Consider the following 56,580-nt stretch of genomic DNA (forward strand, 5'->3'; position numbering starts at 1 on the left):
AGCCTTCTCACCAACTCGTCTGCAATGACCGCGCTGCAGACCCTCCGCAACGTCAGCTCGCAGCTCGCGACCACGCAGAACCGGATCTCGACCGGCCAGCGTGTTTCGACTGCCGCGGACAACTCGGCCTATTGGTCGATCGCGACCTCGATGCGCTCCGACAACGCCGCGCTCTCCGCGGTCTCCGACTCGCTCGGTCTGTCGGCCGCGATGGTGGACACCGAATACACCGCTCTGAACACGGTCATCGGCGACAAGGAATCCGGCCTGACCAAGCTCCAGGCGCTGCTGGTCGAGGCCAAGACCGCGGGTATCGATCGCACCAAGATCCAGTCGGAAGTCACCCAGATCCAGCAGGATATGAAGCTCAAGGCCAATTCGGCCACGATCAACGGCATCAACTGGCTGAGCATCGACACCTCGACCGGAACCACGGCGACGCCGACGAGCTTCAACCTCGTGTCGTCGTACTCGCGTGTCGGCGGTACGCCCACCATCGGCTCCATCACGGTGACGACGGCCACCTTCGCGCTCTACACCGTCAACGGCGCAACCAAGACCGGCATCCTGGATACGGTGACCGGCAACAGCACGACCGGCTTCGCGTCGGTCGACACGATCGCCATCGGCTCGCTGACCGACGCGGCGACTGACCAGGCCAAGCTCGACGGCTACATCAACCAGGTCACCGCGGCGATCAACACGGTTGCCTCGGCTGCCGCCAATCTCGGTGCCGTCAAGAACCGCATCGCGACCAACACGGAATTCGTCAAGAACCTGATGGACTCCGTGGATCGCGGCATCGGCCAGCTCGTCGACGCCGACATGAACGCGGAATCGACGCGCCTGCAGGCGCTTCAGACCCAGCAGCAGCTCGGCGTTCAGGCGCTCTCGATCGCCAACCAGAACAGCCAGAGCATCCTGTCGCTGTTCAAGTAGGCCTCGGCTTTGCAAACGACCGTGCTCCCAAGGGAGCACGGTCTCCGCCATGAACGGCGGATGTGACGGCGCATGACGTGCCGGCAATCGACCTCCCGACGCCAGACTTGAAGCAGTACGCCGCAGCCGAGCACGCCCCGATACAACCGGCTGTGCGCCTGCTGCCGATACGCGTGGCTGCGTGGCCGAATTCTTGTAAATTTACCACGCCTCTCCCGCGAACCGACACATTCGTGGCCTCGCGCAACCTTCAGACAAGGTTGGCAGCGGAGTGTCTTCCATGTTCGCATTGGTACGAGGTCATATGCTGTTCAGTCGTGCGCAGATACAGCAACTGCTCAACAATCTGCTGGAGCTTGGGCCACGACGGCTGATGGCCTTGGGGGTGATCGGCTTTGCCGTTCTCGTCACCGTCGTCGGCGGCGCCTACTATCTGAGCCGCCCTGAATTCGAGACGCTCTATACCGGCCTCACCCGCGAAGACGTGACGCGCATGGGCGCAGCGCTGCGCGAGCAGAACATCGCCTTCGACGTCAATACCGCCGGTGACGCCGTCTCGGTGCGTCCGAGCCAGACCATGCAGGCGCGCATGCTCCTTGCCGAAAAGGGCCTGCCGACCAGCGCCAATTCCGGTTACGAGCTGTTCGACAAGATCGGCTCGCTCGGCCTGACCTCGTTCATGCAGGAAGTGACGAAGCTGCGCGCACTCGAGGGCGAGATCGCGCGCACCGTCCAGTTGATGAAGGGCGTGAAGGCGGCGCGGGTGCATATCGTGCTGCCGGTGCGCGGATCCTTCCGCGCGACACAACAGCCGCCTTCGGCGTCCGTGGTGCTGCGCACCGACGGCGCGATCGAGGCGCGCACCGCCCAGTCGATCCGTCATCTCGTCGCGGCCGCGATCCCCGGCATGAGCCGCGACAAGGTGACGGTGCTGGACGCCGACGGTTCTATGCTGCTCGCCGAGGAGGACGAGGCGAGCGCCGCGCCCACCAAGATGGCGAGCCTGCAGAAGACGGTCGGCGGGATGGTGCAGGAGAACATCCGCAAGGCGCTGACGCCGTATCTGGGCCTCGACAATTTCGAGGTCAGCGTCGCCCCGCAGCTCTCCACCGACAAGCGGCAGATCAACGAGACCGTCTATGATCCGGAGAGCCGGGCCGAACGCTCGGTGCGCAACGTCCGCGAGAAGGAATCCTCGCAGAATGCCGACCGTTCGCAGCCGACCACGGTGCAGCAGAACCTCCCCGATCAGCAGGTGAACTCCGGCGGTGGCAAGAACTCCAGCGAAGACAAGACCCGCCGCGAGGACGTCACCAATTTCGAGGTCTCGTCCAAGACCACTACGACGGTGAGCGACGGCTATCTGGTCAAGAAGCTCTTCATCGCCGTGCTGGTCAACCGCGCGCGTCTGGTCGCCGATCTCGGCGACAAGAGTAACCAGGCCATCATCGACAGCAAGCTCGCCGAGATCAGCCAGCTCGCGGCGACGGCCGGCGGGCTGGACAAGGCTCGCGGCGACCAGATCCAGGTCACGGCCGTCGACTTCATCGAGGGCTCGCGCGAGCTGGCACCGGTGCCGCCGATCAGCTTCGTCGAGATGATCAACAAGCAGCTCGGCAGCGTCATCAACGCGGTGACGATCCTGGCGGTCGCTTCCATGTTGGTCTGGTTCGGGCTTCGGCCGGCGGTCAACGGCATTCTGACCCATCGTGCGGCGCAGGAGCAGACCGAGGCAGCCGAGGCTGCCGAGCTCGAAGCCGCCGCGGCCCTTGCATTAACCGAGAGCCAGGATCCCGAGCTCAACCTCGTCGAGGATCTCGAAGGCAAGATGCAGCGAACGCCGCAGAAGCGCCTCGAGCAGATCGTCCGGCTCGATCAGGGCCAAGCGGCAGCGATCCTTAAAGACTGGATGCGACGCGAGGAGGCGGCATGAACGCGGCAATCGGAAAACTCCTGACGCAGTTCGACGCGAATGGCCGGGTCAAGTCGCCGCCGCCTCCGCCGCCAAAGATCCAGGACGTGCTGACGCGGCCGAAGGAGGCCCGGCGCGAGCCGCAACCGCCGGCCCAGCCGCAGCGTCAGCCTCAATCGCAGCCGCAGGTTCAATCGCCTCCGGCGCCCGAGGCGGAAGCTCCGCCGGTCAATCTTCTCGATGACGCCTATCGTCGCGGCCATGCCGCCGGCATTGCCGAAGGCGACGCCAGGGTCGCCGAGGAGCGCGTCCGCAGCGCGATCCGGCTCGGCGAGGAGCGGGCCAAGTGGTCCGACCAGCAGGCGGCCGCCATCGTCGGCGGCTTCGAGGCGGCCTGCCGCGAGATCGAAACCAACATCGCGAGCTCCGTCGCGCGCATCCTGCTGCCTTTCCTCGCCGATGCCGTCCGCGACAAGGCGGTTGGATCGCTGGTCGAGCAGATCGCGGCCCTGACCGGCAATTCGCCGGTGCCGGTGTTCAAGGTCACCGGCCCGAGCGAGCTGCTCGACCTCGTGAGGACCCAGCTCGAGGCCAGCAGGCGCACGGGAGTCGAGTATGAGGTCGCTGACACTACCGAGGTCCGCGTCGTCGCCGACCAGACCGTGATCGAGACGCAGATCACGGCCTGGGGCGAACGCCTGAAGGAAGCGCGCCGGTAGTAGCCATGGTGGAAGAGGTCAAGCAAGAGCTCGTGATCGTCCGCCGCCGCAGCGCCTTCGCCGAGGAGGCGCATCACGGCGGGGTATGGAAGATTGCCTATGCGGATTTCATGACCGCGATGATGGCGTTCTTCCTGGTGATGTGGCTGCTCAACGCGCTCAACCAGGACCAGAAGCAGGTGGTCGCGAGCTACTTCAACCCGATCAAGCTCGCCGAGAATGCGCCGGCGCCGAAAGGTCTGAAGGATCTCACCAAGAAGGAGCCGACCACGTTCGACGGTCAGGAGGGTCGGCGTCAGCCGGGCGGGCCGAGCGAGGAGCGTCGCGGTGACTCGCCGACGGCCGAGAAGCCGCCGTTCTACGAGGAGAAGGTCCTGTTCCGCGATCCCTACGCGACGCTTGCCGAGATCGCCAACAATGCGAACGAGGCCTCGGGCCAGCGCCGCGCCGGCTCGCTGACGTCCGCGGAAGAGGATGGCCTCAAGGGCGGCGATGCCTATCGAGATCCCTTCGACCCCGGCTATTGGAAGCTGACGCCGCAGGCGTCGAAGGATGCGGATCGCATCATCGAGAGCGAGCCGAAGCCGAACCCACCCGCCCGCGACACCGCCTCCGGTCAGGGCGGGCCGCAGGCGCGCCGCGCCAGGACGGACGATGCCGGCGGAAGCATCGCTCCGAACGCGGATGCGCCGTCCGCGAGCCTGTCGCCCCTGTTGCCTCCGGGGCCTGCGCCGTCGCAGTCGTCGCGCGACGGCAGCGTCCAGGCGAACGCGCAGCCCGGCACGCAGGCGCGTCCCAACGACGCGAAGAAGGATTCCGAAGCGCGCGAGGCCGCGCAAACCCAGCAGCCGACCGTCAAGCAGCTGCAGTCCGCGATTGCGGATGCGCTGTCGGACATCAAGGCCGGCGCCGGGCCGGTGGCCGAGGTGCGCCAGGTCGAGGAAGGCCTGCTGGTCAGCCTGACCGACGATGCGAGCTTCGGCATGTTCGCGGTTGGTTCGGCCGAGCCGCGGCCTGAACTGATCCGGGTGATCGACAAGATCGGGCCGCTGGTGGCGAAACGGCAGGGCGTGATCATCGTCCGCGGCCACACCGACAATCGGCCGTACAAGTCGGAGAACTACGACAATTGGCGGCTGTCGACCGCCCGCGCGCAGATGGCTTATTACATGCTGGTCCGTTCCGGTGTCGATGCGCAGCGGATCGAGCACGTCGAAGGCTATGCCGACCGGCGGCCGAAACTTCCCAGCGATCCGGCGGCCGCGCAGAATCGCCGGATCGAGATCCTGATCCGGGAGAAGCGCACGTGATCAGGCCGCTTCTCTGCGCTGCCCTGTTGATGGTGTTGCCGCCGACGGCGGCGCCCGCGTTTGCCGAGCCGGCAGCGGCTCCGGCCTCGACGTCGAGTGAACCGTATGAGCTCGTGCGTGCCTTGCAGGCGGTGCAGGATGGCATCGCCAATGGGGACACCGCGGCGCATGGCAGTCACATCGCGCTGATCCGGCAGGTCGGCGAGAAGTTTCTCGCCGCCGATGCGAACGTGTGGAGCAATCCGCAGAACGGCCAGGCCGTCGTCATCTACCTGCTCAGCGGCGGCGCCCCGCAGCTGGTCCGCAAGCTGCCGCGAGAGAAGATGAACGTCGACGGACGGCTGTTCGACGGCGCGCTCGCCTATGTCGAGGGCCGCCAGGACGAAGCGCGCGAGCTGCTCAAGGACATCAAGCCGCGGACACTTCCGTCGGGCCTGGGCGGACAGGTCGCGCTGGTGCAGGGCGCGCTGTTCGCGCGCACCGAGGCATCGCTCGCGATCGAGCGTCTGGACGATGCGCGTCTGCTCCTGCCCGGTACACTGGTGGAAGAGGCGGCGCTGCGGCGCGAGATCCTGCTGGTCGGGCAGGCCGAGGATTTCGACAAGTTCGAGTTCCTGACGCTGGCCTATATCCGCCACTACCGCAACTCGGTCTATGCCGGCGATTTCTGGCAGCGCTTCTCCATGGGCCTGACGCAGTCGAGCCTGGCTCTCGACGAGCGCCGCTTCGCGCGGATCGCCGCGCTGCTCGAGCAGATCGAACGCGCGAGCCGTCTCAAGCTTCACCTCATGATCGCGCGCAACGCGATGCTGCGCGGACTGATGCAAGTGACCCGGCTCTCGGCCGAGCGTGCGCTGACGCTCAGCGCCGACGCCTCCGCGGAGCGCGAGCGTGCGCATTTCTTCCGCGGCGCCTCGCGCGCGCTCACCGACGAATATGACGGCGGACTTGCCGAGCTGAAGGCGCTCGACCGGTCGAAGCTGCCCGAGCGCGATGTCGCGCTGCTGAACGCAACGTTGCAGCTCGCGCTCGACGTGCGCAAGCCTTTTGCAGGCGGCCCCGCCGCCGCCGCCGACAAGCCCCCGGCTACGCCGGCGCGCCTCGATCTCGCCGCATCGAACGCGACGCTCGCGCGCGCGCAGAAGCAGCTCGGCGAACTCGAACTCCTCGCCAAGGATCGCCGCCCATGACCAAACTCAGCGGAACCTCCGGACAGCTCTTCTCGGGCCTCGCCGAGAGCCTCAATATGCGCGGCGCGTCGCGTTCGGCGAAAGCGACGGGGACGAAATCGCAGGCGGATTCGTTCAACGATCTGCTTCACACCGTTTCGAATCTGGCGAAGCGGGCACTCAACGACGAAGGCAGCGACACGAGTGTTAAAACTGGAACGCTCCGCGCGCGCCTCGCGCATCGGGCCGGGAAGGACGAAACGGGACAGGAACGCACCGAGGTCAGCGACGAGGCCGGCCCCAGTCACAAGTCCGGCCAGAAGACCGATCACGCCTCGGAGACGCAAGGTCCGGTCGACGATGCTGCGAAGGCGGACGCCTCGAGCGGGTCGAGCATGCCCACGATCGTCGGACAGGAACTCGCCGCCGTGCCGGCCGTGAAGTCACAAGTGCAATCGCAGGCGGATGGCGGGAGGGATGCATCCGCGCGCGACGAGCGCTCCTCGACGTCGAAGCGCGAGGTTCAGGCTGCGGGCATGGCGAAGATCGCAACCGCTGATTCCGCCCCCACCCCTGCCGCTCCGATCGGCGCGCGTTCGCCGGAAGCAGCAGCCGCGCAGCAGGACAACGAGGATGCGTCAAAGGCGTTGCCCGCAACGTCGGGCTTCGAGGCCGTCACGGCCAATGTCGAACGCGCTGTCAAGGCCAGCGCCCGGGATGCATTGCCCGAGGCCATCAAGGTCACCGTGGTCCAGCAGGAGACCCATCTGCCTCCCGCTCAGTTCAACGCTCCACAACAGGTCGCCAATGCGGTGGTCGCGGAACTGAAGGAATCCACGGCGCCGTCGGCGTCGTCCGCAGCCCCTGATCTCGCCGGGTCCCAGACCAATGCGCCGGATCAGCCGCTCAAGATCCTGACCGTCAATCTGGAGCCGCCGGCGCTCGGCAATGTCACGGTGCGCCTCCGCCTGGTCGGCTCCGAGGTCTCGATCCACCTTGCGGCCGAGCGCAAGGACACCAGCCAGATGCTGGACCAGCAGCGCGACTCGATCCGCGATCTGATGCAGTCCGCCGGTTACGTCGCCGACGTCGCGCCCGTCCAGCACGGCTCGCTCGACGGATTCCAGGGCGGCTCCGGCCAGTCGCAGTCCCAGCCACAGCCGCAGGTCTCCGGCCAGCAACAATCATCCTCACAGTCGCAAGGCACGTTCGACGGCGCCGGCACGTCGTCGGGACAATCTGACGGCGGCGCGAGACAGACCCGGCAGGAGCGCCAGTCCAACCAGGAGACGCGTCATGACCAGGACGTGGCGCCGCAGATTCGTCGCGGCCCTGTTTATCTGTAACGCCGGCGCTGCCCAGGCAGCCGCCGACAGCGCGCGCCCCTGCGAGCGCGAGATGGCGCGCGCGGCCCAGCAGCACGGCATTCCGCTCGGCATTCTCTATGCCGTCGGCCTCACCGAGACCGGACGGCGCGGCGCGCTCTATCCCTATGCGCTCGGCGCCGACGGCCAGACGGTGTTCGCCAAGGACATGAACGATGCGATCGCGAATTTCGAGGCGATGCGAGCCAAGGGCATCAAGCTGATCGACCTCGGCTGCATGCAGATCAACCACTATTATCACGGTGACAAGTTTGCCTCCGTGCAGGCGATGTTCGATCCCGCCCGGAACGTCGACTACGCCGCGCGCTTCCTGAAAGAGCTGAAGCAGCGCGAAGGCAGCTGGACCATGGCGGTCGCGCGCTACAATGCGGGCCCCAACAACCAGCCGGCGCAGAAGCGCTATGTCTGTCACATCGTCGCTCATCTCGTCTCGAGCGGCTTCGGTGCGTGGACCGACAAGGCGCGCTCGTTCTGCCAGCCGAAAACGACCTGACAACATGAAGTTGTGCACGGTTCCCGACCATCAGCCCCGCGCAAGCAAGAACCCTCATTGTAGCTGCAACCTACCAAAGGAGCCCATTTCATGAGCCTGTATGGTGTTATGCGCACCGGCGTTTCCGGCATGTCTGCGCAATCCAACAAGCTGTCGACGGTCTCGGACAACATCGCGAACGTCAACACGACCGGCTACAAGCGGGCTTCGACCGAATTCTCATCGCTGATCCTGAAGAGCGGTTCGGGCAATTACGATTCCGGCGCCGTCGAAACGACGGTCCGCTACGCCATCAGCGACGCAGGACATACGCAGTTCACCACGTCGACCACGGACCTCGCCGTCCAGGGCAACGGATTCTTCGTGGTGTCGAACGCCAACAACACGCAGCAATATCTGACGCGCGCCGGCTCGTTCGTGCCGGACGCCCAGGGCAATCTGGTCAACGCGGCCGGCTACTACCTCCTGGGCCAGCCCGGTAACGTGAGCAATTTCTCGCAGAACAGCCTGTCCGGCATGCAGATCGTCAACATCGCCCAGGTATCGCAGGTGCCCGTGCCGTCGACGGCGGGCACGCTCACGACCGGCAATCTGGATCCGAAGGCGGCCGTGATCGCCGGTCCGCCCGGCCCGGCGTCGTATTCATCGAAGAGCTCGATCGTGGCCTACAACAATATCGGCCAGGCTGTTACGATCGACGTCTACATGTCCCACACGGCGACGGCTGCGGGCTTGGACACCTGGCAGGTTCAGGCTTACAACTCCGCGACAGGTACGGCGCTCGCGGCCCCCACGACCTTCACTTTCGATACGACCGCAACCGGCAAGGGCACGCTGGCCGCGGCGAGCCCGACCGGTATGACCTTTACCGTTCCCGGCGGTGCGGCGATGACCCTGAACATGTCGAACCTGACGCAGGTCGGAACCGACTTCAGCTTCAAGGCCACCGTCAACGGCAGCGTTCCCTCTCCCATCGACAAGGTCGACGTCGACACCGCCGGCCACGTGACGGCCGTCCTCAAGAATGGGCAGCAGCTGACGCTCTACACCATCATGCTCGCCAACGTCGCGAGCCCGGACAACCTGACGCCGGAGCCGGGCAACGTCTACTCGACCAACATGAACTCCGGCAACGCGCAGGCCGGGAATGCCGGCACCGGCGGCCTCGGCACGGTTCAGTCCGGCGCCCTGGAAGACTCCAACGTCGACCTCGCGGACGAGCTCACCGGCATGATCGAGGCTCAGCGCGGCTTCACCGCCAACTCGAAATCGTTCCAGACCGGCTCCGACCTGCTCGACGTCGTCGTCAACCTGAAGCGCTGAATTCTTCAGCATCCGTTCCGGGCAGGAGCAAATCATGTCGCTTACCGCCGCTCTCGACTCCGCCCGCGCTTCGCTTATGGCGTCGGGCATCCAGTCCTCGACGATCTCGCGCAACATCGCCGGTGCCAGCGCGGCCGGCTATTCGCGCAAGATCGCCGTGCTGGACAATCTTCCCGGGGCCGGCGTCTATGTGGCGGCGATCCAGCGCGCCGCCAGCTCGGGTCTCTACAACAACGTTCTAACCGCGACTTCGTCGTCGGCCAAGCAAAGCGCGATCTATGACGGCCTGCAGAAGATCGCATCTACCACGGTGGACGATCCGCAGCTCGACCAGTCGCCGACCTCGCAGCTCAATGCGCTGAAGAAGGCGCTGCAGCAATATGCCAACGCCCCGGACAACACCACCCTGGCGCAGGCGGCTGTCACGTCTGCCAAGGACATGGCGACGGCGCTCAATCAGGCGACCAAGACCGTGCAATCGGTCCGCGAGGGGGCGGATGCCGACATGGCGACCTCGGTCGCCAACATCAACCAGCTCCTCTCCCAGTTCGACAAGGTCAACAATGCGATCGTGAGAGGCACGATTGCCGGTGACGACATCACCGACTATCTCGACCAGCGCGACAGCATCGTCTCAAAGCTGTCGGAGGAGGTCGGCGTCTCGATGTCGATCCGCACCAACGGCGATGCTGCGCTCTACACCGACAGCGGCGTCGTGCTGTTCGACAAGACGGCGCGTACGGTCAGCTTCACGGCGACCAACATCTATTCGCCCGGTACCACCGGCAACGCGGTCTATATCGACGGCGTGCCGGTAACCGGCGCCAATTCGGTGATGCCGCTGAAGTCGGGCAAGCTCGCAGGTCTCGCCCAGCTGCGCGACAAGGACTCCGTCACCTATCAGAGCCAGCTCGACGAAATCGCACGCGGCCTGATCAACACCTTCAGGGAGAGCGATCAGACCGCCGCGGCGCTGCCCGACGTTCCCGGTCTCTTCACCTATCCCGGCGCGCCGGCGATGCCGGCGAGCGCCACCGTCTCGGTCGGCCTTGCCGGCCTGATCAGTGTCGCGGCATCGGTCGATCCGGCCCTGGGCGGCAACCCCAATCTGCTGCGCGACGGCGCGATCAGCGGCAACCCTGCATACCGATACAACACCGCCGGCAACGGCGGCTACTCGGTCCGGCTGCAGCAGCTCATCGGCGGCATGGATGCGGCGCAGCCGTTCGATGCAACCACGCAAGGCAAGCCGAGCGGCAGCCTGATCGATTACGCCTCGTCGTCGACGAGCTGGATCGAGAACCAGCGCAAAACCGCGGACTCCAACGTCACCTACCAGAAGACGCTGCTCGACCGCAGCACCGCGGCGCTGTCCAACGTCAGCGGCGTCAACATGGACGACGAGATGTCCTTGATGCTTCAGGTCGAGCGCACCTATTCAGCCTCGTCGAAGATCATCTCGACCGTCGACCAAATGTTGCAGAGCCTGCTGTCCGCCGTGGGGAATTAAGCCATGATGAGCGCGAACTACATCTCGACCCTGATGCTGTCCTCGTCGTTGAGGACCTCGATCACGAACAACCAGGCTGCGCTCAGCAAGGCATCGAAGGAAGCCACCACCGGCCGTTTCTCCGATGTTGGCCTCGAGCTTGGTGCCACGACGGGAAGCGACCTCACCCTGCGGGCGGACTGGAGCTTCGCCGATCAGCTCGTCGATACCAACGAGCTCGTCTCGGGGCGCCTCGACGTGACGCAGAACCGGATCACCCAGCTCGGCAAGACCGCAACGGATTTCCTCAAGGACCTGATCGCGGCCCGCAGTACCGATAACGGCGGGCGGGTCGTGCTGCCGCCTGCGTCCGCCAACCTCCAGGATCTGATCGGCGCGCTGAACGTCTCCTACAACGGATCGTATCTCTTCTCGGGCATCAACACGCAGAACATGCCGATCACGGCCTATGCGACGGGCTCGGCCAGCAAGAACCGGGTCGACGCCGATTTCCTTGCGGCCTTCGGCTTCTCGCAGTCCTCGGCCAGCGTGAGCAGCATAACCCCGGCCCAGATGCAGACGTTTCTCAACACCAGCTTCGATGCCGAGTTCGCGAGCCCGACCTGGAACACCAACTGGTCATCGGCGACTGACCAGGTCATGCAAAGCCGTATCTCCACGACCGAGGTCGTCGATACGTCCGTCAGCGCCAACCAGACCGGCTTCCGCAAGCTCGCCGAGGCCTACACCATGATGGCCGATCTCGGCAACGCGAAGCTGAGCCAGGAGACGTTCCAGGTCGTCGTGGACAAGGCCATCGGCCTCGTCGGGAGTGCGATCTCGGATCTCGCTACGCTCGGCGGCAGCGTCGGTACGGTCCAGCAGCGCATCACCTCCGCAACCGACAAGCTCAAGACGCAGCAGGACATTCTGAACAATCAGATCGTCGGCATGGAGAAGGTCGATCCGACGGAAGCTTCGGTCCGGGTCAACACCCTGCAGACCCAGATCCAGACAGCGTTGGCGCTGACCTCGCAGCTCCAGAAGATCAGCCTCATCAATTATCTCTGAGCCAGAGCTCGTTTCCGGGGTTTACGAACTTTGTCCTGTTATTCCGTTTCCTGCACAGAGTGGTCCTGATGACGTTTGAAGCCTATGCAGCGGTCGTCGACGAGAGCGGCTATGAGGCGAGGGGGCGCGAGCGTCAGGCGCTCAGTCTCGGCATCGACCGCCTCGAGCGGCTCCAGAAGGGTCGCTTCAGTCTCGAGGAGCATATCCAGAGCCTGCTCTATGTGCGGCGCCTGTGGACGATCTTCATCGAGGATCTCTCGCATCCGGAAAACGGCCTTCCGGACAAGCTGCGCGCCGACATCATCTCGATCGGCTTGTGGGTGATCAAAGAGGCCGATCGTCTTCGGGAAGAAAAGTCGGCCGACGTGATGCAGCTTATCGAGATCAACCGCCTGATCCGGGATGCTCTCTGATGAAGATCTCCCTGCGGGCCGGCGAACGGATCTACATCAACGGCGCGGTGCTGCGCGTGGACCGCAAGGTCTCCGTCGAGCTCGTCAACGACGTCATGTTCCTGCTCGAAGGGCAGATCATGCAGGCGTCGGATGCGACCACGGCGATGCGGCAGCTCTATTTCATCGTCCAGCTCATGCTGATGAACCCGACCGACGTCAGCGATGCCTCGGCGCTCTACGGGCAGCATCACGCCGCTCTGGTCGCAGTGTGCGAAAGCCACGAGATGCTGGAGGGGCTTGCCGCGGTCGACGAGCTGGTCGGGGCGACGCGTTATTTCGAGGCGCTCAAGCGGATCCGGGCGCTGTTTCCGGTGGAGCAGGCCATCCTCGCCGGCGCCACGATCGTTTCCCCATTCCAGGCTGCCTGACAGCGGAGAGGCACATGAACGTCACCAGCGTGACCGACAGCACCAGCAAGTCGACCGGAAACACGACGAACACGTCGAGCAACACCGTCGATTACAATACCTTTCTTCAGCTTCTCGTCGCCGAGATGAAGAACCAGGATCCGACCAATCCGATGGATACCTCGCAATATATGAGCCAGTTCGCCCAGCTCTCGACGGTCGAGCAGGCCATGCAGACCAATGCGAAGCTGGACGCGCTGCTGTCTTCGCAGTCGTTGTCGCAGGCCGACTCGTTGATCGGAAAGACGGTCAGCTTCACCGACGCGACCGGCGCGAGCTTCTCCGGCAAGGTCAAGTCGGTCTCCATCAACAACGACGGCGCCGTCGCGACCCTCGAGAGCGGCACGAAGGTCGCCGTCGGGCCCGGCCTCACCATCAGCCAGTCATGAACGAGCGGGACGCCCTCGACATCGTCCAAGCGGCGATCTGGACCATCATCGTCGCCTCCGGGCCTGCTGTCGGCTCGGCGATGCTGGTCGGAACCATCATTGCACTGATGCAGGCCTTGACCCAGATCCAGGAGGTGACGCTGACCTTTGTTCCGAAGATCATCGTCATTCTTGTGGTTGTCGCCGTCTCCGGCTCGTTCATCGGCGCCCATCTCTCGACTTTCACCGAGATGGTCTATTCGCACATCGAGCGGGGCTTCTAAGCCGCGAGGCGGCCACCACCCTCGCGTAAGCTTTGCGCGGCAGACTAGTGGGGCGGACCCCCTGCCGGTGACCCATGGCCGATACGTTAGCTGCTAGCCTGCCCAGCCCCCGCCGATTCGGGGCGGACGCCTTCTTTGCGGCCGGCATCGTGACCATGCTCACGATCCTGTTCCTGCCGATCCCGCCGATCCTGATCGACCTCGGCCTCGCCTTCTCGATCGCGCTGTCGGCGCTGATTCTGATGGTCGCGCTGTGGATCCAGCGGCCGCTGGATTTCTCGGCCTTCCCGACCGTGCTGCTGATTGCGACGATCCTGCGCCTGGCGCTCAACATCGCGACCACGCGCCTGATCCTGTCGCGCGGCGGGGAGGGCGAGCAGGCCGCCGGCTATGTCGTCGCCGGCTTCTCCAAATTCGTCATGGGCGGTGACTTCGTCATCGGCCTGATCATCTTCGCGATCCTGGTCACGGTGAACTTCGTCGTGATCACCAAGGGTGCGACCCGTATCGCCGAGGTCGGCGCCCGTTTCACCCTGGACGCCATTCCCGGCAAGCAGATGGCGATCGACGCGGACCTGTCCGCGGGCCTGATCGACGACAAGGAAGCCCAGCGCCGCCGCCGCGAGCTCGAAGAGGAAAGCGCGTTCTTCGGCGCCATGGACGGTGCTTCGAAATTCGTCCGCGGCGACGCCATCGCCGGTCTGATCATCACCGCGATCAACATCTTCGGCGGCATCGTGATCGGTGTCACCCATCACGGCCTCACGCTGTCGCGCGCCGCCGACGTCTACACCAAGCTCTCCGTCGGCGACGGTCTGGTGTCGCAGATGCCGGCGCTGATCGTGTCGCTGTCCGCGGGCCTGCTGGTCTCCAAGGGCGGCACCAGGGGCTCGGCGGAGCAGGCCGTGCTGCGGCAGCTCGGCGGTTATCCCCGCGCGGTGTCGGCCGCCGCGCTGATGATGTTCGTGCTCGCGCTAATGCCGGGGCTGCCGATGGCGCCTTTCGTGCTGCTCGGCGGCGTCATGGCCTTCGTCGGCTACACCTTGCCCAAGCGGCAGGCGGCTGAGAAGCAGAAGGAAGAGGCGCGCAAGGCCAACGAGCGTGCCCAGGTCGAGGCGAAGGAATCCGTCAAGGAATCGCTCAAGACGGCGGAGATCGAGCTGGCGCTCGGCGGCCATCTTTCGGTCCACCTCCTGGGCTCGCGCACCGAGCTTGCGCACCGCGTGGCAAAGATCCGCAAGAAGTTCGCCAAGCAATACGGCTTCGTGATTCCCGAGATCAAGCTCAGCGACAATCTTTCGATCGATCCCAAGGGCTACCAGATCCGCATCCACGACACCCGCATCGCCCATGGCGAGCTCAGGCTCGGCGAGGTGCTGGTGCTCGTCGACAAGGACGGCAAGCCGGACGTGCCCGGCGAGGAGGTGATCGAGCCCGCCTTCGGCATGAAGGCGCTGTGGGTAACGGAAGCCTTCGCCGACGAAGTCAGGCGGCAGGGCTGCAAGCCGGTCGACAACCTGTCGGTGCTGCTCACGCATCTGAGCGAAGTGCTCCGGGCCAACCTCGCCCAGCTCCTGTCCTACAAGGACATGCGCGCGCTGCTCGACCGGCTCGATCCCGAATACAAGCGCTTGGTCGAGGACCTCTGCCCGTCCCAGATCTCCTATTCGGGCCTGCTGGCGATCCTGAAGATCCTGCTGGCCGAACGCGTTTCAATCCGCAACCTGCATCTGATCCTCGAGGCGATCGCCGAGATCGCGCCTCACGTGCGGCGCTCCGAGCAGGTCGCAGAGCACGTGCGCACCCGCCTCGCCCAGCAGATCTGCGGCGACCTCTCCGACAACGGCGTGCTCAATGTGGTTCGCCTCGGCAATCGCTGGGATCTCGCCTTCCACCAGAGCCTGAAGCGGGACTCCAAGGGTGACGTCGTCGAGTTCGATGCCGATCCGCGTCTCATCGAGCAGTTCGCGACGGAAGCCAGCGCCGCGATCCGCAAGTTCACCGAGAACGGCACCAGCGTGGTGCTGGCGGTGACCCCCGAAGCGCGCCCCTATGTCCGGATGATCCTGGAGCGGGTGTTCCCGACGCTGCCGATCCTGTCGCACGTCGAAGTGGCGCGCAGCGCCGAGATCCGTGCGCTCGGAGCCATATCGTGATCAGCAGCCTCGCCGACAGCGTGCTGGTGACGTTCATCGTGTTCTGCCGCATTGGCGCCTGCCTGATGTTCGTGCCCGGCTATTCCAGCGTCAACCTCCCGGCCCAGGTCCGCCTGTTCATCGCGCTGGTTACCACGTTCGCGCTGACACCGATCCTGATCGCGGTGCTGAAGCCCCTGACGGACAACGCAGCGCCGCTGTCGCTCGCGCTCCTGATCGGCTCGGAGATCCTGGTCGGCAGCGTCATCGGCCTCGGCGGGCGCGTGTTCTTTCTCGCGCTCCAGACCATGGCAACCGTGATGGCGAGCGCGATCGGGCTGAGCAACATCCCGGGAACGCCCGTCGCCGACACCGATCCGGCGCCGGCCCTCGTGCCCCTGATCATGGCATCGGTCACCACGCTGTTCTTCATGACCGACCAGCACTGGCAGGTGCTGCGTGGGCTGATGAACTCCTACGACGTCTGGCATCCCGGCGGCAGGATCGGCGGCAGCATGGCGCTCGACCAGCTCGTCGGCCGTCTCTCCGAAGCGTTCGTGCTGACGCTGCGGATCGCAAGCCCGTTCATCGTCTATTCCGTCATCGTCAACTTGGCCGTCGGGCTCATCAACAAGCTGACACCGGCGATTCCGGTCTACTTCATCTCGGTGCCGTTCGTGCTGTTCGGCGGCTTCCTGTTGCTCTATCTCACCAGCGACGAGCTTCTGACGCAGTTCATTCTCGGCGTCTCGTCGTGGCTGGCGGAGTGATAGATCATGAAGTCGCGCGCGGACAAGCTTGGTCGGATGGTTTCGCTGGTGAAGCTCCAGCTCCGGCTGTCCGAATGGCAGCTCGCGCATCTGCGGCAGCAGGAGCGCAGCTTGCAGGACGAGCAGGAATGGCTGGTCGGGGCGCTGAACGAGGGCAGGCCGCCGGCGGGCTCGTCGAGCGAGTCGATCGCAAGGCGGCTCAACAGGACGAGCGCGAGCGCGCGCGTCGTGACGGAGCAGGCCTCGGAGCAGCTCGACAAGGTTCGCCTCGAGACCCGCCGGGTGAAGCAGCTCGAGGAAATTGCCAAGGCGGCGCTCGCGGAGAAGCTTCGCGACGCCGAAAAGCGCTCGCTCGAAGAGATGAAGGGAACAAGCCTTACCGTGCGCGCTTGGACGCCACGGCCAGCCAGCCGGAACAAGACATGATCGTGACAGCGACGCCCGACCTCGTCCTCGACGTCCTCGAGGCGGCCGATCCCGTGACGCAGCGCGCGGCGACCGCGAAGCTCGATGCGCTGAAATCGTCCGACGCCGATTTCGCCGCCACGATGGACGCCGAGGTGGGCAAGGCCGCGGCGGCTGCCGATCAATCCGCGGCGAAGGTCGCCGAGGCACAGTCGGGCACGGTGAACGGGGCGCCGGTGCAGGTGATCAAGGCGCCGGGATCCGGCGAGGTCTACCGCAAGTTCGAGGCATTCATCCTCCAGACCTTCGTCGAGACCATGTTGCCGAAGGAGTCGGAGGCGGTCTTTGGCAAGGGCACGGCCGGCGGCGTCTGGAAGTCGATGCTGGCGGAGCAACTGGGCGCTCAACTGGCAAAGGGCAAGGGCATCGGCATTGCGAAGCAGCTCGCCAGTGCACACCCGGCGGGGCCGGACGTGACGGGAAGGCCGGATGATGATCCGGGAATGGGTGACAGAAGTTGAGGGGTGATTTTCTTATGCAGGCACATGAAGGCGCGGCAGCCCTGGTGGTGGAGCAGCCGGTCGTGGACACCGAGACGATGACGATTGCAGCGGCATCAGCCGATGCGCTGTTGCCGGTGCTGCTGCCGAATGTCGGCGGCGAGGCGGTGATCGACGGCGCCGATGCGGTCAGGTCGGACGAGGTGCGCGGCCTGCTGGCGGCGATCCGTCGGCTCGAAAGCATTGTCGAGGAGGAAACCGCTGCGCTCGCGACGCGCAAAAAGATCGATTTCGACGACTTCAGCGCCCGCAAGAGCCGGAGCATGCTCGAATTCGTCCGCCTGATGCGGGCGCGGATGCATCTCGGCGCCGAGGTCGAGGTCACCGAGGAGATCCAGCGTCTGCGCGAGAAGCTCGAGCGCAACCGGTCGCTCCTCGAGATGCATTACGACGCGGTGCGTGAAGTCGCCTCCATTATCGTCAAGGCGATCAAGGATGCGGAGTCGGACGGCACCTACACCGGTCGTGCAGCGCAGGACGGAAAATGATCAGACTCGTGCTGGCGGGGCTCTGGGTCTGCATCCTGACGGCGGGCACGAGCTACGCCGTGGCTTATTGGAAGGAAAACGGCAGCCTGCTGCCCGCCAAGGACGCATATCTCGACGGCCTCCAATATCAGAAGACGCGGGCGCTGAGCGTGCCCATGGTCGAGAACGGCAATGTGCAGGGCTATATCGTCGCGCGCTTCGTCTACACCGTGGAGGCGCGCACCATGCACCAACTCAATGTTCCGCCGGAGCCGTTCGTGGTGGACGAGGCGTTCCGCAGGATCTATGCGGACGATCGCCTCGACTTCAGGAAGCTCGCCCGCTATGACCTCTCGATCCTGACCACGGCCATCAAGCAGCGCGTCAACGAGCGGATGCAGGCCGACGTCGTCCAGGATGTCCTGGTCGAGGACTTCAACTACGTCTCCAAGGAAGAATTCCAGTCGAAGCCGTAGGCTTTCGCCGGACAGGCGTGACGCGGCTTTCCGCGAAGCACCTTCCGCTGAGATCCTGAGACGCCAGTCTCGTCTCGCCCTGCCGCGGGCTGTGCCCGCCCTGCGAGGCCTTTGTTCTGGCCTTCCAGCTCCTGAAAGTGCAACGGCCTCCGCGAAGATACTTCGCGGAGGCCGTTGTCGGTTTCGTGGCGCCGACGGCGTCAGTTTCCGGCCGGATACGCGGTCGGTGCGACGTGCGCCCTGTTGAGGAGGATGCCGACCTCGTCGAGGTCCTGCATCGGCTCGTCGAGGGTCTCGCCGGCCGGGATGTTCAGGCGGTATCCGACGTAGCGCCGGGCCACGATCGCATCGAAGCCGAGGCGGTCGCGGAGCTTCTTGCGCAGCTTGCTGACGTGGCTCTCGATCACGCTCTCGTCGAAGGTGGACTCGAAGATGCCGTAGACCGCGTTGAAGATCTGCGTCTTGGTGATCCACTTGCCGTGGTTGCTGACCATGTATTCGAGAATGCGCAGTTCGCGGCGGGGCAGGGTGAGAGCGTGGCCGGCGATCTCGGGGTCACGCCCGTTGAAGAAGACCTGGATCCTGGTCTCGCAGGGCCTCGGCAGCTCGCCGACCCGGCGGCGCGCGATCGCCGCCGTTCGGGCCAGGATCTCGCGCAGATGAATCGGCACGTGCACGACATCGTCGACACCCGATTCGAACAGCTCAAGCGTGTTCTTGAGCATCTTCTGGCCGCTCATGGCAATGATCGGAGCCGAGGAGCGCTTGCGCATCGCCCTTGGCAGCGCTCCGCGGCCGTCGCAATCCCCAAGGAGGAAGGCGTCGACCGCCGCGAGGTCCGATTCACTCGCGGATTGCAGCCAGTCCCAGAATTCTCCCGAGGAGAAGCCGATCGACGATACGCCTTCGCGAACGAGCCCTCCAACGTAGCTGTTCGTGACGCTCTCGCGATCATCAACGATAATATACATCAGTCTTTCGCCCCTGTTTCGCACTTGTCGCGACCGGCTGGTTGTTTGTGATGCACCGGCTCGGCGATCATGCTGTTTGACGATATTTCCATCCCGCGAACCGTTGTTATGGTTTCGATATTCGCGGGCAGCCCTACGCATTCAGTGCCTGCGTTTTCCGCGGGCCTGTTACTTCGACTCGATACTGAACGCTTACTGCGTGAGGCCCGGCGGGTGTCTTACGGCTCACCTCGCGGGGCGGATTGAGACAGCGACCTAGAACAGTTGCGCCAAGTTGCCTATCGCGTCCGAACGCTACTGAACTTTGCCGGTCTCCTCGCCAACTGGCGAGAATCACTTGAGTAGGACCGTAACAATTGCCGATTCCCGATCAAGCGCGCGGAACAAAGTGATTGCTATGCGTGTTTGATGCTGTTGGTTTGTTTCGAGCTGATTCTTGATACATCAACCAGCACCAGTTGATTTGGATGCCGAACTAATTTTGCGTCGCACAGGGTCTATAGTTCCGCATCCCTGTATAATCACAGCTGTTTTGGGTGGTGCTGCGGGCCACGCATATGGAGGGGTTTTCAACCCGGGATTGACTCTATCCACCGTCTTTCCACATGCGACAATTCGACTCACGTGTGGCGCGGAGACTCCAGCTTGGCGAAATCTTGGCGAGTGTGTGTCTTTCGAGTCGCACTCTCGCCGCGTGCGTGCCGCTTTCGACTCATCGGGTGTCGCCTCGGGCGCGATGAAACGTTTTCGATGCGCACGTTTCAGGCAAGCTTGGGCAAATAAATTCGCCGTTCGATAGACCGAAGCGAACGGAGCATTTTCACATGTTGTCCGATGGACAAGCTCGTCCCAGCGCAACCGCCGATGCTCCCACGGCAGCGAAGCCGGCTTCGGAGCCTCGCGACGTAAAGAACGATGTAAAGAACAATGCGACGCAAGCGACCAAGCCTGCAGCAAGTGCAAAGCGCATGTCGGCTGCGGCGAACGACGAAACGCTGGCGAAAGAGGCGCTCGAGGGACTGAAGCGCATTCGCGCCAAGGCGCGCCTCGACAAGATGGCGATACCCAAGCCGACGCCAACCGTGATCAAGCCGGCCGTGATCGTCGCCAAGCCGCCGCCGCCCCGTCCGGCTTGGGTGGTGCCGCTCGCGACATTGGCGGTCGCCGCCGTCCTGGTGGTCTGCGCCTGCACCGGCGTGATCGCCTATCTCACCACGCAGCCCGCTCAGAACAATGTCGCGGCCAATACCGAGATCAGGAACCTGCGCGAGACGGTCGCCCAGCTGCGCAAGCAGGTGTCGGGCGTGTCCGAAAATCTCGACGGCCTGCGCACCGCGGTCGACCAATCGAGCAAGGCCACCAATGACCGGTTCGGCAGGTTCGCCGAGAACCTCGACCGCATTGAACGGGTGAGTTCGTCCTCCACCGTGAAGCTCGACAAGCTCGCCCAGGCGCAAGCCCAGACTCCGGCGCCGGCCACCGTTGCTTCGCAGCCGCCCTCGCAGACGATGCCGATGATGGCCTCGGTCGCCGCGCCGGAATACACGGGGTCGGTGCCTGCGTCGGAACGCACGGCGGCGCCGCGTAAAGTGGTCAAGGGCTGGTCGGTGCGGCAGGCCTATGAGGGGATCGCGATCCTGCAAAGCCCGAATGGCGTCATCGAGGCCGTATTGGGACAGCAGGTGCCCGGCCTCGGCCGCATCGAGGAGATCCGGAACGAGAACGGGCGCCTCGTGGTGGAGACCAGCGGCGGCGTCGTCTATTCGTCGCGCAAGACAACGCCCTGATCGATGGCGCCTTCTACTGGCGGTGGTGCTCGAAGCTGGTGCAGAGCAGCTCGACCTCGGGCTCCGCGATCGGTGCGCGGAACAGGCGGCAGGAGAACTCGACCGTCGTCTTGCCGTCCGCGCTGGTGCGATCCTCCCGGAGGAAGATGCAGCGCTTGCAGACGTCGGTATGGTGCCGCTGCTCGGCCGCATCGGACTGATCCAGCACATGGCGCAGCGCGTCGCGGAAGCGGATCTTGGCCTCATCGTCGAGCACGTCGATCGCCTCGACGAGCACGTTGACGGGGTCGCGCGCCAGGAACTTCTTGCCCTGCTGGGTGACGCTCAGCATCACCGACCGCTTGTCCTTGGCCGAGCGCTTCCGCTCGAGATAGCCGAGCCGTTCGAGCTCGCCGATGATGAACGAAGCGGTGCCGCGGGTGGTGCCGACGTAACTCGCCAGCGCCGAGGGCGTGCGGGAAAACCGGTTGGCGCGGAAGAGGAAACGCAGCGCCATCCACTCGCGGTCGCGCAAGCCGTGCTTGGTGCCTTCGAACCACAGGATGCGTGCGACCTGCTCCACCAGTTCAATCGATTCGCGAGCCAAATTCATTTCAATTCCGGATCGGATAAAGCTTTATTCAATTGAGCCTTGGGTAGCGCAATCTGGTGGACGACAATGCTGCAGCTCTCGGGCGATCCCTCGTCGCCGGGTTGGACCGTGGAGCGCGCCTTGGGAGGACGCTTCTCCGTTGCCCGAGATGGAACTTCCGGCCGTGGAACTAGAGCGTCACAAAGAAAGTTCGAGTAAACTGCACGGCTCAACTCTTCCGAAAATTTCAGTCAAATGACTGCGCTTCACGCGCCGAATCCGATGGCGCGCAGCATTCCGGCAACATGATGTGTCGTTGCGGCCACTGCGAAGCCCATTTGTTGCGGTGGAGCGCCTCGAATTGCGCGAAGCGGCGGCGGGGCCGCAACTTCGGACCGCGTGGAGTGAGGCGGGAGAACCACAATCTTGGGTTAATGGATGTTGCGCCGCGGTGTGACCACGCGGTTAAAGCCCGCACACGATCCAACCCGAACGGTTGGCGGGTGGCCGATCCGATCGGCCGTCTCTCGTTGGAGTCGGGGACACCGCCGATGGAGATTGATGTCCGCGTCGACGAAGGGATGAGACTGCCGACCGGGTGCTCGCAGGCTGGTGACTTGCGTTTGCCCGGCAACTATTGGCGGAATGCGGCGCCCCAGGGGCATCAGCATGGGAAGCAGGAAGGGAAGGACCGATGAGCTTTGAAACCACCATGACATCCGACGTCGTCGGGCTGACGAAGGTCGCCCCGTTCTCGCGCCGCGGATTCATGAGCGCCACCGCGGCCGTCGCCGCCGGATACACGCTCGCGGCCGGTCCGGTCCGTGCCGACATCATCACGACGGATACCAACGGCCTGCAGGCCGGCGATGCCAAGATCAAGGTCGGCTCGGAGGAGATGCCCGCCTATTTCGCCCGCCCTGCAGGCAACACCAAGGCGCCGGTCATCATCGTGGCGATGGAGATTTTCGGCCTGCACGAATACATCAAGGACGTGACGCGGCGCCTGGCTAAGCTCGGCGCCTTTGCCATCGCGCCGGACTACTACTTCCGCAAGGGCACCGACCTCACCAGGATCACCGAGATCAAGGACTTGCTCCCGATCGTCAATTCGAAGCCGGACGCCGAACTGATGTCTGACCTCGACGCCGTGGTGGCCTGGGCGGGATCGCAAGCCGGCGACACGGCGAAGCTCGGCATCATCGGCTTCTGCCGCGGCGGGCGCACGGTCTGGGAATATGCCGCCCACGGCAGCGCGCTCAAGGCCGGCATCGCCTTCTACGGGACGGTCGTTGATCCCGCCAATCCGCTATGGCCGAAGAGCCCGATGCAGCTGGCCCCGGAGATGAAGGCGCCGGTGCTCGGCCTCTATGGCGGTGCCGATACCGGCATTCCCGTCGCCCAGGTCGAGCAGATGAAGGCGGCGCTCGAGCAGAACAAGAAGACGGCCGAGTTCAAGATCTACCCCGATGCGCCGCACGGCTTCCATGCCGACTATCGCGGCAGCTACCGCAGGGACGCGGCGGACGATGCGTGGAAGCAGGCTGAGGCCTGGTTTAAGAAATACGGCGTGCTGAGCTGACGTCGAATTTGAGGGCGGCCCGAGTGGCCGCCCTTCCTCTATCGGGACGTGGTCACTTCACCATCGCGCCATAGACGATGTCCTGGACTTGCTCGCGATAGTATTTCCGGAGCTCGCCCGGCGCCGCCGTTCCCACCACCACGACGAGGCGCTCCTTCGGATCGCAGAAGAACTGCGTCCCGTAGGCGCCGTTCCAGGTGAACTCGCCGGGATTTCCGGGGACCGACGACAGGCCCTCACTGGTGCGAACCGCAACCGCAAGGCCGAACCCGAAGCCGCCGCGATGCGGCTCGACATTCGCCACGTTGTTCTTGATCTCGGGGCCGAGGTGATTGGTCGTCATGTGATGGACGGTCTTCGGGCCGAGGATGCGCTGTCCCTCGAGATCGCCGCCGTTGAGCAGCATCTGCCCGAAGCGGACGTAGTCGCCGACCGTCGCGAACGAGCAGGCGCCGCCGCAATCGAACTTGGTCGGCGCGTCGAGCAGCTTGATGGCCTGCGGCTTGCCGGTCAGCGGATCGTTCGCGAACGGGCGGGCGAGGCGAGGGCGTTGCGCGTCGGTCGGGTGGAAGGTCGCATCCTTCATACCGAGCGGCTGCCAGACATTGGCGGCGAGATAGTCGCCGAGCTTCTGCTCGCTCACCTTCTCGACCACGGCGCCGAGCACGTCGATCGAAAAGCCGTATTCGAACTCGGTCGAGGGCTGATGGGCCAGGGGCAGCTTCGTGATGCGGTCGATGAAGGCCTGGGTGTCGCCTTCGATCGCCGGCGCGACGCCATCGGGATATTGCCGCGCCACCGGGCTCGATGAGTCCGGACGGCCACCGTACATCAGTCCGGACGTATGCCGGTAGAGATCGTGGATGAAGATCGGCGAGGCCTGCGGCTCGAGCTTGAGCGAGCCGTCGGCCTGGGGGACGCCGACCTTCATGTCGGCAAAGCCGGGATAATAATCGGACAGCTTGGCCTGGAGCGGCAGCTGCCCCTTCTCCATCAGCGTCAGGCCTGCCACCGCCGCCATCGGCTTGGTCATCGAGGCCAGCGCGAAGATCGCATCGACCGGCATCGGCGTGCCCTTGTCCGGATCGAGCATGCCATAGGCCTTGTAGTGCACGAGCTTGCCGTCCCGCGCGACGGCGACGACTGCCCCCGGCACGCGCTTGGCGGCGATCTCGCGGGCGAAGAAGCTGTCGAGCCGCGCCAGACCCTGCTTCGAGAAGCCGGCGTCATCGGGATTGGCTTCGGGCAGCGGCGCGGCGTGCGCTGCACCGAGCGTGATGGCGGCCGCCGCCGCGATCACAGCGATTGTCTTGTTCATTTGATCCTCCCAGGCGAGCTCGTTATGCGGTTGGCTCGCTCATGCCTAGATCACGACCGCGCCGGGGCGAAGTCAAGCGGGGGCAGGGCATGTCTGGGAAGCGTCGGATGTACCCGGAACCTAGCGGCCTTCGCCTGCGCGCCACAGCGCGTCCAGCGCCTCGCGATAGGTCGGATAAGCCAGCGTGACGCCGAACTCGCATTTCAATTTCGCATTGGAGACGCGGGCGCTGCTGGCATAGAAGCTGCGCGCCATCGCCGACATCTCGGCCGTCTCGAACGCTTCTTCCGGCGGCGGCGCAACGCCCATGAGCTGTGCGGCATAGGCGATCACGTCCTGCGGCGGGGCAGGCTCGTCGTCGCAGACGTTCCAGGTGCCGCCGCGCCCGTGCAGGATGGCGGCCATGATCGCGCTCGCGATGTCGTCGGCGTGGATGCGGTTGAAGACCTGCCCCGGCTTGACGATGCGCCGGGCCGTCCCGGCGCGCAACGTCACCAGCGCGTTGCGGCCGGGACCATAGATGCCGGCAAGACGCAGGATCGCGACATGGCCGGACCCGTTGTTGGTCCAGGCCTGCTCCGCCGCGAGCCGCAGGCGCGTGCGCTCGAAGGCAGCCTGCGGTGGCGTGCTCTCGTCCACCCACGCGCCGCCATGATCGCCATACACGCCGATGGTCGAGAGATAGATGATCTTGCGGCGACGCTCCGCCAGAACGTCTGCGAAGGCCGCGATGGCGGGATCGCCACCGTTGCCGGGCGGGATCGACACCAGAAGAACATCTGCTTCGCTGATGCGTTCGAGCGTGGCGTCGCCTGGACGGCTGCCGGAAAAGGCATGCACCTCGATGCCAGCGAGATCGTTCCGCTTTGCGGGATCGCGCACGGTGCCGGCGACATGCGAGAAGGCGCCGCCGAACTTGCGGACGAAATGCCCGGCACTGTAGCCGAGGCCGAGGATGAAGAGCCGCATGCGTCTCCCGTGCAGGTCCGGAGTTCCCGTGCGCGCGAGCTGCGCGCCAGTCGCTCATAAGAGATTTTTGGGTCCGGCAAAAGATATTGCGATTTTACTCGCTTGCCACTGCGGGCGATGGTCGCCTGGCACAGGGAGGCATCGATCATGCAGGCAGAAGCGTCCGCTCTGGCACCAATGGATGCCGCCGATCTGATCCGGCGCGCGGTCGCGCTGATCTTCGATGTCGACGGCACGCTGGCCGAGACCGAGGAACTGCATCGGCAGGCCTTCAATCACGCCTTTGCCCGCGCCGGTCTCGCCTGGCAATGGGACCGCGCGGTCTACAAGGATCTGCTGCGGGTGACGGGCGGCAAGGAGCGCATGCGCGTCTATCACGGCAGGCAGCAGATCGCTCCGCCGTTGGCGGAGGCCGACATCGCCGAGCTTCACCGCATCAAGACCGCGTATTACGCCGAGCTGATCGAGACAGGCTGCTGCCCGTTGCGGCCGGGCGTGGTGGATCTGCTCGCAGCGGCGAAGGCGCGCGGCCAGCGGCTCGCGATCGCGACCACCACCTCGCACGGCAACATCGATGCGCTGCTATCGCAGGCGCTGGGCAAGGGTTGGGCCGCGGACTTCGAGGCGGTCGTCGCGGGCGACGATGTCAGGCACAAGAAGCCGGCGCCGGACGTCTATCTCGAGATCCTGGCGCGGCTGAAGCTCGATGCCGTCGACTGTCTCGCGATCGAGGATTCCGCCAACGGCCTGATCGCGGCCTCGCGCGCCGGAATTCCCGTTCTCATCACGCGCAGCGTGTTTTTCCGGGACGACGATTTCAGCGCGGCGCGGGTCGTGCTGGACGATCTGTCGGGGCTTGGATGAGGTCGCCGACAAAAAAGTCGGAAAACAACCCCATGCACAGTAGATCACGCCTGCGTGTTCACTCCGTTCAGTGCACGCGGCGGCTCGTTCTATCGTCTTCAGCCTGCTCGACAATCTGGGCAATTGGGCTCGACTGGTGATGCACCAGGCGCCAGCCGTCGCCGACGCGCCGAAAATGGTTCGAAGCCGCCAAAGCGGTGCCGTCGACGATCTCGATGCAGAGCACGCGGGCGCTGTCGCCATCGACGATGGCCTGCGGTTCGGCGCAGACGATCTGCGGCCGCTGTGGGTTCTGCAGGATGTCGCGCCAGCTTCCGATCACCGTGGCGCGGCCGATGATGGCCGGCCAGCCGGGATGGATGCAGGAAATGCCGTCGTCGTCCGCCCACATCCGCTCCATGCCGGCGAAGTCGCCGGTGGAGAAGGCGGCATAGAAGGCCGCGTTTGCGGCGATGACCTTGCTGTCCTTTGCCATGCCTCTCGGGTGCGGCAATGACAGGCAAAAATCAAGCGCGACTTGCGTTTGATTCTGCGTCCGATTTTGACCGCAGTGCAGCATTGAGGAGGCCGCTGCCTGCTTTGTGATCAGGCTGAAATGAGCGTCTCCACCGCCCGTCGCGCGCCATCCTGATAGAGACGTCCGAGCGCCGCCGTGACGGCCTCGCGCAGGCGCGGCTCGGTGCCCAGGGGCCCGAACACCTTCTCGACCCCGAGCAGGGCCGGCGCGAGCCGTTCGGCCACGGGCCCGGCCTCGCGCGCCAGGCCCGCAAGCTCGGCGGCAAGGGGATCGCGCACGTCAATGGCGCGGCCGTGCTCGTCCGTTGCGGTGACGTAGCGCATCCAGCCGGCGACCGCGAGCGCATGGGTTGCGATCGGCAGACCCCTGGCAAGGCGATCCTGCGTCGCGCCGAGCAGGCGCTGCGGCAGCTTCTGCGAGCCGTCCATCGCGATCTGCCAGGTGCGATGGTGCAGCGCCGGATTGGAAAAGCGTTTGAGCAGCGAGGCGCGGTAGGCGGCAAGGTCGGTGCCTGCAGGCATCGTCAGAGTCACCGCCGCCTCTTCCATCACCCGCGCGGCGAGACGTGCAAAGTGTGGATCCCGCATGGTGTCGGCGATGGTCTCGTAGCCGCCGAGATAGCCGAGATAGGCGAGCGCCGAATGGCTGGCGTTGAGCAGCCGCAACTTCATCAGCTCGAACGGCTTGACGTCGCTGACGAGCTCGACGCCGGCGGCGGCAAGATCGGGCCGGCCCGCGGTGAAGCGATCCTCGACCACCCATTGCGTGAAGGGCTCGGTCATCACCGGCCATGCGTCGCGCATGCCAAGCGCGGATGACGCCGCATCGCGGTCGGCGTCCGTCGTCTCCGGGACGATGCGGTCGACCATGGTCGAGGGGAAGGCGGCGTTGTCCACGATCCACTTGCCGAGATCCTTGGAGCGGAGCGCGGCGAACTGCGTCACGATCCGCTGCACGGTGTGGCCGTTGGCGGCGAGGTTGTCGCAGCACAGCACCGTGAAAGGCGCCAGTCCCTGTGCGCGCCGGCGCGCCAGCGCAGCCACGATGAAGCCGGGCGCCGAACGCGGCGCGTCGAAATTGTTGAGGTCGTGCACGACGTCAGGATGCCGCTCGTCGAGATCGCCTGTCTGTGGCGTGTGGCAATAGCCCTTCTCGGTGACCGTCAGCGAGACGATGCGGATGGCGGGATCGGCCATCCGCTCGACCAGCGCCGCCGGCCTCTCGCGCGCGACGACGCTGTCGAGCAGCGCGCCGATGACGCGGTGCTCGGTGCCTTCGGCCGCGCGCGCCGCAACAGTATAGAGATGATCCTGGGGGGCGAGGGCGTCGCGCGTATCGGGGCTGCGCAGGCTCGCGCCGACGATGCCCCAGGACATGCCGCCGCCGGCAAGGCAATCGTCGATGACGACGGCCTGATGGGCGCGGTGAAAGGCCCCGAGGCCGAGATGCACGATGCCCGGCGTGACGCGCGAGCGGTCATAGGCCGGGCGGCGGATGCCAGCTGGCAGCCGGTCGAGATTGGCGCGGCCAAGGCGCATAAGGCGTCTCCCCTTTGCTTTGCCGCTGCTTGACATGGCGCCCGTCCTCGGTCAATGCTCCGGTCAATTGGTAAGACCAATTTTCCAAAAATTGGCGGATCGCGGGTCTGGACGGCCCCGCGCGATCCTTCTGGGAGGACCAGCGTGCCGCTGGAAGCTGTGGAGGCGAGACGGCTTTATCGCCAGGTCGCCGATCAATTACGAAGCTTGATCGACAGCGGCGAGTACGCGGTCGGCAGCCGCTTGCCGACCGAGCGCGAACTCGCCGAGCAGCTCAAGGTGTCGCGGCCGACGGTCCGCGAAGCCCTGATCGCGCTCGAGGTCGAAGGGCGCCTCCGCATCCGCGTCGGCTCCGGCATCTATGTGATCGAGCCTGCCGCGATTGCCGCGCCTGCAGCCGCCGCTGTCATCGAGGGGCCGTTCGAGCTGCTCCGCGCCCGCGAATTCCTGGAAAGCGCCATCGCCGAGCAGGCCGCGCGCGTCGCGACCAAAGACGATCTCGCCCGCATCGACGCCTCGCTTCTGGCGATGGAGAATGTCGAGCATCCCGGCGAAGCCTCGATGGTGCACGACCGCGCCTTCCATGTCGCGATCGCCGGAAGCCTCGGCAATGCCGTTCTGGTGCGCGTGGTCGGCGAGCTGTTCGACCAGCGTCTCAATCCCTATTTCGCGAAGCTTGCGCATTATTTCGAGAGCCCGGGCACGTGGCGGACCGCGCTCGACGAGCACCGCGCCGTGCGCGATGCGATCGCGGCGCATGATCCGGGCACCGCGCGCAAGGCGATGCGCGATCATCTGGCGCGCTCCCAGGAGCGCTTTGCGCAAAACTTTGGTGCCGAGAGCGCGGCAGGCCCGGCTTCGGGCCACGGCCCTGCGGTGCGAGCTCCGGCAAAGACGTCGAAGCCGAAACCGGCATCGACGAAGAAACGGTCCGCGAGCGGCAGCGCGCGACGGCGATGAGATTGGGCGGCCCGCATCCGAAAGGTGCGGGCGAACAAGAAGCAGACTTGAACGATGGAGGAAAAGTCAGTGTTGAAGAAGATGACGATGATGCTCGCGGTGTCCGCCGCGGCGATGCTTGCCACGACCCATGCGGGCATGGCGCAGACCAAGCTCAAATGGGCCCATGTCTACGAGACCTCGGAGCCGTTCCACACCGCTTCGGTCTGGGCCGCGCAGGAGATCGGCAAGCGCACCAACGGACGCTACACGGTCGACGTCTATCCGGCCTCTCAGCTCGGCAAGGAAGCCGACATCAACCAGGGCCTCTCGCTCGGCTCGGTCGACATCATCATCTCCGGCTCGAGCTTCGCGGCCAAGAGCTTTGCGCCGATCGGCGTGACCTATTATCCCTACACCTTCCGCGACTCGGACCATCTCCTCGCCTACACCAAGAGCGACATCTTCAAGGAGCTCGCCAAGGGCTATGAGGACAAGAGCGGCCATCACATCGTCGCCGTGACCTATTACGGCGTGCGCCAGACCTCGTCGAACAAGCCGATCAAGAGCTGCGCCGACCTCAAGGGCCTGAAGATGCGCGTGCCCGACGTGCCGGCCTATCTCGCCATGCCGCGCGCCTGCGGCGCCAACACCGCGCCGATCGCGTTCGCCGAAGTCTATCTCGCGCTCCAGAACGGCACCGTCGAGGCGCAGGAGAACCCGCTGACCACGATCGAGGCCAAGAAGTTCTACGAGGTGCAGAAGCACATCGTGCTGACCGGCCATATCGTCGACCACCTCAACACGGTGGTGGCGGGCGCGCTGTGGAAGAAGCTCTCCGACGAGGACAAGAAGATCTTCACCGACGTCGCCCAGGAGGCCGCCGCGAAAGCAACCGCGGAGATCAAGCAGAACGAGGCCAAGCTTGTCGCCTTCTTCAAGGAGAAGGGCCTGACCGTGACCGAGGTCGACAAGAACGAGTTCCGCGACATCGTGCTGAAGAACGTTCCGTTCGAGACGTTCGGTTACCGCAAGGTCGATTGGGAGCGGATCCAGGACGTGAAATAACTAACACACCGTCGTTCCGGGGCGACGCGTAAGCGTCGAACCCGGAACCTCGAGATTCCGGGTTCTCGCTTCGCGAGCCCCGGAATGACGTGAGTCAATCACGTGAGCAAGTTTTGAGGAGCATACCCATGTCGACCGCCGAAATACACCGGCAGATCACCGCCGACGAGATCGCCCACACTTTCGAGGAAGAGGCGACGCCCAAGGTCGATCTCGGCGTATACGCTTTCGAGGACTGGGTGGCGCTGGCGATCTTCTGGGTGATGGCGCTGGCCGTCTTTCTTCAGTTCTTCACCCGCTACGTGCTCAACGACAGTTATGCGTGGACCGAGGAGATCGCGACCTATTGCCTGATCGGCGTGGTGTTCATCGGCGCCTCGATGTGCGTGCGGCTGTCGCGGCACATCCAGGTCGACCTGATCTACCGCTATCTGCCGCATGTCGTGGGGCGCGTGCTGTCCACCGCGATCGACCTGATCCGGGTCGCCTTCTTCGGCTACGCCATCAAGCTCGTCTGGGTCTACATCCAGATCATCGGCGATGAATCGATGACCACCATCAATCTTCCCAAAGACTACGTCTACTACGCGGTGCTGGCCGGCTTCGTGCTGATGTTCGCGCGCTCGGTGCAGGTGGCCATTCAACATTTGCGACAGGGTTATTCGATCCTCGAACGTCCCGGCGCCTACGACGGTTTTGAAGGATAATCCCATGTTGCTGTTGCTTGGAGGCTTTCTCGTCCTGATGCTGCTCGGCGTTCCCGTCGCGATCGCCATGGCCGCGTCGTCGCTGCTCTATATCCTGGTCAGCGGCGTGACCCCTGATGTCACGTTGGCGCAACGCATGATCGCCGGCGTCGAGAGCTTTCCGCTGCTCGCCGTGCCGTTCTTCATCCTGGCCGGCAATCTCATGAACATCGCCGGGGTCACCGGCCGCATCTACAAATTCGCCGTCGCGCTGGTCGGCTGGATGCGCGGCGGGCTCGGCCATGTCAACATCATCGGCTCGGTGATCTTCTCCGGCATGTCCGGCACCGCGATCGCGGACGCTGCGGGCCTCGGCACCATCGAGATCAAGGCGATGAAGGACCACGGCTACTCCACCGAATTCTCGGTCGGCGTCACCGCGGCGTCCGCAACGCTCGGGCCGATCATCCCGCCATCGCTGCCCTTCGTGATCTACGGCATGATGGCGAACGTCTCGATCGGCGCGCTGTTCCTGGGCGGCGTCATTCCCGGCATCGTCATGACGCTGCTGATGATGGCGACCGTCACCTACTTCGCGCACAAGAACAAATGGGGCAGCGACACGCCGTTCTCCTGGCCGCAGCTCGGCTCGGCCGGCCTCGAGATCGCGATCGTGCTCGCTTTCCCGATGGCGATCTGGCTGATGGTGCTCGCCGGCCTCTCGGTCAACATGGCCGTCGTCATCGGTCTCGGCACGCTGCTCATTATCGACTGGTATTTCGACTTCTCGGCGGTGATGGCGCTGATGGCGCCGGTGATCCTGATCGGCGGCATGACGCTGGGCTGGTTCACGCCGACGGAGGCCGCGGTCGCCGCCGTGATCTGGTCGCTGTTCCTCGGCCTCATCCGCTACCGCACCATGACGCTGAAGACGGTCGCAAAGGCGACCTTCGACACCATCGAGACCACGGCCTCGGTGCTGTTCATCGTCACGGCCGCCTCGATCTTCGCCTGGCTGCTGACGGTGTCGCAGGCCGCGCAAATGCTCTCGGACTGGATGCTCAGCATCACCCACAACAAATGGGTGTTTCTGGCGCTCGCCAACGTGCTGATCCTGTTCGTCGGCTGTTTCATCGACACCACGGCCGCGATCACCATCCTGGTTCCGATCCTGCTGCCGATCGTGCTCAAGCTCGGCATCGATCCGATCCATTTCGGTCTGATCATGACTTTGAACCTGATGATCGGCCTGCTGCATCCGCCACTCGGCATGGTGCTGTTCGTGCTCGCCCGCGTCGCAAAGCTCTCGGTCGAGCGCACCACGGTCGCGATTCTGCCCTGGCTGGTGCCGCTGATGCTCGCGCTGATCGCGATCACCTACATTCCCGAACTGACCCTCTGGCTGCCTAAATACATGGGACTCTCCAAATGACCTCGACCGCTCTCGCCGCAACCCTGTTCGGCCCCGAAGATTTGCGCATGATCGAGCATCCGCTCGACAAGTTGGCCTCCGGCATGGTGCGCATCCGCTTCGGTGCCGGCGGCATCTGCGGCTCGGACATGCATTACTTCCGCCATGCCCGCACCGGCGACTTCGTGGTGAAGTCGCCGCTGGTGCTCGGCCACGAGATCTCGGGCGAAGTGGTGGAGATCTCCGGCGCCGCCGCGAACTTGAAGGTCGGCGACCGCGTCGCGGTGAACCCGTCACGCTGGTGCGGCCATTGCGTCGCCTGCCGCGAGGGCCGGCCCAATCTGTGCGAGAATATCTACTTCATGGGCTCGGCCTCGAAGACGCCGCACATGCAGGGCGGCTTCGCCAATTACTTCGACGCAATCCCGGCGCAGTGCGTGAAGATCCCTGACCATGTGTCCTACCAGGCCGCGGCGCTCGCCGAGCCGCTCTCGGTCTGCCTGCACGCGGTGGCGCGCGCCGGCAATATCGAGGGCAAGCGCGGCATCATCTTCGGTGCCGGCCCGATCGGGCTTCTGACCATGCTGGCCGCGCACCGCGCCGGCATGGCCGACGTGACGGTGGCCGATATCGCGCCGGCGCCGCTGGCCTTTGCGACCAAGCTCGGCGCTGCGCATGTGGAGAATGTCTCCGCCGGCGAGGAGGACTTGAAGACGCAGGCCGCCGCGCGTCCCTATGACGTCGCCTTCGAGGTCTCGGGCACGGCGGCGGGTCTTGCCAGCGCGATCGGTATCGTCAGGCGCGGCGGCGTCGTCGTGCAGATCGGCAATTTGCCGGGCGGCCAGATCCCGACGCCGTCGAATGCGGTGATGGCGAAGGAGATCGACCTGCGCGGCTCGTTCCGCTTCGGCTTCGAGTTCATGACCGCGGTGGAACTGATTTCCGCCGGCAGCGTCGATGTGCTGTCGCTGGTCACCGCGGAGCGATCGCTCTCGACCGCGCCGGACGCGTTGCGGCTGGCGCTCGACCGCTCGCAGAGCGTCAAGGTCGTGCTGACCGCGAACTGACCCTGGGAGAATTTCGATGATGCTGGAGGGATGGCGCTGGTACGGGCCCGATGATCCCGTCTCGCTCGACGACGTCAGGCAGGCCGGGGCGAGCGATATTGTCTCGGCGCTGCATCAGGTGCCGATCGGCGAAGCCTGGACGCGCAAGGCGGTCGAGGAGCGCAAGAATTTCATCGAGAACGGCCAGCCCGGCCGCTCAAAGCTGACCTGGTCGGTGGTGGAATCGATACCGATCCCTGACGACGTCAAGCGGCTGGGCGGTAAGGCGACGAAGTCCATCGAGGCTTGGATCGCGAGCCTGGAGGCGGTCGCCGCCTCTGGCATCAAGATCATCTGCTACAACTTCATGCCGGTCGTGGACTGGTGCCGCACTGATCTGGAATGGGAGCTGCCGAACGGCGCCCGCGCCATGCGCTTCGACCAGGACCGCTTTGCCGCCTTCGAGCTGCACATCCTGAAGCGCCCGGCGGCCGTGCAGGACTATTCGCCCGAGCAGCAGGCGCGCGCGAAGGCGCTGTTCGACAAGATGAGCCAGGCCGATATCGACTATCTCGTCATGGTCATCGCCAGCGCGCTGCCGGGCTCAACCACCGAGCCGATGACGATCCCGCAATTCCGCGACCGGCTCGAGACCTATCGTGACATCACGCCGAAGATTCTGCGGCAGCACCTCGCCGAATTCCTTGCGCGTGTCGCACCGGTCGCCGAGCAGCTCGGGGTGTCCCTGACGCTGCATCCGGACGATCCGCCGCGGCCGCTGTTCGGCCTGCCGCGCATCGCCTCCAGCGCCGACGACTATCAGGCGCTGTTCGATGCCGTGCCGTCGAAGGCGAACGGCATCTGCCTGTGCACCGGCTCGCTCGGCGTGCGGGCTGAGAACAATCTGCCTGAGATGGCCGAACGTTTCGGCCCGCGCATCGCCTTCGCGCATCTGCGCGCGACCAAGCGCGAGGCGGATGGCCTGTCGTTCTACGAGTCCGATCATCTCGACGGCGACGTCGACATGGTCGCGGTGCTCAAGGCGCTGTTGAAGGAGAACGCCCGGCGTGCGCCGGACAAGCAAATCGTTTTCCGCCCAGATCACGGCCACCGCATGCTCGACGATCTCGCCGCCACCAAACGCACCAATCCCGGCTACACCGCGATCGGCCGCCTGCGCGGCCTCGCCGAGCTGCGCGGCGCGATCCGGGCCATCGAGCATCGGTGAGACTCTTCGCCTCGCCCCTTAGGAAGGACGGGACTGATGTTGTCGTCCTTGCGAGCGCACACCGCGTCCCCAAATGTCGTCCTGGCGAAAGCCAGGACCCATTACCCCGGGGGAGATGTTGCGGCGGGCAACTGGTAACCCCGAGTCTTCGCCAAACGATGTTCGGTGGTTATGGGTCCTGGCCTTCGCAAGGACGACACCGAATATGTAGCGGCTACTTTCGGCTGCAGCGCGCAATCGTCGCTTCCTCAGCCCTTCGCCCCCAGCCACGCCAGGATCATCTCCACGATCTGCGCCCGGCTCTTCGCCAGGACACTCGGCTCACTGAGGTCGCGATCAAACAGCGCCCCAAATGTGTGGCGGTTGGCGACGCGGAAGAAGCAGTAGGAGGAGATGGCGAGGTGCAGGTCGATGGCGTCGACGTCGTCGCGAAAGACGCCTTCGGTGCGGCCGCGCTTGAGGATGCCGTCCAGCGTCGCGATCACGCTGGCGTTGAGCTGGCGCAGTTGCACATTCTGCTTCAGGTGCTTGCCGTGGTGGATGTTCTCGATCGAGACGAGGCGGATGAAGTTCGGGTTGCGCTCGTCGTGGTCGAAGGTCGCCTCGATCAGCCGGCGCAGGCCCTCGCGGGCGTCGCAGCTTGCGATGTCGAGCTGGTCCTCCAGCGCGCGGATGCTGCGATAGGCCTCCTCCAGCACCGCGAGGTAGAGCTGCTCCTTGCCGCCGAAATAGTAATAGATCATGCGCTTGGACGTGCGCATCCGCGCCGCGATCGCATCGACGCGCGCGCCGGAATAGCCTTCCGAGGCGAATTCGGCCATCGCCACTTCGAGGATATCGCGCTTGGTGCGTTCGGGGTCGTTGGTGCGCTTCGATGGGGGCGGCATGCGCTCGAGCATTGCTGTTTCTCCCGCCAGTTTCCATGGATCGCATTGAAGGTGAAGGTAAATCTCACGCGCTCGGGCATTGATCCAACGCGCATCCAAAAACGTACTCGTCGTACATGATGGAGCCAAACGAAAATTGTGGCAACCAGAACCACAAAGTGCTGGCCCAATCCAGCCCGCCATGGGACGACGACCGCTTGATTGCCGGAGCGCGGTCATATAACCGTTCTTGCGGCGCCGATTTGATCCTCAGCTTGCGGGCGCTTCTAAAAATGCAGCTAAAGAGACCCGCTATTCCTGCATCGTCCCGCATCGCGTGAATCGTCGGCCATCTCGAACGGAGAGGGCCCCATGAAGTTTGCTGCCATCGCGGACGTGCACGGAAATCGTCCGGCGCTCGAAGCCGTGCTCGCGGATATTGCGACGCTCGGCATCGACGAGATCGTGAACCTCGGTGATCACGTCAGCGGGCCGCTCGAAGCGGCGCGAACCGCGGACCTGTTGATCGAGCGCGGCTTTCCGTCGGTGCGCGGCGATCAGGACCGGATTCTCGTCGAACTCTGGCACGCAGGCGGCTCGGCGCGCGGCGATTTCCGACAGCTCGAGCGCAAGCACTTCGAATGGATGGCAAGCATGCCATCCACGTTGATGTACCGCGAGCGGGCGTTCCTGTGTCACGCATCGCCAGCGGATGACGCCGCTTTCTGGCTCGACCGGGTCACGGCCGACGGCAGCGTGCGCCCGAGCGCGATCGATACGATCGAGGCCGGCGCCGAGGGGATCGACGCCCGGATCATCCTGTGCGGACACACCCACATTCCGCGCGTCGTGCGTCTGAGAGACGGACGGCTGGTCGTCAATCCCGGAAGCGTCGGATTGCCGGGCTATGACGGCAAGGTGCCCGTTCCCTACGTGGTCGAGGTCGGCACGCCCCATGCGTGCTACGCGATCCTGGAGCATGCCGGTGGCGACTGGTCGGCGACGATCCGTTACGTGCCCTACGACAACGCCGCCATGGCAGCGCTGGCGCGCAGCAAGGGTATGCCCATCTGGGCGAGCGCGATCGCAACGGGGTGGGCCGAACGGGAGGTCACGTAGGTCTGCTTTGTTTGGGGCCCGCGTTCATGGACAGACCAGAACGGGGGTCTTTGCCTGCGTCAGCACCTTGTTCGTGACGCTCCCGATGAGAAGCGCGGTAAGTCCGCTGCGCCCATGCGACGACATGACGATGAGATCGCAGCCCTTGTCCGCTGCTGCCGCGATGATGGCCTGATGGGGTTGGCCGTTCTCCGCTTGAATCGTCTCGCAGGAAACGCCGGCCGTCCTGGCCGCATTTGCCGCGCCCTCCAATACGCTCACGGCCTGCTCCTTGCGCAACTCGGCGTATGTTGCGACTGCTTCGAGGAACCGGCCTGACACTTCGGAAAATGGTTCCACAACGAAGATGAAGGAAACCGTGGCTCCAAGGGATTTCGCCAGCGCCAATCCGTGCGCCACCCCGCGCTCCGCTAGCTTAGACCCATCTGTCGGAATGAGAATGTGCCGGTACATGCTCTACCTCCCGATTGTCCGGACGTATCGCTGCCTTGCGAAGAAAAGCTAGCTCGCGTTCCGACTGCAGTCTTGAGATAAATCAACCTGTTGGTTCACCGTATCGCGATCCGGATGTCCGCAATTGGTACAACCTCGGTAGGGCGCATCCCCGACAGCCTTCCGCACCAGGGGGAAGGGACGGCGCCTCCGTCGAGGCGGCTCATCGAGCCGCATTCAATCAGGCGAAGCGCGATGACGCTTCATCCAAATCCCATTCCGCTCTAGACCGCCGTCAGAACTGCACTTCGCCGGGAATGTCGTCAGCGCCGAGACCGACGGCCTCGAAGCCTTTCAGCATCCATTCGCGGGTCTGGCCCAGCGAGCGGTTGTAGTCGGCCCAGGCGCTGAGAAAATCCTTGTAGCGCCGGTCGGCTTCGGCGCGGATGCCCATGTTGGTCGGCAGCGTGAGCAGCGGCCGCGGCACCGCGAGCTCGCCGAGCGTCGGGTTCTTCTTCAGGGTCGCGACCGACAGCACCGCAAGCGAGATGTTGCAGTCGGCGCGACCGGTTGCGACGGCGAGAATTGCCTCGTTGCGCTCCTTGAAGCCGAGGATGTTCGCCTTCGGGCAGTAGCGCCGTGCGATGGTCTCGTGGGTCGAGCCGATGTCGACGGCGATCTTGACCTCGGGCTTGTTGAGCTCGGCCCAGGTCTGAGGCTTGGCAAAGCCCTTCTTGGTGATGACGGTGAAGGAGTGCACCAGGATTGGCGTCGAGAAGTCGATGACGAGCGAGCGCTCGGGCGTCGGGTTCACCGCAAAGGCAAGGTCGATCTTCTCGGCCTGCAGATCCAGGATCTGGTTACCCCAGGTCGATTCCAGCGTTTCGACCTTGGCGCCGAGCTTGCCCGCGATGTCGTTCGCCATGTCGATGCAGGCACCCGACCATTGATTGGTCGCGAGATCCTTGTGGAAATAGGGATCCTGGCCGGCGATGACGGCGACGCGCAGCACGCCGCTCTTCTTGATGCGCTCGAGCGTGGAGGTCGGTGCCGTGTCGGCCTTGACTGATGCGGTCGCGGCCATTGCGGCGCCCGCCAGTGCCACGGTGGTGAGTGCGTCCCTGCGGTTCATGGTCAGTGCTCCCTGGGAAATGATCAACAGCTCCGGCTCGTGGACTATTTCTGTATTCAGGCCATAATGCAATATGGTATTGCCACCGTGCCGGCGATTTGAGCGATGAGGCCGGGAGCCTATTCCGTTGGCGGAGCGAGAGAAAACTCCGTGAGATCGGGCGCGAATGCCGGGCCCGCGGGTCCCCGGGGTTTGAGAGGAGATAAGTCTGTGCGTGCTGTTTTCGTCGATGCCAACGACACGCTGGCCGCGGTCACCGGGAAGCTGCTGGGTGCCGCCCATCTGCCGGTCGACATCAACCGCAACCCCTCGATCAAGCCCGACGATCTGCCCGGCCTGCTCGGCGATGCCGAGATCATGATCGTCGATCACACCGCGTTGCCGACGGCGATTGCCGAGAAGTGCAAGGCGCTCAAGCATGTCGTGTTCCTCGGCACCGGCGCGCGCAGCTACATGAATCCGGAGGAGCTTGGCCAACGCGGCATCTCCGTCCATACCATCAAGGGCTATGGCGACACCGCGGTCGCCGAATGCGCGATCGCGCTGATGTGGGCGTCCGCGCGAAACTTCGGCGAGATGGATCGCGGCATGCGCGAGGGCAACTGGCTGCGCCGTGACGCGATGCAGCTCACGGGCAAGACGCTCGGCCTGATCGGCTTCGGCGGCATCGCGGCGGAAACGGCGCGCATGGCGGCGGGTTGCGGCATGAAGGTGATCGCCTGGAACAGGACGCCGAAGACGCATCCGGGCGTCGCGTTCGTCTCGCTGGAGAAGCTGCTGGCGGAGAGCCACGTCGTCTCGCTGCATCTTCTGCTCAACGACGAGACCAAGGGATTTTTGTCGCGCGAGCGCATCGCGCAGATGCGCAAGGGCAGCATCCTGATCAACACCGCGCGCGGCGCCATTGTCGACGAGGACGCGATGCTGGATGCGCTCCGCTCGGGCCACATCGCGCATGCCGGCCTCGACGTCTTCACCGTCGAGCCGCTGCCATCGGGTCATCCCGTGACAAAGCTGCCGAACGTGACGCTGTCGGCGCATTCGGCGTTCCGCACGCCGGAGGCGAGCGACAATCTCATCGGCGCCGCGCTCGATCACTGCCGCCGAATCATCGCCACGGGCAAGTAAGGGGACATCCCATGTCTGACATCACCCGCATCGACCAGGACACCCGCCGCATCGAGGTGATCGCAATTGCCGCGCGCGGCTGACATGCGCGCCGATGCCGGCTGCACTGTTTGCATCGGCCTTGCGCCTTGTGTCCGCCTGTCCTACGCCACCCCGGAACAAAATTCGCGCGAGGCCGTGATGCGCATCGCCAAAGCCTGCAGGGAGCCGTCATGACCATTCGCAACACCCGTACCGGGGGCCAGATCCTGATCGATCAGCTCGTCGCCCAGGGCGTCGAGCGCGTCACCTGCGTGCCGGGCGAGAGCTATCTCGCGGCCCTCGATGCGCTGCATGACAGCCCGATCGACGTCGTGATCTGCCGCGCCGAGGGCGGCGCCGCGATGATGGCGGAGGCCTATGGCAAGCTCACGGGCCGGCCCGGAATCTGCTTCGTCACGCGCGGCCCCGGCGCCACCAATGCCAGTCACGGCGTCCACATTGCCATGCAGGATTCGACGCCGATGATCCTGTTCGTCGGCCAGGTCGACACCGGCATGCGCGAGCGCGAGGCGTTCCAGGAGCTCGACTACAAGGCCGTGTTCGGCTCCATGGCGAAATGGGCCGTCGAGATCGACCGTCCCGACCGCATTCCGGAGCTGGTCGCGCGCGCCTTCCGCGTCGCCATGCAGGGCCGCCCCGGCCCCGTCGTGATCGCGCTGCCGGAGAACATGCTGACCGAGACCGCTGCCGTCGCCGATGCCATGCGCATCGAGCCGGCGATAAGCTGGCCGGCTCCATCGGATATCGAGCGCGTCGGTGCGATGCTCGCGAGCGCCAAGGCGCCGCTCGTCATTCTCGGAGGCTCGCGCTGGACCGATGAAGCGACCAAGAGCATCGCGCGCTTTGCCGAGCGCTTCGACCTGCCGGTTGCGACCTCGTTCCGCCGCGCCTCGCTGATCGACGCCGACCATTCGCACTATGCCGGGGATCTCGGCATCGGGCCAAGCCCGGGCCTGAAGGCGCGCATCGACAGCGCCGATGTCATCCTGCTGATCGGCGGCCGCATGTCGGAGATGCCGTCCTCGTCCTACACGCTGCTCGACATTCCCTCGCCGAAGCAGAAGCTGATCCACGTGCATCCGGGCGCGGAAGAGCTCGGCCGGATCTACCAGCCGGCGCTGGCGATCCAGGCGACGCCCGCCGCCTTCGCCGCCGCGGTCGAGGCGCTGAAGCCCTCCGGGGCGGTTGCCTGGAAGGGCGAAGCGGCCAAGGCGCATGCCGATTACCTCGCCTGGACCGACAAGGCGCGCGAGCTGCCCGGCTCGTTCCAGTACGGCCAGGTCATGACCTGGCTGCGCGACCGGCTGCCGAAGGACGCCATCGTCTGCAACGGCGCCGGCAATTATGCCGGCTGGATCCACCGCCATCACCGCTTCCACAGCTTTGCTTCGCAGCTCGCGCCGACCTCGGGCTCGATGGGTTACGGCGTGCCGGCGGCCGTGCTGGCCAAGCGGCAATATCCGGATCGCGTCGTCGTCGCCTTTGCCGGCGACGGCTGCTTCCTGATGAACGGCCAGGAATTCGCGACCGCCGTGCAGTACGACGCGCCGCTGGTCGTCATCGTCGTCGACAATTCGCAGTACGGCACCATCCGCATGCATCAGGAGCGCGATTATCCCGGCCGCGTGGTTGGCACCCAGCTCAAGAACCCGGACTTTGCGATGTACGCTAAGGCGTTCGGCGGCCATGGCGAGCGCGTCGAGCGCACCGAGGAGTTCGCGCCGGCGTTCGAGCGGGCGCTCGCCTCAGGCAAGCCGTCGATCCTCCATTGCATCATTGATCCGCGCGCGATCTCGGTCGGCAAGGACTTTGTGCCGCAGGTGAAGGCGTAGCCGATGTCAGGAGGCCGCCACGTCGCCATCATCGGAGCCGGCGCGGTCGGCGTGATCAGCGCCATCGAGGCGCTGCGCGAAGGTCATCGCGTCACGCTGATCGATCCGGGCGAGCCGGGCGGCGAGCAGGCGGCGAGCTACGGCAATGCCGGCTGGCTGGCGTCGCATTCGGTGATCCCGCCGGCCGAGCCTGGCGTCTGGAAGAAGGTGCCGGGCTATCTGATGGACCCGCTCGGTCCGCTCGCGATCCGCTGGTCTTACCTGCCGAAGGCCTTGCCGTGGCTGATCAAGTATCTGCTCTCGGGCTGGACCGCGGCGCGGGTCGAGAAGACGGCGTTTGCGCTGCGCGACCTGTTGAAGGACGCGCCGCTGCTGCACCGGAAGCTCGCGGAAGAGGCGGGCGTCCCTGAACTGGTCGAGCGCAACGGCGTGATGCATGTGTTCCCGTCGCGCGGCAATTTCGACAACGATCTCGGCTGGCGCCTGCGCAAGAAGGTCGGCGTCGAATGGCTGGAGCTCAACGCCGACGAGATGCGCCAGCGCGAGCCGGATCTGCATCCGCGCTACACTTTCGGCGTGGTGGTGGAGGAGGCCGGGCGCTGCCGCGACCCCGGCGCTTATGTCGCAGCTCTCGCCAATCATGCGATCGCCAGCGGTGCCAAGCATGTGCGGGCCAAGGCGACCGGGCTGAAGCTGTCCGGCAACAAGCTCGTGGCCGTTGTCACCGAGACCGGCGAGATCCCTTGCGATGCTGCCGTCGTCGCCGCAGGCGCGCGCTCAAAACAGCTCACCGCATCGGTCGGCGATCCCCTGCCGCTCGAAACCGAGCGCGGCTATCACGTCATGATCGAGAACCCGGAATCAGGGCCGCGCAGCTCGATGATGGCCTCCGACGCCAAGATGGTGGTGAACTGGACCAACAAGGGGCTGCGCGCCGCCGGCACGGTCGAGATCGCCGGTCTCGAGGCCGCGCCGAACTGGAAGCGCGCCGAGATCCTGCGCAACCACCTCCTCGGCATGTTCCCGAAATTGCCGAAGGACATTCCGGCCTCGCGCATAAAAACCTGGTTCGGCCATCGCCCGAGCATGCCGGATGGACTTCCCTGCATCGGTCACGCACGCGCCTCGCGCGACATCGTCTACGCCTTCGGCCACGGCCATGTCGGCCTGGTCGGCTCGGCCCGTACCGGCCGTCTCGTCGCCCAGCTTCTGAGCGGCAAGCAGCCGGAGATTCCGCTGGCGCCGTTCGCGCCCACTCGCTTCCTCTGAGATTGCGCCCATGACCACTCCTGCCAACTCGCGTTCTCGTATTGCCCGCGGCGGCAAGGCCGTCTATGGCGCGCCGCTCGGCATCTTGATGCTGGAAGCGCGCTTCCCCCGCATTCCCGGCGACATGGGCAATGGCACGACCTGGCCGTTCCCCGTGCTCTATCGCGTGGTGAGTGGCGCCTCGCCCGAGAAGGTGGTGCTGAAGGGCGCGGCTGGCCTGCTGCCTGATTTCATCGACGCTGCGAAAGACCTGGTGCGGCTCGGGGCCGAAGCCATCACCACCAATTGCGGTTTCCTCTCGCTGTTTCAGAAGGAGATCGCCGCTGCGGTCGGCGTTCCCGTCGCCACCTCGTCACTGATGCAGGTGCCGTGGGTGCAGGCGACGCTGCCGCCCGGCAAGCGCGTCGGGCTCGTCACGGTGTCGGGCTCGACCTTGACACCGGCCCATCTCGAGGGCGCCGGCGTGCCGCTCGATACGCCTTTGGTCGGCACCGAGCACGGCAAGGAGTTCTTCCGCGTCCTGATCAAGGCCGAGAAGGAGGACATGGACATCGCGCAAGCCGAGCGCGACGTGGTCGAGGCCGGCAAGGAGCTTGTCGCGAAAAACCCTGACGTCGGCGCTATCGTGCTCGAATGCACCAACATGCCGCCTTATGCGGCCGCCTTGCAGGCTGAGGTCGGCTTGCCCGTCTACGACATCTATTCCATGATCACCTGGTTTCATGCTGGACTGCGCCCGCGCGCCTTCGCCTGATTCCGGCTGCCGCAAAGCTTTGAACAAGCTCTGCTAAACGCCGGTTTGCATTGCCATCGGCCAAGCAGCCCCGGTATATTGGGCTGTGTTCGGGCATGAATGCAGCTGATGATGAGCAACGTGGAACTGGCTTCCGACAGTATCGTCGATCGCGTCTATGAGCAGCTCAAGGCGATGGCCGTGAGCTACGAGTTCAAGCCGGGCGAGCGGCTCAACGAGGGCGAGCTGGCCAAGCGCCTCGGCGTCAGCCGTACGCCGCTGCGCGAGGCGCTCAACCGCCTCAACACCGAGGGCTTCCTGCGCTTCGCGCCTGGCAAGGGCTTCTTCTGCCGCGAGCTCGACGCGCACGAGATCTTCGACCTCTACGAGCTGCGCAAGTCGATCGAGGTCGCCGCGATCCGCCTCGCCATCAAGCGCGCCAAGGACGAGGACATCGACGCGCTGCTGAAATTCCTCGAAGCCACCGGCCCCGACCCAGGCGAGCGCACCTCGGTGGAACTGGTCGAGCTGGACGAGACCTTTCACGAGCGATTGATGGGGATGTCGAACAATGCCGAGATGCTGCGCGTGCTGCGCAATGTCAACGCCCGCATTCGCTTCGTGCGCTGGATCGACATGGACCGCATCAACCGCTCCAACACGCAAGCCGAGCATCGCGCCGTCGTCGAAGGCCTGAAGGCGCGCAATGAGGAGGCCTGCGTGTCGGTGCTGGAAAAGCACATCGACCGTCGCCTCGACCGCATCACCGCCGCGATCAAGGAAGGCTACGCGCAGATCTACATGCCGGCCGCGGCACGATCGGCGGCGAATTGACGCCGGACACGGCGTCCTGCTTTCAGGAGGCGCACACATGAAGCTCAAGGACAAGGTTGCCGCCATCACCGGAGCGGCACGCGGCATCGGCAAGGCTTGCGCGAAGAGATTCCTCGATGACGGCGTCAAGGTCGTCATTTCGGATATCGATGCCGAAGGCCTTGCCGCGACGGCCGCCGAGCTTGGGCGGCCGGATGCGCTGCGCACCGTCGTCGGCAATGTTGCCAGGCGCGCGGACGTCGATCAGCTCGTTGCGACCGCCGTGAAGGAGTTCGGCCGGCTCGACATCATGGTCAACAACGCCGGCGTCGCCCGCAACCGGGACATCCTCGACATTACCGAAGAGGAATTCGACGAAATCATCGGCATCAACCTGAAAGGCGCCTTCTTCGGTGTGCAAGCGGCGGCCAGGCAGATGATCGCGCAGGGCGGCGGCGGGGTCATCATCAACATGTCCTCGGTGAACGCGCTGCTGGCGATCCCGGCGCTTGCGACCTACGCGATGTCGAAGGGCGGCATGAAGCAGCTGACCTCGGTCGCGGCCGTCGCGCTCGCCCCGCACAACATTCGTGTCGTTGCGGTCGGGCCGGGCACGATCCTGACCGACATGGTGGCGTCGTCGATCTACACGTCCGAGGATGCGCGCAGGACAGTGATGTCACGCACGCCAGCCGGCCGAGGTGGCGAGCCGAGCGAGGTTGCGTCCGTCGTCGCCTTCCTTGCCAGTGACGATGCGTCCTACATCACCGGGCAAACGATCTACCCGGATGGCGGGCGCTTGATCCTGAACTACACGGTGCCGGTGAAGGAGAAGTAAGGGGCGAAAGCGCTCCACACTCGCTGTCTTCGCCGGGAAGGCGGTCGGTCCAGTACTGCGTGACGGCAGTGATAGAGGATAGGCCGCGGCGTACTGGATGCCCCGCTTTCGCGGAGCATGACAGCGGTGGTCGTGTTGGGCAGTTTGCCCTTCACTCCGCCGCAACCGTCATCCCATAGCCCAAGCGTTTCGAGATGCCGCCGGCGCAATCGCGCAGGGCACGCGCAATCGGACTGTCCCAGCGCGCGTCGAACGTTCCTTCCGGTCCCATCGCGGTGATGACCAGCGCGACGTGGCCGGCATGGTCGAACACCGGCGCCGAGAACGCGTTGACGCCGGGCAGGGGATCGCCGAGCGCGCGGGCGAGGCCGTGCTTGCGCACCTCAGCGAGCATGTCGGCGACCTTGGCGCCTTTCACCGCGCGCTTCGGATTGTAACCCACGCCGTGACGGTCGAGGCCGCTTTCCAGTGCGGCATTGATGGTCTTCTCTGACAGGAAGGCCGCAAACGCACGGCCGGTCGCGGTTTCCAGCAGCGCCATCACTGAGCCCGCGCGCATCACGATATGCACGGGTTGGCCGGGCTCTTCGAGCTGGACGACGGTCGGCCCGTGCGTCCCCCAGACCGCCAGCGAGACCGCGTGTCCGATCTGGCTGGCAAGCGCCGCGATCCTAGGCCCGGCGATGCGCACGCCGGAAAGGCGGCGCAGGCTGATCAGGCCGAGCTCCAGCGCCAGCGCGCCGATCTCGTAGCGGCCGGTGGTCTCGTCCTGCTCGATCAACCCGATGCGTGAGAAGCTGGCGAGGTACGGATGCGCCTTGGCCGGCGTCATGCCGGCCTCGCGCGCGAGATCGCGCAGCATCATCGGCTCGCCGCTCTTGGCAAGCGCGCGAAGCAATTCTCCGCCGACCTCGATCGACTGGATGCCGCGGCTTTCTCTCTTCATGCGCCTCCGATGCGCTTGAGTTTTCGTTTGAGCATGAACTTTTCGGAAAACCGCTGCACACTTCTCCGGATCATGCGCTACGCCGCGTTGCGCCTCGCGGCGCTGTCGGCGAGATGACGGCCGGCAATGTAGCCGAAGGTCAGCGCCGGCCCAAGCGTGATGCCGGCGCCGGGATAATTGCCGCCCATGATGCTCGCCATGTCGTTGCCGGCGGCATAGAGGCCGGGAATGACCCGGCCTTCGCCGTCGAGTGCGCGCGCGTTCTCGTCGGTGACGATGCCGGCATAGGTGCCGAGGTCTCCGATCACCATCTTGATGGCGTAGAACGGGCCGTTCTCGATCGGCGCGACGCAGGGGTTCGGGCCATGCAGCGCATCGCCCTGGTAGCGGTTATAGGCTTTTGAACCCTTGCCGAAGGCGGCGTCCTGGCCTTGGGGCGCCGTCGCATTGAACTGTTTGACCGTCTCGACGAATGTCCTCGCATCGATGCCGGCTTTTGCCGCCAGCGCCTCAAGTGTATCGCCGCGCATGAGATAGCCGGTATCGAGATGGTGACCCAGCGGCATCGGGAAGGGCGGCACGCAGCCGAGGCCGTATTTGCGCAGCGTTGGGTGATCGCAGACGAGAAAGGCGGCGATCTCCTCGCCGGGCTTTGCGGCCTTGATCATCGCCTGGACGAAATCGTGATAGGAATTGCCCTCATTGGCGAAGCGCTTGCCGTCACGCATCACCGCGATCACGCCCGGCTTGGCGCGGTCGATGAAGTGCGGCATCACGCCCTTCGAGCCGTCCTTGCGCGTCGTCAGCGACACCGGCACCCACGCCGCCGCATTCGGCAGGCGATCCTCGACATGCCCGCCGGCGCTTTCCGCAAGGCGCAGGCCGTCGCCGGTGTTGCCGGTGGGGCCGGGTGAAAAATGCTCGTTGCCGGTCGGTGCATGCGGGAACATCTTCCTGCGCCGCTCGACATCGTGCGGGAAGCCGCCACAGGCGAGCACGACGCCCTGCCGCGCGCGAACACGCACGTCGCGTCCCTCGCGCGAAACGATCGCGCCGATCACAGCGCCGTTCTCGACCGTCAGCTCGCGCACAGGCGAGGACAGCCACATCGGAATCTTCAGATCCTGTGCGGATTTCGCAAGGCGCCCCGCGAGCGCGTTGCCGTTGGTCAGCGTCATGCCGCGGCCGTAGCGCAGCACGTCCATCAAATGGCGCGACAGGCGTTTTGCGACATAGACCGCCGAGGTCAGCGACTTCGTCACGCGCATGAAATGGATGATCTCCTTGCCGCTTCCGAGCATCATGCCGAACACGGTGAGCTCGGGCAGCGGCATGCCGAGCGTCTTGATCTGCTCGCCAAGCTCGCGGCCGTCAAACGGGCGCGTCACCATGGAGCGGCCGCCCTGGGCGCCGCCGGGCGCTTCGGCATGATAGTCCGGAAACACCAGCGGCATGTCGAAGCGCAGCGCGGTCTTGGTGGTGAAGAAATCCACCGCCTCGGGGCCGGCGCTGAGGAAGGCATCGACCCGGGCGGCGTCGTAATTGTTGCCGGCCTCGTGCCGCAAGTAATTGCGCGCCTGCTCCGGCGTCTCCTCGATGCCGTAGGCCTTGGCTAGCGACGTTCCGGGAATCCACAGCCAGCCGCCGGACCGGGCGGTCGTGCCGCCGAAGCGCGGCTCCTTCTCGACGATCAGCACGTCGAGGCCGCGATAGCGCGCGGTGATCGCGGCCGACATGCCGGAGCAACCCGACCCGGCCACGAGCACGTCGCACTCGTAAGTCTCAATTGCGGTGTGCTCGTTGCCGGTCATCGCTCACCTCACTTCTTGAGCAGCGGACATTTGGACTCCGAGACCGGACGGAAGGCGTCCTCGCCCTTCACGGTCTTGACGATATCCAGATAATCCCATGGCTCCTTCGACTGCTCGGGCGTTTTCACCTTGGCCAGATACATGTCGCGAATGACGCGGCCGTCCTCGCGCAACTTGCCGCCATGGACGAAGATATCCTCGATCGGCAGCTCGCGCATCTTGGCCATCACCTTGGCGGAATCGTCGGTGCCGGCAGCCTTGATCGCCTTCAAATAATGCAGCACCGAGCCATAGACGCCGGTCTGGATCATGGTCGGCATCACCTTGGTGCGCTCGTAGAACTTCTTGGACCATGCGCGCGTCGCCTCGTCCATGGCCCAGTAGGAGGCCGTGGTCATGTAGGTGCCCTGCGCGGCCTTGAGGCCGATCGCGTGCACGTCGGTGTCGAACATCAACAAGCCGACCAGCTTCTGGCCGCCTTGGACCAGGCCGAATTCGCCGGACTGCTTGATGGCGTTGTCGGTATCCTGGCCGGCATTGGCGAAGGCGACCACGTCGGATTTCGAGCTTTGCGCCTGCAACGCGAAGGAGGAGAAGTCGGCGGTGTTGGTCGGATGCTTGACGCCGCCGAGCACCTTGCCGCCCATCTCGTTGACGAAGCGTGTCGCGTCCTTTTCGAGCTGCTGGCCGAAGGCGTAGTCCGCGGTGATGAAGTACCAGGACTTTCCGCCTTCCTTGATCACGGCGGAGGCCGTCACCTTCGACAGCGCATAGGTGTCGTAGGTGAAGTGCACGGTGTTGGGGCTGCACAGCTCGTCGGTCAGCGAGCTCGCGCCCGGGCCGGAGAGCAGGGCGATCTTGCCCCGCTCGCGCACCATGTTGTGCACGGCGATGGCGATGCCGGAATTGGGGATGTCGACGACCGCGTCGACCTTGCCGTTGTCGAACCAGCCGCGCACGATCTGCACGCCGACATCGGTCTTCATCTGGTGATCGGCGCTGATGATCTCGATCGGCTTGCCGAGCACGGTCGGCCCGAACTCCTCCACCGCCATCTTCGCGGCCTCGACCGATCCCGGCCCGCTGTTGTCGCGGCCCCAGCTCGACAAATCCGTCAGCACGCCGATCCGCACCGCATCGTCGGAGACTTGCGCACTCGCAACATTGGTCATGGCAGTCGAAGTCATGGCCGCGAGCATGGCGCAGGCCCAAAAGCCTCTCATTGTCGTTCCCTCACGTCTTATGGGCCGCTTGGTGCGGCGGTTTGTTCTGAGGGTGAATTAGATATTAGCTAATAAGTTTGTCAATCGTGAATTTAAGGGTGAAACGGTTCCGCGGGACAACGGCCTGGAGCGGTGAGTTGGAACGTCGGTGCCCAATCCTCGGCGTCGTCCTGGCGGAAGCCAGGACCCATAACCACCGCAAGCTGTTGTTTCGGACGCTTTGGCAGCGTCTTTGATAACGCCGACCGGGGTGACGAGTCCTGGCTTTCGCCAGGACGACGATGGAGGGGCAGGGCGCCCACCTGCCTCACCACCGTCATTGCGAGCGCAGCGAAGCAATCCAGAATGTTTCCGCGGACGCAGTCTGGATTGCTTCGTCGCAAGGGTTCCTCGCAATGACGGGCGCTGAAGCAGCCGCACCCGATGCTCTCGTGTCCCGGACGCGCTGCAACGGCTCTTAGCGTTACAGCGTAGAGCCGGGACCCATGCTGCCGGGATCGCTTGACGACGCTGCCCCCGGGCTCTGCAGCGCATCACTTCGTGCTGCGCAACGTCCTGGGCACGAGAGCAATCATGCTCCCGCAGGTTGCATGCCTCCCTGCGATTGGCCATGATGCCACCCGGAATCTTTTGGGGCATGGCATGACGGCAGCAACGGGCGTCGCCACGGCGACGGAGAGGTCGACGACGGCGCATGTGGTGTGGGCGAGTGCGCTCGGCACCGCGATCGAGTGGTACGATTTCCTGATCTACGGCACGGCCGCCGCACTCGTCTTCAACAAGCTGTTCTTTCCGAGCTTCGACCCCTTCGTCGGCACGCTGGTCGCGTTCTCGACCTATGCGGTCGGCTTCGTGGCGCGGCCGATCGGTGGTGCGATCATCGGTCATTACGGCGATCGGCTCGGCCGCAAGACCATGCTGGTCGCGACCATGATCGCGATGGGGCTCGGCACCTTCCTGATCGGATGCCTGCCGACCTACAGCCAGATCGGCGTCTGGGCGCCGATCCTGCTGATCGCCCTGCGCTTCGTCCAGGGCATCGGCCTCGGCGGCGAGTGGAGCGGCGCGGTCGTGATGGTGATCGAGCATGCGGGCTATCGCCGCGGCTTCTACGGCAGCCTGGTGCAGATCGGCTTTCCCGTCGGCGTTGCCGCCTCCACCGGCATCTTCGCCCTGATGACCAAGCTGCCCGAAGCCGACTTTCTGAGCTGGGGCTGGCGCGTGCCGTTCCTGATCAGCATCCTCCTGGTCGGCGTCGGCTTTGTCGTGCGGCTGAAGCTCGCCGAGACGCCGCACTTCAAGGAGGTGGTGGAGCGCAAGGAAGTGCTGGCGCAGCCGGTCTGGGAAGTGCTTCGCCGCGACTGGCGTAGCTTTCTGCTGGCGATCGGGATCACGGTGTCGGAGGTGGGTCTTGCTTATCTTCTCACCGTCTTCACGGTCGTTTATGCCACCACAAAACTCGGCCTGCCGCGGCAGGTGATCCTGGAGGCGGTGGTCTATGCCGCGATCGTCGAGTTCGCGACGCTGCCGCTCGCCGGCTGGCTCTCCGATATTTTCGGCCGCCGGGCGCTGTATCTTGCCGGCGGTGTGTTCTCGGTGGCGCTGGCGTTTCCGCTGTTCTGGTTCCTGGACACCAGGGAGCCGGCGCTGATCGCGCTTGCGCTCGTCGTCACGATGACGCTGACCCATGCGCTGCTGTTCGGGCCGAAGGCTGCGTTCATGCCCGAGCTGTTCCGCACCCAGGTGCGCTACAGCGGCGCATCGCTCGGCGCCAATGTCGCGGCCGCGTTGAGCGGCGGCTTCTCGCCGCTGATCGCGACCGCGTTGCTGGCATGGGCGGGATCCTATTGGGCCGTGTCGGTCTACATCATCGCGCTCTCGATCATCACGATCATCGCGACCCTGCTGGCGCCGGAGACGGCGCGCGATGCGCTGAAATAAGCGTTTGCTTCAGCGACAGGCCGCAGCGTCCGGCATCACCAGGAAGGTGATGCTGGCCGGCGGCAATCGCAGCCGGCCTGCCGGCGCGGCGCGCGCCGCAAGGCGAGGCAAGTCGTCGTTGGCGGTCAATTCGAGGGGCTCGCCGTTCAAGCGGACGGTCGCGCTTTGCAGGCGATCGGCCTGCAGCGTGTAGCGCTCGGCAGCGCCTGCGAGCGTCACGACATGCGGCGCGCTTCGCGACGTGTTGATGAGAAGTAACGACACGGCGCCCTTCGTGCCGGGGTGACAATGCGCATATGTGTGAAGGCCGGGCATCGAGGCGGCTTCTGTCTCGAGCACAATCGTGCCCATCAGGCGCCGCCACAGCAGGGCGGCCCAATAGTTGGGCCTTGGACGAAACGACCGCTCGTCGAGCAGGCCGTAGTCGCTGGCCGCGAGCGTGTTGTGCATCACGATCTGCACGCCGGCTTTCGCCAGACGGCCGAGCTGATCGAGATAGCGGAACGTGTCGAGGAAGGTCGCATCCCCAGGACTGCCGCCGCAGGCGGCATCCGCGGTTTCCGTCAGCCAGATCGGCTTGCCGGGCTCGAAGGCGTCGCGCAGCGCGCGGTAGATGGCGAGCGTCGCGTCGGTGCGGGCCAGCCACTCGTCGGACAGGGCCCGCATCGGATCGTCATGGACGCCGCAGCGGGGCGAGAGCGTATTGTAGTGATGGTAGGAGAAGCGGTCGAGACCCGGTCCTGAAGCTGCGAGCAGATCGCGCGCGCGGAGGCCGCTGGCGCCCGGAGCCGCAGAGTCGCCGACGGAGCCCGGGCCGAGGATCAACGTCTCCGGCGACGACCGCCGGATCCACGCGTGGAAGATCCTGAAGTCGCGGCCGTAGGCGCTTGCGTCGTATCCCGGCGGCGCGCCGTTGTTCGCCGCAAGCGTCGGCTCGTTCATGAACTCGGCGGCGGCAATGCGGCCACCGAATGAGTGCGTGGCATCGACGAGACGCTGCGCCTGGTCCGGCATCCACGCGCCGCTTGCATCGCGGCTGCCGGGGCTGACCGCGAAGGACGTCACGATCTCCGCATCGGCCGTGCGGGCGAAGTCGATGACGCCGCGCCACCGGGCGCGGCTGAGCACGGTGTTGAAGCCGGCGGGCGCTGCGGCCGGCGCGCTCTCAGTGTCCGCAACATAGGTCGCGTTCGCCCAGCTGCCGCTGACGCGGATGAAGGCCGGCGACAGGGCCGCAGCGAGCTTGCGCAGGCGGGAGTTGGTAAGATCGATCGGAGGGCTGTCGCTGTAGCGATCGGCCCGCATCCCGCCTTGCGCGTAAGGCTTCCAGAAGCGTCCGCCCGTCACCTCCACCATCTCGACATTGTAGGATTGAAAGCGCGCATCGATCGTGCCGATGGCCTTCATGCGCGACGGCGCGATCACGGCCTCACTCGCGCACGCTGCGCGAGCAGGCGCCGCAACGAGCAATGCGGCGCCGATCATGCTGACGATGCGGACGTTGCCGCATCGTCCAGTCGGCCTCCCTGCACACACGCCCTGTCCTGCGAGCATCTATGCAGCAGATTGTATGTTCACCAAAACTTCTCCGGCGACGATTTCGGGGTCGCCAAGTTCGAGGTCGTGCAAGCTCGCTTGAATGAACCCCATCACCTTGGCGTTCGCCGCATTGGCGCTTTCGCGGTCCTCAAATATCATCACGGCGACACCGACGCCTTCGCCGCCGTCCAGCACATAATATGACTTGAAGCCGGGCGACTCCCTCAGGATCTGACCGACGCCGCTTTTGGCGCGGCGGGCCGCATCCGCGACCGAACGAACCTTGGTGTACTTTCGAATGAGTATGAACATCAGGCCAGCCCCTTTGCGTCTCGGTTCCTGCCCAGCACATCAAAGCATAAGGGGCCGCTGCTGGACTAGGGCGTACCTGTGAAATGGATCAAAAACGGAGATCAAGGCAGACGCCGAGCAATGTCCGACTGCCTGACCGAGTGGTCGCAGTCGGGCTCGTCTTCGGGGGGTATTTTTGACCACCTCCGCGATACGTTTCAGGAAAGCTCAATCGACGCGGAGTCTCATCAACAAGGACGAGGCTGGTCCGTCCAGCGTTGCTGGCATGCTGAATATCGACTATCAGCGACTCGGCGCGCATGAACGCCGCCCAACGAAACTCAAAGGGAGCACGAAACATGAAAATGACCACGCGCCGGGACCTGCTCGCGACGGCCGCCGCCGTGACCGCGGCTTCCATCGCCGATAGCGCTCCGGTCGCCGCGCAGGCCGCACCCAAGCCGATCTTCCCGGTGCCGATGGTCGCGATCCCGATTGTCGGCGAGACCCAGGTGTTTCAAGTCCGCCGCATCTACTGCATCGGGCGCAACTACGCTGCGCACGCGATCGAGCGCGGCTCGGACCCGAACCGCGAGCCGCCGTTCTTCTTCCAGAAGCCGACGGACGCGATCCAGAATGTCGCGATCGGCGAGGTTGCCGACCATCCCTATCCCTCGCTGACCAGGAATTATCATCACGAGGTCGAGCTGGTGGCGGCCCTGAAATCCGGCGGCACCAACATCCCGGTCGATAAGGCGCTCGACCATGTCTACGGCTACGCGCTCGGCCTCGACATGACCCGGCGCGATCTTCAGAACGGCATGGCCGCGGAGAAGAAGCCGTGGGAGATCGGCAAAAGCTTCGACCACGCCGCGGTGATCGGCCCGATCCACCCCGCGAGCAAGACCGGCCATTTCGAGAAGGGCGCCATTTCGCTCGCAATCAACGGCACGGTGAAGCAGAGCTCGGATCTCAGCAAGATGATCTGGAGCGTCGCCGAGCAGATCGCGAAGCTCTCGGAAGCGTTCGAGCTCAAGGCCGGCGACATCATCTATTCCGGCACGCCGGAAAATGTCGGCCCCGTCGTGAAAGGCGATGTGCTGTTGTGCAAGCTCGAAGGCTTGCCGGACATGTCGATCAAGATCGTGTAGCGGCTGCTGCTCTTTTCACCTCGGATTGACCCGGCGATGCGAAGCATCGTCCGGCGCGATCCGGGTGAGGGGTACAGGTCTCGCGAGTGGTTGCGCCGATCGCCCCTGTTGGGGCTTTGCCCTTGAATTGCCGGAGTTCCATCGGCGATTGCCCCGTGTTGGGCAACGGACAAACGTCCTGTGGCCATATTTGGATAAGAGTGATCTCCGCTTGAGGGAGGCACTTCCGATGAAGAAAGCTCTGATCACTGCCGTCGTTCTGCTGCTGGGCTTGCCTGCGGGCGCGGCCGCACAGGAACGTGCTGGCGCTGCAGCAATCGGAGCCGTGTCAGGCGCCGTGGTGCTGGGACCGATCGGTGCCGTCGCCGGCGCAGTGGTTGGTTATACCGCCGGACCTGCAATCGCCCGGTCATGGGGCGTGGGAGGCCAGCGCGCGGCACGACCCCGGCAGCCGCAGCGTCGCGAGGCTTATCGCGCAGCCGGCGCGCCGCCGCGCACGCGGCAGGCAATGGATGCCAGCGGTCAGATGAGAGCCGCCAGCAATGCGCCGGCTCAGGCCGCACCTTCGGCGCAGCCCGTTCAGGCAGCTCCTCCGGCTCCTGCTGCGCCCGCGGAGACCACGCCGCCGCCCGCTCAGGGATTCGATTAAGGCCAGGCCCGCCTTCACCTCTCCCCGCTTGCGGGGCGAGGTCGAATTCGATCGTGGATCGAATTCGGGTGAGGGGGTGCAGAGACGCTTGCGTTCCGGTCTAGGGCTGGCCGAGAATCTTCTTCGCGGCGCGCAGATGCGGCTTGTCGATCATCTGGCCGTCGAGCCGCAGCGTGCCGGAATTCGGATTGCTCGCGAACGCTGCGATGACCTTCTCCGCCCAGGCGCGCTCGGCCTCGGTCGGCGCGAAGGCCGCGTTGACCACATCGACATGCTTGGGATGGATCAGCGCCTTCCCCGAAAAGCCGTCGCGCCGCGCCGCGCGCGTCTCGGCTTCGAGGCCCGCGAGGTTGTCGATGTCGGTATAGACGGTGTCGATCGGCGCGACCTCGGCTGCGGCCGCGGCCATCAGGCACAGATCGCGCGCGAGGCGGTAGGGACTGTGGAACACGCCGCCCGAGGATTTCTCGGTGGCGCCGAGTGACGCCGAGAGATCCTCCGCACCCCACATCAATCCGGCAAGGCGAGGGGAGCAGCCCTTGTAGCTGCCGAGCCCGAAGATCGAGCCGGCAGTCTCGGTCGCGACGCAGACGATGCGGGTCGAGCCGACCGCGATGCCGGACGCGGCCTCCAAAGCTTCGAGCCAGGTCGCGACCAGCCGCACGTCGTCGCCGCCCTGCGATTTCGGCAGCACGATGCCGTGGGGCCCGCCCGGCATCACCGCGGCAAGATCGGCGAGCGTCATGCCGGTGTCGAGCGCGTTGACGCGGACATAGAGCTGGTGCGGGCCGGGACGGCTCTTCAGCATCGTAAGCGTCAACCCGCGTGCCTCCGACTTCTTCTCGGTGACGACGGAGTCCTCGAGGTCGATGATCAGCGCGTCGGCCTTGCCTTCGCTGGCCTTCTCGAATTTGCGCGGGGAATCGCCCGGCACGAACAGCATCGAACGCATCACACCGGCCTCCTGTGCATCATCGCCATGCGGCGGCATTTGCCGACGATCTCGTCGTTCTGGTTCAAGGCGTGGTGCTCGAACTCGACGATGCCCGCCCTCGGGCGCGATTTGGATTCCCTCAACGAAAGCACTTTCGTCGTCGCCCGCAAGGTGTCGCCATGGAAGACCGGTTTCGGAAAGGTCACGTCCGTCATGCCGAGATTGGCGACGGTTGTCCCCAGGGTCGTATCATAGACCGTCATGCCGATCATGATGCCGAGGGTGTAAAGGCTGTTGAAAATGCGCTGGCCGAACTCGGTCTTTTCGGCGAAATGCGCGTCGATGTGCAGCGGCTGCGGGTTGAGCGTCAGCAGGCTGAACATGGTGTTGTCCATCTCCGTGACCGTCCGGGTCAGTGGATGCCTGAACTCCTGGCCCACGGAAAAGTCCTCGAAATAAAGCCCGGCCATCGCGGTTTCCTCCCTGCGAAATAACGGCGCGCTCGTACGTCGCGCCGCATGACCCTATGCATGGTAGACACACTTCGCGGGCAAATTCACGTATCTGCACGTGGTTTTTCGAGCTAAAGAACGCAGGCACAGGCACGTCCGGGCGCAACAAGCGGACGCGGCCTTTGCGTGGGGAACGCGGAAAGAGAGGGGAGATGGCGCGGTCGCGGCTCCCGAGGAGGAGATCAAGGCCATGGATTTCGCGCTCACCGACCAGCAGGAAGCCATCCGCGATGCCATCGCCAAGATCTGCGAAGGCTTTCCCGACGCCTATTGGCTGAAGAAGGACCACGACGGCGGCTTCCCGCATGACTTCCACAAGGCGCTCGCGGACGCCGGCTGGCTCGGCATCTGCGTGCCGGAGGAGTATGGCGGCTCCGGGCTCGGCATCACCGAGGCCGCGATCATGATGCGCACCATCGCGGAATCCGGCGCCGGCATGTCCGGCGCCTCGGCGGTGCATATCAACGTGTTCGGGCTAAACCCTGTCGTCGTGTTCGGCACGGAAGAACAGCGCAAGCGCATGCTGCCGCCGATGGTCGAGGGCCGCGAGAAGGCGTGCTTCGCCGTCACCGAGCCCAACACCGGTCTCAACACCACCCAGCTCAAGACCCGTGCCGTCGCCAAGAACGACCGCTACATCGTCAACGGCCAGAAGGTGTGGATCTCGACCGCACAGGTCGCGCACAAGATCCTGCTGCTGGCGCGCACCACGCCGCTGGAGGAGGTGCGCTCGCCCACCCACGGCCT

54 protein-coding genes and 1 pseudogene (1 of these 55 only partly in view) are annotated in these 56,580 nt (G+C 65.0%); 39 read left to right on the forward strand and 16 right to left on the reverse strand.

Going from position 1 to position 56,580, the window contains the following annotated elements:
* The 20 genes from A5906_RS04455 to A5906_RS04550 all read left to right on the forward strand — a co-directional run.
* On the forward strand, positions 1-939 hold a 939-nt coding region (locus A5906_RS04455; protein ID WP_136614961.1), incomplete at its 5' end, for a flagellin.
* Between the two features lie 304 nt (positions 940-1,243).
* On the forward strand, positions 1,244-2,872 hold the full coding sequence (gene fliF / locus A5906_RS04460; protein WP_080134077.1) for a flagellar basal-body MS-ring/collar protein FliF: 1,629 nt from the start codon (positions 1,244-1,246) through the stop codon (positions 2,870-2,872).
* Positions 2,869-3,570, forward strand: coding sequence for a hypothetical protein (locus A5906_RS04465; protein ID WP_080134078.1), 702 nt, complete (start codon positions 2,869-2,871; stop codon positions 3,568-3,570). The genes fliF and A5906_RS04465 overlap by 4 nt, the downstream gene beginning before the upstream one ends.
* 8 nt (positions 3,571-3,578) lie before the next feature.
* Positions 3,579-4,880, forward strand: a complete 1,302-nt coding sequence (locus tag A5906_RS04470; protein ID WP_080134211.1) for a MotB family protein — start codon at positions 3,579-3,581, stop codon at positions 4,878-4,880.
* On the forward strand, positions 4,877-6,070 hold the full coding sequence (locus tag A5906_RS04475; RefSeq protein ID WP_080134079.1) for a chemotaxis protein: 1,194 nt from the start codon (positions 4,877-4,879) through the stop codon (positions 6,068-6,070). The genes A5906_RS04470 and A5906_RS04475 overlap by 4 nt, the downstream gene beginning before the upstream one ends.
* Positions 6,067-7,395 carry a flagellar hook-length control protein FliK gene (gene fliK, locus A5906_RS04480; RefSeq protein ID WP_080134080.1) on the forward strand — a complete coding sequence of 443 codons (1,329 nt, stop codon included), beginning with the start codon at positions 6,067-6,069 and terminating at the stop codon, positions 7,393-7,395. Before A5906_RS04475 ends, fliK begins: the two co-directional genes overlap by 4 nt.
* Positions 7,346-7,927 carry a transglycosylase SLT domain-containing protein gene (locus A5906_RS04485; RefSeq protein ID WP_080134081.1) on the forward strand — a complete coding sequence of 194 codons (582 nt, stop codon included), beginning with the start codon at positions 7,346-7,348 and terminating at the stop codon, positions 7,925-7,927. Before fliK ends, A5906_RS04485 begins: the two co-directional genes overlap by 50 nt.
* A 90-nt stretch (positions 7,928-8,017) precedes the next feature.
* Positions 8,018-9,250, forward strand: a complete 1,233-nt coding sequence (locus A5906_RS04490) for a flagellar hook protein FlgE (RefSeq protein WP_080134082.1) — start codon at positions 8,018-8,020, stop codon at positions 9,248-9,250.
* A 34-nt stretch (positions 9,251-9,284) separates the two neighbouring features.
* Complete coding sequence (gene flgK, locus A5906_RS04495; protein ID WP_080134083.1) at positions 9,285-10,760, forward strand: flagellar hook-associated protein FlgK; 1,476 nt, start codon at positions 9,285-9,287, stop codon at positions 10,758-10,760.
* A gap of 3 nt (positions 10,761-10,763) precedes the next feature.
* Complete coding sequence (locus A5906_RS04500; protein WP_080134084.1) at positions 10,764-11,810, forward strand: flagellar hook-associated family protein; 1,047 nt, start codon at positions 10,764-10,766, stop codon at positions 11,808-11,810.
* Between the two features lie 68 nt (positions 11,811-11,878).
* Positions 11,879-12,223 carry a flagellar biosynthesis regulator FlaF gene (flaF, locus tag A5906_RS04505; protein WP_080134085.1) on the forward strand — a complete coding sequence of 115 codons (345 nt, stop codon included), beginning with the start codon at positions 11,879-11,881 and terminating at the stop codon, positions 12,221-12,223.
* Entirely contained in the window at positions 12,223-12,633 is a 411-nt protein-coding gene (gene flbT / locus A5906_RS04510) for a flagellar biosynthesis repressor FlbT (protein WP_080134086.1), read from the forward strand. Before flaF ends, flbT begins: the two co-directional genes overlap by 1 nt.
* Before the next feature lie 14 nt (positions 12,634-12,647).
* Positions 12,648-13,061 (forward strand): flagellar hook assembly protein FlgD, encoded by a 414-nt coding sequence (gene flgD / locus A5906_RS04515; protein ID WP_080134087.1) that lies wholly within the window; start codon positions 12,648-12,650, stop codon positions 13,059-13,061.
* The gene (fliQ, locus tag A5906_RS04520) at positions 13,058-13,324 is read left to right on the forward strand and encodes a flagellar biosynthesis protein FliQ (RefSeq protein ID WP_080134088.1); all 267 of its coding nucleotides are present in this window, start codon (positions 13,058-13,060) and stop codon (positions 13,322-13,324) included. Before flgD ends, fliQ begins: the two co-directional genes overlap by 4 nt.
* A 74-nt stretch (positions 13,325-13,398) precedes the next feature.
* A complete protein-coding gene (gene flhA / locus A5906_RS04525) occupies positions 13,399-15,480 on the forward strand; it encodes a flagellar biosynthesis protein FlhA (RefSeq protein ID WP_080134089.1) in 2,082 nt (693 codons plus the stop codon).
* Positions 15,477-16,229 (forward strand): flagellar biosynthesis protein FliR, encoded by a 753-nt coding sequence (fliR, locus tag A5906_RS04530; RefSeq protein ID WP_080134090.1) that lies wholly within the window; start codon positions 15,477-15,479, stop codon positions 16,227-16,229. Before flhA ends, fliR begins: the two co-directional genes overlap by 4 nt.
* Positions 16,230-16,235: 6 nt before the next feature.
* A complete protein-coding gene (locus A5906_RS04535) occupies positions 16,236-16,655 on the forward strand; it encodes a hypothetical protein (RefSeq protein ID WP_080134091.1) in 420 nt (139 codons plus the stop codon).
* Positions 16,652-17,155, forward strand: a complete 504-nt coding sequence (locus tag A5906_RS04540) for a rod-binding protein (protein ID WP_080134092.1) — start codon at positions 16,652-16,654, stop codon at positions 17,153-17,155. The genes A5906_RS04535 and A5906_RS04540 overlap by 4 nt, the downstream gene beginning before the upstream one ends.
* A 14-nt stretch (positions 17,156-17,169) precedes the next feature.
* A complete protein-coding gene (locus tag A5906_RS04545; RefSeq protein ID WP_080134093.1) occupies positions 17,170-17,682 on the forward strand; it encodes a flagellar biosynthesis protein FlgN in 513 nt (170 codons plus the stop codon).
* Positions 17,679-18,137: a hypothetical protein gene (locus A5906_RS04550; protein ID WP_018641232.1), complete on the forward strand. Its 459-nt coding sequence runs from the start codon at positions 17,679-17,681 to the stop codon at positions 18,135-18,137. Before A5906_RS04545 ends, A5906_RS04550 begins: the two co-directional genes overlap by 4 nt.
* 200 nt (positions 18,138-18,337) lie before the next feature.
* On the opposite strand, the gene A5906_RS04555 is transcribed toward A5906_RS04550, so the two are convergent.
* Entirely contained in the window at positions 18,338-19,108 is a 771-nt protein-coding gene (locus A5906_RS04555; RefSeq protein ID WP_080134094.1) for a response regulator transcription factor, read from the reverse strand.
* 824 nt (positions 19,109-19,932) lie between these two features.
* Between A5906_RS04555 and A5906_RS04560 the strand changes: the two genes are divergently transcribed.
* Positions 19,933-20,895, forward strand: a complete 963-nt coding sequence (locus A5906_RS04560) for a hypothetical protein (RefSeq protein ID WP_080134095.1) — start codon at positions 19,933-19,935, stop codon at positions 20,893-20,895.
* A 13-nt stretch (positions 20,896-20,908) separates the two neighbouring features.
* On the opposite strand, the gene A5906_RS04565 is transcribed toward A5906_RS04560, so the two are convergent.
* Complete coding sequence (locus A5906_RS04565; RefSeq protein WP_080134096.1) at positions 20,909-21,487, reverse strand: MarR family winged helix-turn-helix transcriptional regulator; 579 nt, start codon at positions 21,485-21,487, stop codon at positions 20,909-20,911.
* A 673-nt stretch (positions 21,488-22,160) separates the two neighbouring features.
* Between A5906_RS04565 and A5906_RS04570 the strand changes: the two genes are divergently transcribed.
* Positions 22,161-23,048, forward strand: a complete 888-nt coding sequence (locus A5906_RS04570; RefSeq protein WP_080134097.1) for a dienelactone hydrolase family protein — start codon at positions 22,161-22,163, stop codon at positions 23,046-23,048.
* A 52-nt stretch (positions 23,049-23,100) separates the two neighbouring features.
* On the opposite strand, the gene A5906_RS04575 is transcribed toward A5906_RS04570, so the two are convergent.
* The gene (locus A5906_RS04575) at positions 23,101-24,366 is read right to left on the reverse strand and encodes a serine hydrolase domain-containing protein (RefSeq protein WP_080134098.1); all 1,266 of its coding nucleotides are present in this window, start codon (positions 24,364-24,366) and stop codon (positions 23,101-23,103) included.
* A 120-nt stretch (positions 24,367-24,486) separates the two neighbouring features.
* Positions 24,487-25,335, reverse strand: coding sequence for an SDR family oxidoreductase (locus A5906_RS04580; RefSeq protein WP_080134099.1), 849 nt, complete (start codon positions 25,333-25,335; stop codon positions 24,487-24,489).
* Positions 25,336-25,482: 147 nt separating this feature from the next.
* Between A5906_RS04580 and A5906_RS04585 the strand changes: the two genes are divergently transcribed.
* Entirely contained in the window at positions 25,483-26,199 is a 717-nt protein-coding gene (locus A5906_RS04585; protein ID WP_080134212.1) for an HAD family hydrolase, read from the forward strand.
* A 67-nt stretch (positions 26,200-26,266) separates the two neighbouring features.
* Here the strand turns inward: A5906_RS04585 and A5906_RS04590 are convergent, their stop codons facing one another.
* Both A5906_RS04590 and A5906_RS04595 read right to left on the reverse strand, forming a co-directional pair.
* Complete coding sequence (locus A5906_RS04590) at positions 26,267-26,674, reverse strand: nuclear transport factor 2 family protein (RefSeq protein WP_080134100.1); 408 nt, start codon at positions 26,672-26,674, stop codon at positions 26,267-26,269.
* 110 nt (positions 26,675-26,784) lie between these two features.
* The gene (locus A5906_RS04595; protein ID WP_080134101.1) at positions 26,785-28,254 is read right to left on the reverse strand and encodes a mannitol dehydrogenase family protein; all 1,470 of its coding nucleotides are present in this window, start codon (positions 28,252-28,254) and stop codon (positions 26,785-26,787) included.
* Positions 28,255-28,398: 144 nt separating this feature from the next.
* Between A5906_RS04595 and A5906_RS04600 the strand changes: the two genes are divergently transcribed.
* The 6 genes from A5906_RS04600 (at position 28,399) to uxuA (ending at position 34,632) form a co-directional block, all read left to right on the forward strand.
* Complete coding sequence (locus tag A5906_RS04600) at positions 28,399-29,214, forward strand: FadR/GntR family transcriptional regulator (protein WP_080134102.1); 816 nt, start codon at positions 28,399-28,401, stop codon at positions 29,212-29,214.
* An 87-nt stretch (positions 29,215-29,301) separates the two neighbouring features.
* A complete protein-coding gene (locus A5906_RS04605; protein WP_080134213.1) occupies positions 29,302-30,261 on the forward strand; it encodes a sialic acid TRAP transporter substrate-binding protein SiaP in 960 nt (319 codons plus the stop codon).
* 128 nt (positions 30,262-30,389) lie between these two features.
* A complete protein-coding gene (locus tag A5906_RS04610) occupies positions 30,390-30,968 on the forward strand; it encodes a TRAP transporter small permease (RefSeq protein WP_080134103.1) in 579 nt (192 codons plus the stop codon).
* A gap of 4 nt (positions 30,969-30,972) precedes the next feature.
* Positions 30,973-32,379 (forward strand): TRAP transporter large permease, encoded by a 1,407-nt coding sequence (locus tag A5906_RS04615; protein ID WP_080134104.1) that lies wholly within the window; start codon positions 30,973-30,975, stop codon positions 32,377-32,379.
* Entirely contained in the window at positions 32,376-33,425 is a 1,050-nt protein-coding gene (locus A5906_RS04620) for an L-idonate 5-dehydrogenase (protein ID WP_080134105.1), read from the forward strand. The genes A5906_RS04615 and A5906_RS04620 overlap by 4 nt, the downstream gene beginning before the upstream one ends.
* Before the next feature lie 16 nt (positions 33,426-33,441).
* A complete protein-coding gene (gene uxuA / locus A5906_RS04625) occupies positions 33,442-34,632 on the forward strand; it encodes a mannonate dehydratase (protein ID WP_080134106.1) in 1,191 nt (396 codons plus the stop codon).
* A gap of 248 nt (positions 34,633-34,880) precedes the next feature.
* Here the strand turns inward: uxuA and A5906_RS04630 are convergent, their stop codons facing one another.
* A complete protein-coding gene (locus A5906_RS04630; RefSeq protein ID WP_080134107.1) occupies positions 34,881-35,531 on the reverse strand; it encodes a TetR/AcrR family transcriptional regulator in 651 nt (216 codons plus the stop codon).
* A 339-nt stretch (positions 35,532-35,870) separates the two neighbouring features.
* Here A5906_RS04630 and A5906_RS04635 point away from each other — a divergent pair, with 339 nt between their 5' ends.
* Positions 35,871-36,617, forward strand: coding sequence for a metallophosphoesterase family protein (locus A5906_RS04635; RefSeq protein WP_080134108.1), 747 nt, complete (start codon positions 35,871-35,873; stop codon positions 36,615-36,617).
* A gap of 24 nt (positions 36,618-36,641) precedes the next feature.
* On the opposite strand, the gene A5906_RS04640 is transcribed toward A5906_RS04635, so the two are convergent.
* Complete coding sequence (locus A5906_RS04640; RefSeq protein ID WP_080134109.1) at positions 36,642-37,070, reverse strand: universal stress protein; 429 nt, start codon at positions 37,068-37,070, stop codon at positions 36,642-36,644.
* A gap of 274 nt (positions 37,071-37,344) precedes the next feature.
* The gene (locus A5906_RS04645) at positions 37,345-38,181 is read right to left on the reverse strand and encodes a transporter substrate-binding domain-containing protein (protein WP_080134110.1); all 837 of its coding nucleotides are present in this window, start codon (positions 38,179-38,181) and stop codon (positions 37,345-37,347) included.
* Positions 38,182-38,391: 210 nt separating this feature from the next.
* On the opposite strand from A5906_RS04645, the gene A5906_RS04650 reads away from it, so the two are divergent.
* The 6 genes from A5906_RS04650 to A5906_RS04675 all read left to right on the forward strand — a co-directional run bounded on the left by A5906_RS04650 (position 38,392) and on the right by A5906_RS04675 (position 44,836).
* Positions 38,392-39,309: an NAD(P)-dependent oxidoreductase gene (locus tag A5906_RS04650; protein ID WP_080134111.1), complete on the forward strand. Its 918-nt coding sequence runs from the start codon at positions 38,392-38,394 to the stop codon at positions 39,307-39,309.
* 212 nt (positions 39,310-39,521) lie between these two features.
* The gene (locus A5906_RS04655; RefSeq protein ID WP_080134112.1) at positions 39,522-41,183 is read left to right on the forward strand and encodes a thiamine pyrophosphate-binding protein; all 1,662 of its coding nucleotides are present in this window, start codon (positions 39,522-39,524) and stop codon (positions 41,181-41,183) included.
* A gap of 3 nt (positions 41,184-41,186) precedes the next feature.
* On the forward strand, positions 41,187-42,452 hold the full coding sequence (locus A5906_RS04660) for an NAD(P)/FAD-dependent oxidoreductase (protein WP_080134113.1): 1,266 nt from the start codon (positions 41,187-41,189) through the stop codon (positions 42,450-42,452).
* A 10-nt stretch (positions 42,453-42,462) separates the two neighbouring features.
* Entirely contained in the window at positions 42,463-43,206 is a 744-nt protein-coding gene (locus A5906_RS04665) for an aspartate/glutamate racemase family protein (protein WP_080134114.1), read from the forward strand.
* Between the two features lie 108 nt (positions 43,207-43,314).
* On the forward strand, positions 43,315-44,019 hold the full coding sequence (locus A5906_RS04670) for a GntR family transcriptional regulator (protein WP_245326588.1): 705 nt from the start codon (positions 43,315-43,317) through the stop codon (positions 44,017-44,019).
* Between the two features lie 37 nt (positions 44,020-44,056).
* A complete protein-coding gene (locus A5906_RS04675; protein WP_080134116.1) occupies positions 44,057-44,836 on the forward strand; it encodes an SDR family NAD(P)-dependent oxidoreductase in 780 nt (259 codons plus the stop codon).
* A gap of 151 nt (positions 44,837-44,987) precedes the next feature.
* Here A5906_RS04675 and A5906_RS04680 read toward each other — a convergent pair whose 3' ends face one another.
* From A5906_RS04680 to A5906_RS04690, 3 genes are all read right to left on the reverse strand, one after another.
* Complete coding sequence (locus A5906_RS04680) at positions 44,988-45,782, reverse strand: IclR family transcriptional regulator (protein WP_080134117.1); 795 nt, start codon at positions 45,780-45,782, stop codon at positions 44,988-44,990.
* A 77-nt stretch (positions 45,783-45,859) separates the two neighbouring features.
* The gene (locus A5906_RS04685) at positions 45,860-47,593 is read right to left on the reverse strand and encodes an FAD-dependent oxidoreductase (RefSeq protein WP_080134118.1); all 1,734 of its coding nucleotides are present in this window, start codon (positions 47,591-47,593) and stop codon (positions 45,860-45,862) included.
* An 8-nt stretch (positions 47,594-47,601) separates the two neighbouring features.
* Complete coding sequence (locus A5906_RS04690) at positions 47,602-48,816, reverse strand: ABC transporter substrate-binding protein (RefSeq protein ID WP_080134119.1); 1,215 nt, start codon at positions 48,814-48,816, stop codon at positions 47,602-47,604.
* Positions 48,817-49,458: 642 nt separating this feature from the next.
* Between A5906_RS04690 and A5906_RS04695 the strand changes: the two genes are divergently transcribed.
* The gene (locus A5906_RS04695; protein WP_080134120.1) at positions 49,459-50,757 is read left to right on the forward strand and encodes an MFS transporter; all 1,299 of its coding nucleotides are present in this window, start codon (positions 49,459-49,461) and stop codon (positions 50,755-50,757) included.
* Between the two features lie 9 nt (positions 50,758-50,766).
* Here A5906_RS04695 and A5906_RS04700 read toward each other — a convergent pair whose 3' ends face one another.
* Both A5906_RS04700 and A5906_RS04705 read right to left on the reverse strand, forming a co-directional pair.
* Positions 50,767-52,182, reverse strand: coding sequence for a glycosyl hydrolase family 79 N-terminal domain-containing protein (locus A5906_RS04700; RefSeq protein ID WP_245326589.1), 1,416 nt, complete (start codon positions 52,180-52,182; stop codon positions 50,767-50,769).
* Between the two features lie 129 nt (positions 52,183-52,311).
* Positions 52,312-52,608 (reverse strand): hypothetical protein, encoded by a 297-nt coding sequence (locus A5906_RS04705; protein WP_080134122.1) that lies wholly within the window; start codon positions 52,606-52,608, stop codon positions 52,312-52,314.
* Positions 52,609-52,946: 338 nt separating this feature from the next.
* On the opposite strand from A5906_RS04705, the gene A5906_RS04710 reads away from it, so the two are divergent.
* On the forward strand, positions 52,947-53,738 hold the full coding sequence (locus tag A5906_RS04710) for a fumarylacetoacetate hydrolase family protein (RefSeq protein ID WP_080134123.1): 792 nt from the start codon (positions 52,947-52,949) through the stop codon (positions 53,736-53,738).
* A 749-nt stretch (positions 53,739-54,487) separates the two neighbouring features.
* On the opposite strand, the gene A5906_RS04720 is transcribed toward A5906_RS04710, so the two are convergent.
* Positions 54,488-55,339 carry an HpcH/HpaI aldolase/citrate lyase family protein gene (locus A5906_RS04720; RefSeq protein WP_080134214.1) on the reverse strand — a complete coding sequence of 284 codons (852 nt, stop codon included), beginning with the start codon at positions 55,337-55,339 and terminating at the stop codon, positions 54,488-54,490.
* Positions 55,339-55,824, reverse strand: a pseudogene (locus A5906_RS04725) (MaoC family dehydratase); the annotation flags it as partial. The gene A5906_RS04720 and the pseudogene A5906_RS04725, both read right to left, overlap by 1 nt.
* Before the next feature lie 199 nt (positions 55,825-56,023).
* On the opposite strand from A5906_RS04725, the gene A5906_RS04730 reads away from it, so the two are divergent.
* Positions 56,024-56,580 carry the 5' end (the start) of an acyl-CoA dehydrogenase family protein gene (locus A5906_RS04730; protein WP_080134126.1) on the forward strand. The gene runs 610 nt beyond the window's last position, so 557 of the gene's 1,167 nt are visible here — the first part of the coding sequence; the start codon lies at positions 56,024-56,026; its stop codon lies off the right edge, out of view.

It is taken from the genome of Bradyrhizobium sacchari (assembly GCF_002068095.1).
Classification (GTDB): domain Bacteria; phylum Pseudomonadota; class Alphaproteobacteria; order Rhizobiales; family Xanthobacteraceae; genus Bradyrhizobium; species Bradyrhizobium sacchari.

Coding starts and splice junctions, on each gene's coding strand:
- A5906_RS04720 (WP_080134214.1), bottom strand. CDS start 55,339: ATGCGTTCGATGCTGTTCGTGCCGGGCGATTCCCCGCGCAAATTCGAG.
- A5906_RS04555 (WP_080134094.1), bottom strand. CDS start 19,108: ATGTATATTATCGTTGATGATCGCGAGAGCGTCACGAACAGCTACGTT.
- flgK (WP_080134083.1), top strand. CDS start 9,285: ATGTCGCTTACCGCCGCTCTCGACTCCGCCCGCGCTTCGCTTATGGCG.
- A5906_RS04685 (WP_080134118.1), bottom strand. CDS start 47,593: ATGACCGGCAACGAGCACACCGCAATTGAGACTTACGAGTGCGACGTG.
- A5906_RS04675 (WP_080134116.1), top strand. CDS start 44,057: ATGAAGCTCAAGGACAAGGTTGCCGCCATCACCGGAGCGGCACGCGGC.
- A5906_RS04615 (WP_080134104.1), top strand. CDS start 30,973: ATGTTGCTGTTGCTTGGAGGCTTTCTCGTCCTGATGCTGCTCGGCGTT.
- A5906_RS04660 (WP_080134113.1), top strand. CDS start 41,187: ATGTCAGGAGGCCGCCACGTCGCCATCATCGGAGCCGGCGCGGTCGGC.
- A5906_RS04690 (WP_080134119.1), bottom strand. CDS start 48,816: ATGAGAGGCTTTTGGGCCTGCGCCATGCTCGCGGCCATGACTTCGACT.
- A5906_RS04490 (WP_080134082.1), top strand. CDS start 8,018: ATGAGCCTGTATGGTGTTATGCGCACCGGCGTTTCCGGCATGTCTGCG.
- flgD (WP_080134087.1), top strand. CDS start 12,648: ATGAACGTCACCAGCGTGACCGACAGCACCAGCAAGTCGACCGGAAAC.
- A5906_RS04680 (WP_080134117.1), bottom strand. CDS start 45,782: ATGAAGAGAGAAAGCCGCGGCATCCAGTCGATCGAGGTCGGCGGAGAA.
- A5906_RS04635 (WP_080134108.1), top strand. CDS start 35,871: ATGAAGTTTGCTGCCATCGCGGACGTGCACGGAAATCGTCCGGCGCTC.
- A5906_RS04540 (WP_080134092.1), top strand. CDS start 16,652: ATGATCGTGACAGCGACGCCCGACCTCGTCCTCGACGTCCTCGAGGCG.
- A5906_RS04565 (WP_080134096.1), bottom strand. CDS start 21,487: ATGAATTTGGCTCGCGAATCGATTGAACTGGTGGAGCAGGTCGCACGC.
- flbT (WP_080134086.1), top strand. CDS start 12,223: ATGAAGATCTCCCTGCGGGCCGGCGAACGGATCTACATCAACGGCGCG.
- A5906_RS04580 (WP_080134099.1), bottom strand. CDS start 25,335: ATGCGGCTCTTCATCCTCGGCCTCGGCTACAGTGCCGGGCATTTCGTC.
- A5906_RS04610 (WP_080134103.1), top strand. CDS start 30,390: ATGTCGACCGCCGAAATACACCGGCAGATCACCGCCGACGAGATCGCC.
- A5906_RS04695 (WP_080134120.1), top strand. CDS start 49,459: ATGACGGCAGCAACGGGCGTCGCCACGGCGACGGAGAGGTCGACGACG.
- A5906_RS04545 (WP_080134093.1), top strand. CDS start 17,170: ATGCAGGCACATGAAGGCGCGGCAGCCCTGGTGGTGGAGCAGCCGGTC.
- A5906_RS04500 (WP_080134084.1), top strand. CDS start 10,764: ATGATGAGCGCGAACTACATCTCGACCCTGATGCTGTCCTCGTCGTTG.
- fliF (WP_080134077.1), top strand. CDS start 1,244: ATGCTGTTCAGTCGTGCGCAGATACAGCAACTGCTCAACAATCTGCTG.
- A5906_RS04485 (WP_080134081.1), top strand. CDS start 7,346: ATGACCAGGACGTGGCGCCGCAGATTCGTCGCGGCCCTGTTTATCTGT.
- A5906_RS04705 (WP_080134122.1), bottom strand. CDS start 52,608: ATGTTCATACTCATTCGAAAGTACACCAAGGTTCGTTCGGTCGCGGAT.
- fliK (WP_080134080.1), top strand. CDS start 6,067: ATGACCAAACTCAGCGGAACCTCCGGACAGCTCTTCTCGGGCCTCGCC.
- A5906_RS04670 (WP_245326588.1), top strand. CDS start 43,315: ATGATGAGCAACGTGGAACTGGCTTCCGACAGTATCGTCGATCGCGTC.
- fliQ (WP_080134088.1), top strand. CDS start 13,058: ATGAACGAGCGGGACGCCCTCGACATCGTCCAAGCGGCGATCTGGACC.
- A5906_RS04665 (WP_080134114.1), top strand. CDS start 42,463: ATGACCACTCCTGCCAACTCGCGTTCTCGTATTGCCCGCGGCGGCAAG.
- A5906_RS04710 (WP_080134123.1), top strand. CDS start 52,947: ATGAAAATGACCACGCGCCGGGACCTGCTCGCGACGGCCGCCGCCGTG.
- A5906_RS04570 (WP_080134097.1), top strand. CDS start 22,161: ATGAGCTTTGAAACCACCATGACATCCGACGTCGTCGGGCTGACGAAG.
- A5906_RS04620 (WP_080134105.1), top strand. CDS start 32,376: ATGACCTCGACCGCTCTCGCCGCAACCCTGTTCGGCCCCGAAGATTTG.
- A5906_RS04605 (WP_080134213.1), top strand. CDS start 29,302: ATGATGCTCGCGGTGTCCGCCGCGGCGATGCTTGCCACGACCCATGCG.
- A5906_RS04535 (WP_080134091.1), top strand. CDS start 16,236: ATGAAGTCGCGCGCGGACAAGCTTGGTCGGATGGTTTCGCTGGTGAAG.
- A5906_RS04595 (WP_080134101.1), bottom strand. CDS start 28,254: ATGCGCCTTGGCCGCGCCAATCTCGACCGGCTGCCAGCTGGCATCCGC.
- A5906_RS04630 (WP_080134107.1), bottom strand. CDS start 35,531: ATGCTCGAGCGCATGCCGCCCCCATCGAAGCGCACCAACGACCCCGAA.
- A5906_RS04590 (WP_080134100.1), bottom strand. CDS start 26,674: ATGGCAAAGGACAGCAAGGTCATCGCCGCAAACGCGGCCTTCTATGCC.
- A5906_RS04575 (WP_080134098.1), bottom strand. CDS start 24,366: ATGAACAAGACAATCGCTGTGATCGCGGCGGCGGCCGCCATCACGCTC.
- A5906_RS04550 (WP_018641232.1), top strand. CDS start 17,679: ATGATCAGACTCGTGCTGGCGGGGCTCTGGGTCTGCATCCTGACGGCG.
- A5906_RS04645 (WP_080134110.1), bottom strand. CDS start 38,181: ATGAACCGCAGGGACGCACTCACCACCGTGGCACTGGCGGGCGCCGCA.
- flaF (WP_080134085.1), top strand. CDS start 11,879: ATGACGTTTGAAGCCTATGCAGCGGTCGTCGACGAGAGCGGCTATGAG.
- A5906_RS04585 (WP_080134212.1), top strand. CDS start 25,483: ATGCAGGCAGAAGCGTCCGCTCTGGCACCAATGGATGCCGCCGATCTG.
- uxuA (WP_080134106.1), top strand. CDS start 33,442: ATGATGCTGGAGGGATGGCGCTGGTACGGGCCCGATGATCCCGTCTCG.
- A5906_RS04560 (WP_080134095.1), top strand. CDS start 19,933: ATGTTGTCCGATGGACAAGCTCGTCCCAGCGCAACCGCCGATGCTCCC.
- A5906_RS04465 (WP_080134078.1), top strand. CDS start 2,869: ATGAACGCGGCAATCGGAAAACTCCTGACGCAGTTCGACGCGAATGGC.
- A5906_RS04655 (WP_080134112.1), top strand. CDS start 39,522: ATGACCATTCGCAACACCCGTACCGGGGGCCAGATCCTGATCGATCAG.
- A5906_RS04640 (WP_080134109.1), bottom strand. CDS start 37,070: ATGTACCGGCACATTCTCATTCCGACAGATGGGTCTAAGCTAGCGGAG.
- flhA (WP_080134089.1), top strand. CDS start 13,399: ATGGCCGATACGTTAGCTGCTAGCCTGCCCAGCCCCCGCCGATTCGGG.